Origin of the sequence: Streptomyces sp. NPDC014623, assembly GCF_043088245.1 — a bacterium.
Taxonomy (GTDB): Bacteria; Actinomycetota; Actinomycetes; order Streptomycetales; family Streptomycetaceae; genus Streptomyces.
Genome location: NZ_JBIBZU010000004.1, coordinates 394,864 through 451,434 on the forward strand (window position 1 = coordinate 394,864; position 56,571 = coordinate 451,434).

Sequence of the window (56,571 nt, forward strand, 5' to 3'; positions counted from 1 at the left end):
GCGTGTGCGGCGTCCACGGGGCCGGGGTCGGCGGAGACGTCCCGCGGGACCACCCGGAACCCCGCCCGGGTGAGGACCGATTCGACCCAGTCGGCCCACATCCGGTTCTCCGCCACATAGCTGAGGAAGAGATCGGCGGGCAGTGCGGGCCTGCGCCGGGTGAAGGCGTCACGGATCCGCAGCCGCACCTCCTCGCCCACCGGGGGCATGGAGGTGATCTCCTGCTGTGTGACGACCGCGGTGAGGCGTTCGAAGGCGGACAGGAGCGAGTTGCTGAGCCCTGCCTCGTCGCCGAAGGTGGCCAGGGTCTCCTCGTACGCGTAGTAGGGGCGGTAGGGGATCTCCACCGCGCCCCAGTAGGCGGTGAGTTCGTCGCCCGAGAGGTCACGGGGGAGCCGGTCGAACTTCAGCCGGGCCAGCGCCCGGCCGGCGTCGGCCTTCTCCTTCTCGCCCTCGTCGATCCGCATCGGGACGGGGAAGATGGAGATGGGCCGCCCGGTGTAGCGCTCGGCGATCTGCCGGGCGACGGAGGCCGCGCCGTCGATGGACTGGTCGCTGAGGGTGAAGCAGTCGACGAGCACGTCCGGGAGGTGGACGGTGCAGATGTCGGCGATGTCGCTGAGACCGGTACGGCTGTCGATGAGGACGTAGTCGTAGTTCGTCTTCATGTCGTCCCGCAGGGCGTCGAAGAAGTGGCCGCCGCCCAGCCGGTCGTAGAAGTTGTCCCAGTCGAAGGTGGAGACGGTCGCGGAGTACTCGCGGTTCTGCCGTCCGGCGGAGACGAAGTCGAGGGTGCCGCCCCGCGGGAACTCCCAGCCGAGCGCCTCGGGAGTGAGCGAGACCGCGTGCGGCTGGATGCGTGCGTAGTCGCGGTGCCAGTCGTCGGCCCGCTGGGCGGGGTTGGTCGCGGCCCAGGCGTATTCGGTGATCAGGTCGATCACACCCGTGGTGGCCCCGAGCGTCGAGGGGTCGAGGAAGGGGTGGAAGAACCGGTGGAGCCCCGGGGCTTCCAGGTCCCAGTCGACGGCCAGCACCCGTTTGCCGTTGGCGGCGAGGATCCAGGCGGTGTTGGCCAGGGCCATGGTGCGCCCCGTGCCGCCCTTGTACGAGTAGAAAGTGACGATGCGCCCGTCACGGCCGGCTGTCATACGTCCTCCGCATCCGTCGCAGGGTCGTGCATGTCGGGTATGAACCGGGTGTTGCCCATGGGCCCCATGAGTCGCGTCCGTTCACTGTGCCGTCCACCGGCGGGCGGGTAGGCCGTGGCATGCCTGAGGTACTGCTGGGCGGCCGCCTCGACCACCTGGGGAAGGATCTGGCCGAACGCCTCCATACTGGGTACCCCCTTGGCCGCGACACGGCAGAAGGCCCGCCCCTGCCGCATCTTGACCGGCATCGTCTGCTCGAGTTTCTCGGCCAGTTCTGCTTCGGCCGCCCGGCTCTGGTGGTCCTCCCGGCACCAGGGGACGACCATGGTCACCCAGGGCCGGTTCTCCCTGTCGAAGGCGGCGAGCCGCCGTCTGAGGTCCTCGTCCTGCAGGGCCCAGCGGTCGACGAGCAGGATCTCGGGGGTACTGGGCGGCTGCTTGCCCTCCCGCTGCCCGGGTTCCTCGTCGAACGACGTGACGACGGCTTGGTAGTTGAGAGAGCGCACGAGCTCTTCGGCGACGTAGGCCAGTGGTCTGGCAGCGGCCGGATGGTAGGGGTTCCACTCCTGCGGATTGTCGCCGTAGTACTCCGGGTTCCGGCCCTCCGGCAGGTCGTGGCGGGTGGGGGCGGCGATCGAGATCCGCATGGGCCTCGGGGCGCCCGCTCCGCTGCCCGGTGCGCCGAACGCACTGGGGACGAGACGGAAGTCCAGGGGTCTGCCCGAGCCGATCTGCACCGTGTCGGCGACGTGAACGATGCGTTTGGCCAGGTGGTAGACGGCCTGTTCGTAGTCCTGGGCGAACAACGTGAGTTTGATCAGCCCGTAGAGCCCGTCGCTGACGTAACGGTCCCCGAAATCACGGTGGTTGAACTGCAAGCGCTCCGCGGGGCCGGGGAGCTGGGCCGGTGGGACCGGTACCCAGAGCGCGGGCACGATCGCCTCGGCCGGCTGATTCGACCGGGCCCTGTGGTGGATGGCGCGCTGCTCGAAGGCATACCACTCCTTGCCGCACATCTCGCTGGCGAAGTAGCGCGGCGAGAACAACGGGACGAAGACCCGGCAGTTTGCCAGGACATTGCCCAGGCGCTCGGACCAGCCCTCGCCGGAGCGTATCTCCCGGTCCATGAAGCCGGCCGGCGATCCCGCTGGGAGATTGGTCATGGCCATCACATGACCGCAGAGATCCTGGAAAAGCCTTTCGACCCACATGTCCGGGTCCGACCCACCGCCGTACCCCGGTGTATGCGCGTAGCTCAGAAAAAAGTACGGCCGATGGTCCGCTCGCTGTTGCGTCATGCGTGCACACGACCCCCGTCCTGTGTGAGCACCCGCATCCCAGGTCTTTGGAGAGGGTGCGAGCGAAATTCATCATTCCGGAGCGGACTGTGCTCCACCCCCATGGCGTTCGGTCATTCAACGCCGCTTTTCAGTCATCCATACCCAGGATTCATCGAACAGGTTCGTGAACCACGGCATTCATGAGGATGTTCATCCCACTTGTCCCTTGCACCCCTCTCGCCTCGTCCCGGAGCGACTCCAGCAGCCGCATTCCTCCGGCCGTCGGCTCGGCCGCCCCGTCCATCATGTCGAATGCTTCGGGCACACCCTCCATGAATCCGGGAACGAGGAAGGAAAGTCCCACACGTTCGTACGTGCCGGCCAGTAGCCCGGAGAATGGGACTGTTGTATTCCGCTCCCAGGGCAGCGCGTACTTCCAGGCCCCGTCCAGCGTGTAGAGATCCGTGATGTCGAGCAGGGCCCGCAGCCTGGCCCGTCGCAGACCGCTCAGCAGCGCGAGGGCGAGCTCCTGGGTGTCCCCCGTCATCACGAGCCCGACGGCCCCGTGGCCGTACGGCCGCTTCACGTTCCGGCCGGCGACGAGCGGGGTCAGCGTGGTGAGGCTCTCCGCGGCGTCCGCCGCCTGCCGGGGCGCGGCCCTCTCCAGCAGCTCCCACGCCCTGCCGACCTCCTCGGCCCAGGCCTCCGCTTCCTTCCGGTCGAGGCGGGGCGCCGCCGGCGCCTCGAAGCAGTCACGGCAGGGGTCCAGGTCGTCGAGGGCGAACCGGGGCGCACCCCCCGCGGCGAAGTGCCGCACCGGGAGCCAGTCGGAGCTGTCCGCGCCCCTCGGGACGATCCGTTCACCGCCGCCCTCCCGCCGGACCGAGAGCCCCTCGCCGACGGCTCGCACCCGGGCCCGCCCCGCCTCCCCGGGCCCCGCGAGGCGCAGCTCGCCGAGCGTGGGAAGGAAGAGCCTGCCGTCCCGGTAGTCCGCCGGCACCTCCAGACCGAGGCCGGACCGCACCGCGGCGGCCGCCACGTAGGACGGCAGCCGCAGTGCCTGGCCGACGGCTTCGGGCCGTTCGGCGTGCAGCCCTTCCAGGACGTCCAGCAGCCAGGTGCGCGTGTACGGGTGCGCCAGGACGCGGTCGAGCCCGGCGGCACCCTCGTCGGAGGACTCCAGCACTGCCGCGAGCTCCCACGCCTCGTCCCACCGGGCACCGCCGCGGCCGTCCAGCGCGTCGTGGAGGCCGGCAAGGAGGGTACGGGTCAGGTCGTGCTGCCCGGCGGCCAGTTCGTTCCGGTCGGTCAGGGCCGGGGACACGGTGGCGGCGCTCGTACGCGCCTGGATCCCCCGCACTAGCGCCTCCAGGTCGGCGCAGTAGACGGACGGATTGTCGAAGCCGTTCACCGCGCGGTACCGGTGCGTGTAGAGCCCGCCGCCGCAGGACCGTACGACGGGGCACCGGCGGCACGTCTCGCTGACACCTGCCAGGCCCAGCTGCCGCGCCCGGACCCCGGGGTGGGCGGCGACGTCGTCGAAGGAGTGCGAGAACACGTCGAATCCGGTGGCGGCCGCTCCCTCGTAGGCGCTCTTGAGGGAGTCGACCTGCTCCAGCTGGCCGTCCGTCTCGACGACCACCAGATCCGTGGGGGCGAGTCCGAGGGACTCGGTGAGGCTCGGGCCGCCGCTCAGCGTGGAGAGCACCGAGGAGAACAGGCGCACCGGGACCTGGCCGCCTCCCTCCTGCCAGCGGTCGAAGACCGCGAGGAGCCACTCGGCGTAGGCCGTGGGCGATCCGTCGGGGCGGGGCGGGGGCTCGTCCCATGTGGCGTGCGGGAGGAGGAAGTCGATGAGCGGGGGGTCGAGCGCGGTCAGGGCGTCCAGCACCGCGTGCGGGTCGTTCTCGATGTCGATGGTGCACAGGAGTCCGAGATCGAGATGGCGGTAGCGGTCCTGCCGGAGAAGCTCGACCGCCTTCAGCACGAGGGGGTGGCTGCTGCGTCCGTCGGCGAAGCGCCGGTGCCGGTCGTTGGCCGTGCGGTCACCGTCGAGGGAGATACCCACCTTGACGTCGAACTCGTCGAAGAGGTCCAGGTACCGGGGGCTGAGCTGAAGACCGTTGGTGTGGATCCGGAGGTCGAGGCGGGCGACACCCGAGAGCGCGGAACCGAACTCCTCGCACACGCTCCGCAGACGGGCGGGGCCCGCCAGCAGCGGCTCCCCTCCGTGCAGGATCACTGACACGGAGGGCAGTGCGTGCGTCTTTGCGTGTTCAGCCAGGCGCTGAGCCGTTCTGGCGATGACGCGATCAGAAACCGCCTTGGGCCGGGTTCTCCAGCTCTGATCCGCGTGTTCATAGACATAGCAATGATCACAGGCGAGGTCACACCTGCTGTGGACCTTCAGAACGATTTCGCGGAACGGGACCGCGGGGCCTGTCATTCCACCACTCTAGTCCAGCCGCGCCGCGAATCCGGACGGCTGGCACAGTAGCCGAACGGCCGAACGGGTGGAATATTTACAGCTTTACGTCGCCGACTGCCCTGCTGTCCCTACAGCGAGGAGTTGAATGTGGAGATCTGTGTCGGGCGGACGCCCGCCGTCGCGAGCACCCGGCCCATCTTCCTGGCTGCTGCACTGCCGCTCACTTCGATCTTCGCGAGCGGTACACGACGCTTCGCGACAGCGAAGTTCGGGGTGGATTCGTAGGTCTTCACGGCGGTCCTCGATGGGCTCGTTCCGGACACGGAAACAACACCGGCACCTGCACCATTGCAGTGTCCGGCGGCACGACTTTACTCTCATGGCCCCGGTGTGCAACTCGTCTCGTACCACCGTAACCCGAGCGATTTGCAGGACTGCTCCAAATGGACGGGAACCCATTCATTCACGGTCCGGGGTGACCACCACATCGAATACAGGAGTGAACATGACGGCGATTCCCGGACCACTGCAGAGCATGGTCTTCAGGAGCGCTGATCTGCCCGCACTCTTCCACCACACCGACGCCGTGGCCGTCGCACGCCGGCGCGAGGCGGTCAACACCACTCGCGGGCAGCTGGTCCTGCTCGTCCTGGGCACCGTACCGGCCGCCCTGCCCTGGCGCCCCGAGATCGCCGGGGATGTCCAACTCCTGCACGCCACAGCGGTGTTGGCCTACCTGGGTGTCCTGATCGCGACCTACCTCGGCTCCCGGCGCAAAGCAAAGTCGCATTGGCAACTCAACCGCTCCGCCGCGGAGTTCATCAAGTCCAACTGCTGGCGCTACGCGGTCCACGGCTCCCCCTTCGACTCCACGGTCCAGCACCCCGAAGCGGTGTTCGCCAGCCGGCTCGAGGAAGGACTCCAGGAGTTACGGAAGGTGGGCTGGGACGACCCGAGGGAGGAGATGGCGGACGCGGGCGGCGGTCTCATCACCGCGTCCATGCGGGAGTTGCGCGAAAAGGCGTTCACCGTACGCAAGGAGACGTACATCCGGGACCGGCTCATCGAGCAGCGGCGCTGGTACCGCAGGCGCATGACGGTGTCGCGGCGCGGGGCGCTCGTCTGGTCGAGCACCGTCGCCGCGCTGACGCTTCCGGCCCTGGTCCTCGCGGTGCTGCAGACCTTCGGCGGCGCCGGGTCGTTCGCACTGACGGGGACGCTCTCCGCCGCCGCCGCCGCCTGCCTCGCCTGGAACGAGATGCGCCGCCACCACCCTCTGGTGACCGCGCACTCCCTCGTCGAGGAGGACCTGGAGAACATGCAGGCCGCGATGGAGACCACCCTCACCGAGCGGCAGTGGGCGGCCGCCGTGTTCGAGACCGAGCGGGTCGTCTCCCCCGAGCACACGGACTGGCTGGTCAGGCACCGGATGTGAGTGCGCGCGGGCTCAGCCGCGCTCCACTCCCCCACGCCAGATGACGGTGACCGGCCGCCCCAGGCCACGGGCGTACGTCACGATGTCACCGGTGCCTCCGAGGCCTCGTGCGGGCCGGCCGTCCCAGACCGCGAGCAACCGGTCGCAGTGGTCGGCGATGTAGGCACCCGCCGCGTAGTAGGCCTCGTCGGTGGAATGCGGGAAGTCCAGCCGGACCTCACGGGTGGCCCGGGCCTTGAGCGCCCGGTAGCGCCGGAGTTCGCCCCCGGCGGCGAAGCACGCCTCGTAGTCCCCGCTGGGGATGACCACGGTCAGCTCCGCGCCGTGGGCCAGGGCGAGGTCGGCGAAGAGCTGGTCGGCGCCGACCGCCAGGCTGGAGAGCGCCTCCAGGGACCCCTCGTGTCCGCACAGCGCCGCCCTCAGCCCTTCCAGCACATGCTCGTGGACCTCCTGGGGGATGGAGCGGTGACCGGTCACTCCGATGCGTTTCACGGACCTGGAACCCCCTGGTGTCTGCCGGGGACTCCCGGAGGGCATCCCTCCGGGCGGGCACGGCGTCCGTCCCCGTAGTGCCTGCGCGAGCGGTCTTCCTGACATCCTCTCAAGAGCCGCGCTCCGGAGGGGAGCCCCCGCCCGGAGTCAGCGGGGGCTCACAGGAGTGCGGCGGTGCCCGGACGGGGTCAGTACACGTTCACGCCGTACGCGCTCAGTGCTTCGGTGACCGGCTGGAAGAAGGTCGTCCCGCCGGTGGTGCAGTTGCCGCTGCCGCCCGAGGTGAGACCGATCGCCCGGGGGCCCGAGTGGAGGGGGCCGCCCGAGTCGCCGGGTTCGGCGCACAGGTTGGTGCGGATCATGCCGTGGACGATGTCGCCGTTGCCGTAGTTGACGGTTGCGTTGAGACCGGTGACGGTGCCGCTGCGGATTCCGGTGGTGGAGCCCCGCCGGGTGACGGACATGCCGACCGTGGCGTTGGCCGCGCCGGTGATGTCCTGGCTGCCGACGGTGCCGGGCTTGGGCACCGAGTCGTTGGTGTAGCGGACGATGCCGTAGTCGTTGACGGGGAAGCTGGATCCCTCGGTGGTGCCCAGGACCGTGGTGTGGGCCGGGTCGGCCCACCAGGTGTCGGCGCCCTCGGTGCAGTGCCCGGCCGTCAGGAAGTAGTAGGTGCTCCCGCTGCGGACGTTGAATCCGAGGGAGCAGCGCCAGCTCGAGGCGTAGACGGGGTCGCCGCCCGAGATCAGCTTGCTGAGCTTTCCGGGGGTGCGTTCGATGCGCAGGGCGCCCGCTTCGGCTCCGGCGTGATCCTTGATCCTGTCGATCTCCGCCCGCGAGACGGTGCTGTCCGCGGTGACGAGCAGCCGCCCGGTGGCCGTGTCGACGTTCCAGGCGGTGCCCGCGACATCGGCTTCGAGCACGGCCTGCCCCGCCGCCCTGAGCTGGGCAGAGCTGTACGTTCCGATCTGGTCGGCGCCGGCTGCGGGTACGGCGAGTGCGGCGAAGGCGACGAGGCCGGCGAAGACAGCGGTGACCCGGCCGCGCCCGGCTCTGCCGCCGCCGCGGGGGGTGGTGTGCATGATCCTCACTTGTCATTCCTCCCGAAGGGAACCGGGGGCCCGCCTGTGGGGTGGCCGGACCCGTGAGGCGCGGTCAGGGCGCGGACGCGTTCCAAAAAGTGTTCGAATCCGGACACATCACGCTCTGACGGACGCTGATCGGGAGTATTGGGGGATGCCCATGCGCCACGCAAGGGTGCTTTTTCGGCCACGCCGTCACGCGACTGCACCGGCCCCGGCCACCCTGTGACGGCTGGGGGCCGTGTGCCGGCATCCGGGGCGGGACGGATCAGCCGTCGATCCGGTTCCGCTCCCCTGCGGGGACGGCCACCGTGAGGGTGTTGCCCGGTGGCGGGAAGGGACAGATGAAGTGGTCGGCGAAGGCACACGGCGGCAGCAGGGCGCGGTTGAAGTCGACCCGCACCCTGCCGTCCGCGTCGGGCGCCGGCGGCCGCAGGAAGCGGAAACGGTAACTGCTGTCCCCGCTGGTCGCGTCGGCGAAGACGGCCCAGAGCGAACCGTCGGGCTCGACCGCCACCTGGAGGGTGTGCTCGGCGCCGTCCACGGTGAAGGCGATCTCACCCGAGAGGCCGAGCCCGCGCTCCCGCCCGTCCGCGTTCCCGACGCGGACGGTACGGTCGGAGCCGTACGGCCGGAAGGTGCCCTCCAGCGACCACTTCGGGTCGTACGGGGTGGCGTCGACGGTCCGGAAGGCGTGACGGGCCGGGGACTGCGGGTCGAAGTCCCTGACCGCCCAGAGGCCTTCGCGGCTCAGCACGACCAGCCGGCGCTCGCCCTGCGCCACCCGGGAGGTGTCGACGGGGCCCCGGTCGGCGCCGAGGCGGACCTCACCGGCCAGCGGCTTCGTGTCGACGGTCAGCCCGTCCTCGGGAGTGGCGGTGAGCACCACCCCGCCGCCCTCCTCGCGCCACAGCCCGGGTACGGCCGGAATTCGACCCTCCGGATGGTCGGCGAGCCAATGGGTGCCGGTGAGGGAGAGCGGGCCGTGCGGCGCGGCCACGGTGACGATGCGCCCCTCGTGCCAGCGCTGCCAGGCGCGGAACTCCTCGCTGTCCTGCTGTGCGTCCGTGCTCATGCGCTCAACCTTTCCACACCGGCTCGGCCGGACCGGGGCATCCGGTGCCGGCGGCCGGCACGTCCGGGAGACCCCGTGAGGTCAGGACGTACGCCGGTCAGCCCGCCGGGCGGACCTCTCCCGCGGCCGCCTGACGCCGGATCAGCAGTCGCATCCGCAGTTGCAGCCCTCACAGCAGCTGCAGCAGTTGCCGCAGCAGTTGCAGCCTTCGCAGCACCCTTCGCACCAGTCGCCGCAGTCACCCTTGTGGCAGAGCCCTTCACGTTCCTGGCCGCTCCACGGGTCGTTGAAACTGCCGGCACAGCACAGCTGGCAGGTGCAGGCGAGCCCCGCCCAGACCAGACAGCCGGCTACGAGGCCGCGCCGGTTGCGTGGCGGCTCGGGCGGGAGCGGGGGGCCGGGCGGGCCGCCGGGGGCGGGTGCGTACGGGTTGCCGGGCGGCGGACCGAAGGCGCCCGAGGGCTGCCCGCTCTGCTGGTGCGAGCACGAGGCGGGGCCGAAGGCCCGGTCCACCGAGCGTCGCAGCTCGTGCACCAGGAGCACGTGCGCCAGCGTGCCGTCGGTGAATTCCGCGTCCCGCATCGCGAGGCGCACACCGTGGAGCGCGTCGTCGCACAGGCGGCGGGCCTCGGCGAGCGGTGTGCCGGTCGCGGTGAGCGGGTTCCAGGCACCCGACGCGGTGTCGGCCTCGCGGTCCTCCACCGCATCCAGCAGATGGGCGAGCCGCCCGAAGAGCCGCCCGGCCTCGGCCAGCGGCTCCGCGTTCTGCGGCCTGCCCGCGAGTACGGCGGTGTGCGCGAAGGCCGCGGCCGTCGCCGTCTCGGTGGGTTCGGTGACCGTCAGCAGAGGGGTGCCCGGGCCGGCGAGGGACTCGATGCCGGCCTGCCGGTCGACCGCGTCGACCAGGAGCGCCGTGTCGAAGCCGAGCTCGGCCCCGGTGCGTGCCCCGGCCCTGTCCCAGCCCGCGGCGACCCGGCGCGCGGCGGCGGCAACCGGCCGCCGCTTCAACAGCCCGTCACCGTCGGCCACATGGTCACGCACCTTCGCCGAGGCCAGCACGAGCGACACGGCCGCTGCGAGCCTGGCCCCCTCGCCCCGGGCGACCGGAGCGGTCCGCATCGAACGCAGCGGACAGGGGCCCGCGGTGCGCCGCCGCCCGGCCGAGCGCTCGGACTGAGCGTCCGTCAGGACCGAGACGATCAGGCCGTCGTAGTTCGTCACGACCCGGGCGAACTGCCCGTGGTCCGCACGAAGGGCGAGACACAGACCGCAGAGATGAGCCATCCACTCCGTCTTCAGCCCTTCGGACAGCCGATGGGTACATGGCCTCACGATTCCGAACACGAAGATCCCCCGGGAGCCGTTCATCCGACGGGTCGCGAGCCCGCCCGTCTGCGCGGCGTGCATCGTATCGACCGGTCCGTTCACCCGTACGCCCGCCATGTCACCCGTACGGACGGAGCATCATATTTTCACTCCGCAAGCCCCCTTATGCGGTACGAACCCTGACGAATCGCCACATGTTCTGCACCAGTAGCGTCACGAATCGCCTGCGTGACGCCTATCCCCTTGGCGCTGTATCCGCATCATGGACGACCATGGGGATAGGAAAGAGATGCGGAACACCAACGAACCGCGGTGAGAGGAGGCGTCCATGGGATCGGTGCGCAAGGCAAGTGCCTGGCTGGGCCTCGTGGAGGACAACGACGAGCGGTACTACGACGACGAGTACTCCGAGGATGCTGAGACCGGCACGAATCAGCCATGGGTGACCGATCCCCGCGTGCAGGTGGCTTCCGAGGAGGCCGAGGACACGGGCCGCCGGATCGCCACCGTCACCCCGGACAGCTTCCGGGACGCGCGCGCGCTCGGCGAGCTCTTCCGTGACGGGGTGCCGGTGATCGTCAACCTCACGGCCATGGACCCCGCCGACGCGAAGCGCGTCGTGGACTTCGCCGCGGGACTGACCTTCGGCCTGCGCGGCTCCATCGAGCGCGTGGCGACCAGGGTCTTCCTGCTGACCCCCGCCCACACCCAGGTCGTCACCGGCGAATCCGTCGGCCGGCCGGCCGACGGATTCTTCAACCAGAGCTGAGCAGGGTGCTCGCCGGAGCGTCCTACCGGAAAGCGTCCAGGCCGGTGAGCGCCTTGCCCAGCACCAACTGGTGCATCTCCACGGTTCCCTCGTAGGTGAGCACCGACTCCAGATTCGTCGCGTGCCGCATCACCGGGTATTCCAGCGAGATCCCGTTGGCACCGAGAATCGTGCGCGAGGTGCGGCAGATCTCGATCGCCTCCCGCACGTTGTTGAGCTTGCCGAAGCTGACCTGCTCCGGGCGGATCCTGCCCGCGTCCATCCGGCGGCCCAGATGGTGGGCGAGCAGGATGCCCTTGTGGAGCTCCAGCGCCATGTCCGCGAGCTTGGCCTGGGTCAGCTGGAATCCTCCGATGGGCCTGCCGAACTGCTCACGGGACCTCGCGTAGTCCAGCGCCGCCTCGAAACCGGCGCGCGCGGCACCCATGGCCCCCCAGACGATCCCGTAGCGGGCGTGGTTGAGACAGCTGAGCGGGCCGCGCAGCCCCGTGGCCCCGGGCAGGACCGCGTCGGCGGGCAGCCGCACACCGTCCAGGACCAGCTCACTGGTGACCGAGGCGCGCAGGGACCACTTGTGCCTGATCTCGGGGGCGGAGAAGCCGGGGCTGTCCGTCGGCACGACGAAGCCGCGGATCCCGGAGCCACCGCCCGCCTCACCGGTCTGCGCCCACACGACGGCGACCCCGGCGACCGACCCGTTGGTGATCCACATCTTGCGGCCGGTGAGGATCCAGTCCTCGCCGTCCCGCTCGGCGTACGTGCGCATCCCGGCGGGGTCCGAGCCGTGGTCCGGTTCGGTGAGACCGAAACAGCCGATGGTCTCGCCGGCCGCCATGCCGGGCAGCCACCGCTGCTTCTGCTCCTCGGAGCCGAAGCGGTGGATGGCGTACATGGCGAGGGAGCCCTGGACGGAGACCAGGGAGCGGATGCCGGAGTCGGCGGCCTCCAGCTCCAGACAGGCCAGGCCGTACTGGACGGCGCTCGCCCCGGCGCAGCCGTACCCCTCCAAGGACATGCCCAGTGCGCCGAGCGAACCCAGCTCCCGGGCCAGCTCCCTGATGCCGGGGAGCTCGCCTCTCTCGTACCACTCGGCGATGTGCGGGAGGACCCGGTCGGTGGCCCAGGTGCGCACGGTGTCGCGGATCGCGAGGTCCTCGGGGTCGAGCAGATCGTCGATGCCGAGGGGGTCACCCGGATCGAACGGCGGCCTCTTCGGCGGCTCCGGCGGTTTCGCGGACTCGGTGGTGGACATGGGTACCTCCGGCGGCTCACACGGTACGGAAACGCGCCGCACCACTAAAACTAGCAGTGGTAGTTACGGCGCCGTGCCGACGTTACGGCTCAGCGTGCTGATCGTCCAGAGCCCGTGACCTCGGCCGGTTCGCGCCGGGCGGGACGGGGGACAAGGCGCTGCGGGGTGTCCGGCGCCTCGAGCGAAGGGGCCTCACGGCGTGGCGTGGATCCGGAGGTTCCGGACCCCGCGGCCCGCTCCGGCACGACGGCCGCCGATTCCCGGCGGGTGTCCTTCACCGCAGGGCAGTCCATGACCCGCGGCAGACGCAGCGCCGCCAGCGCCCCGAGCAGCAGCAGACCCGCACTGACCAGCAGCGTGACGTGCAGACCGTCGATGAAGGCGCGCCGGGCGGTGTCCCGCAGCAGGTCTCCCATGGGGCCACCCAGCCGGCCGGCCACCTGATAGGCCTCGCCCAGCGAATGCGCCGCCGCCGATCCGGCGGCGGCGGGCACGCCCTCCTCGTGGAGCCGGGAGAGCCCGGGCGCGTAGGCCGCGTTCATGACGCTGCCGAGCAGGGCGATACCCAGGCCCGCACCGAGCTGGTACGAGGTCTCGCCTATCGCGGCCGCGCCGCCCGCCCTCTCCGCGGGGGCCTCGCTCAGCATCGATTCGTACGCCCCGAACAGCGTGGACTGCAGCCCGAAGCCCAGCAGTACGAAGCCCGCGGTGAGCAGTACCGGCCGGTCGTGCTGCCCCATCAGGGTCAGCAGGAGCACCGAGGCCGCCGTGAGCACGAAGCCCCAGCCGACCATCCGGCGGGGACCGACACGGCTCAGGGTGTACGAGCCCGTGGCGCCGGCCGCCATCGCGGCGAAGGTCAGCGGCAGCAGCCGCAGGCCGGTCTCCAGCGGGCTCAGGTCCAGGACCAGCTGGAGGTACTGGACCGCGATCAGTTCCAGCCCGACCAGCGCCAGCATGGCGAGCACGATGCAGCCGACCGCGGTGGTGAAGGCCGGCCGGGAGAACATCGTGATGTCGATCAGTGGGTGGGTGCGCCGCTTCTGCCTGCGTACGAAGAGGACGAGCAGTGCGGCCCCCGCGAGCAGCGGGACGAGGGTGACGGGGTCCAGCGGGCCCTCGCCGCCGCCGATCCGTTTGATCCCGAGCACGACCCCGAGCACACCGGCCGCGGCCGTCAGGGCGCCGAGCACGTCCCAGGGACCCTCCTCCTCCCCGCGGGACTCGGGCAGGAACCGGTACCCGGCCGGGAGGATCAGCGCCATGAGCGGGATGTTGATCAGGAAGACGGAGCCCCACCAGTAGTGCTCGACGAGGAATCCGCCGATGACCGGTCCGGTCGCGGCGCCCACCGCGGCGACCGCGGTCCACACCCCGATGGCCAGCGCCCGCTCGCGGCGGTCGGGGAAGACCTGGCGGAGTATCGACAGCGTGGCCGGCATGATCATCGCGCCGCCCACGCCGAGCAGGGCACGCGCCGCGATCAGCACGCCCGCCGAGTCGGCCGTCGCCGCGAGCGCGGAGGCGACGCCGAAGAGGGCGTAGCCGAAGAGGAGGACGCGCCGTCTGCCGATCCGGTCGCCGAGAGTGCCGAAGAGGATCAGCAGGGAGGCACAGACCAGCGGGTAGGCGTCCACGATCCACAGCAGACCGACGGCGCTGGGCCGAAGGTCCTCGGTGACGGCGGGGACGGCGACGTGCAGCACGGTCGCGTCGAGGGCCACCAGCAGCAGACTGAGACAGAGGACGACCAGGACGACCCAGCGGTTGGCACCGTCGGCTGCGGCGCGCAGCCTGCTCACGGCCGTGGACGTCCCGGTCATGTACGTACCTCCCACAATGAGTCCCTCGCGCTCGGCAGACCTGCTGGGGCTCCGTCTCACGGCGTCCCCCGGGCCCGGCATCGACGGGCGAGTGAGCCGTCAGCGTACGCGAGTTCCACGTGGTCACGCGTGGTGCAGCTCATACGTTCACGAGCCACCGGGTGTGGCGTACACCACTTGACATCCGGCGCCCTGGGTGCGTTCCGGCCGCCGCGGCGGGGCACACCGGGGCGCCACCGGCCACGGCCCGGGGCCGCCCCGAATGGGCCCGCTCACACGCGGCGCAGTCGGGCTGCGCCAATTCATCGACGCTCAAACATTTCTGCGAATAGCGTCACCGGCGAATAGCGGGCGGGGCCAAAGCGATTCCCCGCAGCCCCGCTAATGGATACCGGACTGAGACAAAGTCCACATCACATCGTCATCACAAAGACGCGGGATCGGCCGGATCGCACACTCACTCGCTGTAACGTCCATTGCGTGCGTACCGACATCTTTGCCCGTCTGGACCGGGAGCCGGAACCGCCGAAGATAGAGACCCCGCGGATGAGCCGTCACCGCATCGCTCTCTTCGGCGGGACTTTGGCGTTCTATCTCGCCATCGTCGTTGCCGTGCTCGTCTCGTCCTGGCTGGTGGCTCTCGACTGGAAGGTCATGCTGTTCCGGCCCTATCAGCAGTGGCCGGAACTCCACGCCTTCCTCGACTACTACGTCGTGCTGGGCCAGCGTGGTCCCACAGCCGTGATGGTCGCCTCCTGGCTCGGCTGGCGCTCCTGGCGTCAGCACACGCTGCGCCCCCTGCTCACCCTGGGCACCTCCCTGCTGCTGCTCAACCTCTCGGTGGGCGCGGTCAAGCTCGGCCTCGGGCGGCTCGGCCCGCACTACGCCACCCGGATCGGCTCGGCGGAGCTCTACGCCGGTGGCGATATATTCCCCTCGGGTCACACCGCCAATGCCGTCGTGACCTGGGGAATCCTTGCCTACCTGGCCACCACGCCCCGCGCCAGGCGCTACCTTTCGGCCCTGTCGGCGTTCGTCTCCCTGGGCGTGGGCCTCACCACCGTCTACATCGGCACCCACTGGCTCAGCGACGTCCTGCTGGGCTGGGCGGCCGGCCTGCTGATCCTGCTGGCCCTGCCCTGGTTCGAGCCGTTGATCACGCGGGCCGAGTCCCTGATCCTCTCGGTGCGCGAGCAGTGGCGGGCCCGACGCCGACAGCGGAAGTCCGCTCCTGCCGCCCCCGTGGCGCCGGAGCCGGTCCTGCTGCCGCAGGCGCTGGGCGGCGGGGCGGTGGCCGAGGGCGCCCTGGGCTCCGCGAGCCGGGGTCCGGCGCCCGGGACGGCGGGAACCCCAGGCCACCCGGGTACGGCTGCCAGGGCCCGGGCGCACCAAGCACATCCCGTACGTCCGGAGCGGACACCGCCGGCCCCGGGCGGCTCGCGCCGTCCGGCGCACGCGGACCACTCACCGCGGGGCAGCGCGGGCCCGTCCCGCCCGGTCACGGGCGGTCCGGTCGGCCCCTGACCCGGTCGCCCCGACCGGCGGGGACGGACGCGCCCACCCCGCCGCCGCGCGCGGTGGCGGGGTGGGGTTCAGCCGACCCAGCAGCGGGTCACGGTCGCGGCGTCCACCTCGAAGTTGATGCGTCCGCCACGGAACTCCATCGTGATCACGGAGCCCGGCGGGAGAGCCCGGACCGTGCTCCAGCCCCGCGCTCTGGCCTGCTGTTCGGCGGTCTCGGCGTCGAGGCCCACGTAGGACTCGGGGATGTCGTCCGGCTGGGCGGGAGGGGTGGGTACAGATGCCATGCCTCTCACCGTAGGCCGCCCGGCGCCGCGGCGGTAGCGGTGACGGCCACCGGTCCCGGCGCATACCCGTGTGCCCCGGCGGTCACGCTTGTGTCACAGGATCCCCACAGGCGTTTACGCGGACCACTTCACCCGATCGGCCGAACCGGCAGCGTGCGGCCGGAATTCCCACCCTCCGCGGAAATCTCTTCCGGAGGCTGCAGGGAGGGAATTACCGACTACCGGCGGCCGGGCGCGGACTCGTTTTCCAGCATTCCCGGAAAAGAGAATGCACGGGCACGCCACCTGGAATTCACCCACCCTTACGCGGGCCTTACTCCGCCCGCTCCCCGGCCCCGGCCGGAGAGCCCACGGGCCGCCGCACCATCCGGAATGCAACGGTCCGGGACGTGGCGGCCGGCGAGGGGCCCGGACCCCCGGCTCAGCCCCGGCCTCGGCGGATCACCTCCGCGGCCTTGTAACGCAGCGCGTACGCCCCGTCCAGCACGCTGCCCCTGGAACTCTGGACCGCGCTGCGCAGCAGCCTCCGCGATCCCCCTCCTCCGCCTCGCGCGGCCAGCTCGGCGAAGAGCCCCTCGTGCCGCTCCGCGATCGGTGCCGGATCGAACCGCGCGGCGGAGATTCTTGCGGCGCGGCCCATCCGGCGCCGCATGGCGTCGTCGTCGATCAGCCCGAGCAGGGCCTTCGCGAACGCGCCGGTGTCCCCCGGCGGCACCAGCCGTCCGTCCGCGCCGTCGTCGATGATCTCGGCGGGTCCGTGGGGGCAGTCGGTCGCCACGACCGGCACACCGCAGCGCATCGCCTCCACGATGGTCATGCCGAACGACTCCCGCTCGGACGTGACGGCGGCGATGGAGCTCTTGGGCCACTCCGCCTCCATCGGGTCGACCGAACCCATGAGGAGGACCCGCTCCCGGAGGCCGAGCTCGTCGACGAGCCCGCGCAGGGTCTGCTGCTCGTTGCCGGACGCGTCACCGGCGCCGTAGATCCGCAGCCGCCACTCCGGGCGCACCGCCGCGACCTCGGCGAAGGCCCGGATCAGTACGTCGTAGCGCTTGACCCGGTGCAGCCGCCCGGCCGCCACGATCCACTTCGCGTCGCAGTCGGCGGGCGGGCCGGCGGGCTCGGGCACGCTGTTCGGGATGGCCTCGATCCGCACGCCGGGCAGCCGCAGTCTGGTGCGGTAGTCCCGGGCGTCGGCCTCGGTCACGGTCGTGACGGCGTCGAGCAGTCCGTACCGGTGGCTTATCTCCCGGCGCAGCCGGTAGCCGTGGCTCTCGAGGGTGAGGTGTTCCTGGCCCACACGAACCGGACCACGACGCGCCTGCCGGCTGATGTGCACGTTGAGGCCGGGGCGCGTACCGACGACGACATCGGCCTCCAGGGAGCCCAGATGGGCCGCGATACGGCTGTCCGTGAGCCTGCTGTACTGCCCGTGCCTGGTGTCGCCGCGCGGGAACACCGATGCGGGCCGGGCGTGTTCGGCGGCCTCGCCCTCGTATCCGGGGCTCGACTTGCGCAGATCGACGAGGTGGCTCATCCGGACCCCGCCGGGTGCGCCCAGCTTCGGGTCGTCGCGGTGCCGGAAGACGGAGACGATCTCGACGTCGTGCTGCTCCGCCAAGGTCGTGGCGAGCGTGAAAGTGGTACGGATCGTTCCCCCGATGCCGTACGCGTTGTGCAGTAGAAATGAAATGTGCATTACGTAGTCGTTTCCCCTGTTCGACTGGTCTGCGACGGACCTTACGTGCCGTCAGGAGCAGTCACAGCATTCGCACATGATTCGCACAGATCCGTGACGTTTCGAACGGAGGCCTGCGAATCAGGGGCCTTCGCGCGGAATGTTCGGTTCCGAATCAGCTGTGCGCTCTTCCGGTTCATCGGCCCGCCGGCAGGGACGCTTAATCTCCCGATTCGCGCGTGACCCCCGCCCCGGGTCTTCCGTTGTCTCTTCATGAGCCGGGAACCACCCGGCCCACGCACCGAGTTCGAGGAGCCACCCGTGCCGCGCATGCTCGACGTCAGCGAGGACGTACGCGCCGAGATCGGCGATGCCGAAGCCGACCGGTTGCTCGTCGGCGACAGTGCCCCAGGCAGTTACGACTGCACCTCATGCCGCACCCCCGGCGACTCCGACCATGAGCGCACCAGCACGGTGCTGTTCGTCGGCGACGAGACCGCCGTGCTCGCCTTCGCCCATGCGACCTGCATCCCCTCGCAGGTCGTCCAGGTCGCGGAGGACCAGCTCCAGGGCGCCGTGCGGTCCATCACCGGCAGCGAGCCACAGAATGCGGAGGGCCTCATGCCCGAACAGGCCGTCCTCGGCATCACCAGCGGCCTCGTCCTGATCGAGGACGACCTCCATCCGGCCCTGGTCGTCGAGCCCACCGGGCCGATCGCCCGGCCCGGCACGAACGGCAGCGGCGGTGACCAGTTCCTCCAGCTCCTGCTGGAGCAGGGTTTCCTGCCCACGCCCCATCTGAACCGGCTGCCGGGCGTCCTCCCCGGCTGGTCGGTCCTCCTCGCCAGGGGCGAGCTGCACGCCGTGCTGCAGCCCGGCGCCGGCGGCGGCAGCCCGGTCGCCTGGTGGCAGGCCCACCAGCCGCTCCAGGTCACCGAGGGCTGGCGGACGGCCGCCAACAAGTCACAGAACGTCCTGGTCTTCGCCGCGCCCGCCGGTTCCATCGGCCAGCAGCCGCGCGAGGACCTGCTCCGTGACGCACTGGACAAGGCCGCGGTCAACGGCCTCCTGGTCGCCGCGGCGATGCCGCTCGCCGGGACCTGACCGTGTCCGTGCCGCCCTCCCCCGCCCGCCGAAGAGCGTTTTCTCCGCCCCGCCCGCATCCGACGGGCGGTGAGGTCGTTGGCACCTACGTGCACTCATACGACCCTCCCCGCCGGCAGCAGGCCCCGATCCCGGCCATGCGCCCGTCACAGGACCCCTCGGGCGGCAGGTCCCCCACCCCGATCTACGACGCGCTGTACAGCGAGTACAGGCGATCGTTCAGGGCTCTTCCCGGGGATCGTACCGGTGAGGAGAATCTCGGCTTCAGAGCGTTCGGCATCGGGATGTCCGGCAGCCGTGCTCCCCTGGGCGGCCGTACGGCGGCGAATGCCCAGGGGAGCCACAGCACCGCCGGCGGGAACCCCGGATCCTGGCAGCGGGTCGGACGGCACGCCGGGCGCGCCCGGCCCGCGGCACTGCCGCCCGGGTCCACGGAGGCGTGATGAGTACGGCGAAGTCCCGGCCCCCACAGTCGTGGGGGCCGGGACTTCGCCGTACTCATCGGTTCACTTCTTGCGACCGCGCTTCTCGCGCACCCGCACCGAGATGTGCAGCGGCGTGCCCTCGAAGCCGAACTCCTCGCGCAGCCGGCGCTCGACGAAGCGGCGGTAGCCGTGCTCCAGGAAGCCGGACGCGAAGAGCACGAACCGCGGCGGCTTCGTGCCCGCCTGGGTGCCGAAGAGGATGCGGGGCTGCTTGCCGCCGCGCACCGGGTGCGGGTGGGAAGCGACGATCTCACCGAGGAAGGCGTTCAGCCGGCCGGTGGGAACCCGGGTCTCCCAGCCCTCGATCGCGGTCTCGATCGCGGGGACCAGCTTCTCCATGTGCCGGCCGGTGACGGCCGAGACGTTGACGCGCGGGGCCCAGGCCACCTGGGCGAGCTCCGTCTCGATCTCGCGTTCGAGGTAGTAGCGGCGTTCCTCGTCGAGCGTGTCCCACTTGTTGAAGGCCAACACGATGGCACGGCCCGCTTCCACGGCCATGGTGACGATGCGCTGGTCCTGCACGCTGATCGACTCGCTGGCGTCGATCAGGATGACGGCGACCTCGGCCTTCTCGACGGCGGCCGCCGTACGCAGCGACGCGTAGTAGTCGGCGCCTTCCTGGAGGTGGACCTTGCGCCGGATGCCCGCCGTGTCGATGAACTTCCAGGTGGTTCCGCCGAGCTGGATCAGCTCGTCGACCGGGTCACGGGTGGTGCCCGCCAGGGCGTTGACGACGACGCGGTCCTCCCCGGCGACCTTGTTCAGGAGGGAGGACTTCCCGACGTTGGGGCGGCCGATGAGCGCGATGCGGCGCGGACCGCCGAGCGCACTGCCGAACGTCTGGGCCGGGGCCTCGGGCAGGGCCTCCAGGACGGCGTCCAGCATGTCACCGGTGCCGCGGCCGTGCAGGGAGGAGACCGGGTGCGGCTCGCCGAGGCCGAGTGACCAGAGCGCGGTGGCGTCGGCCTCGCCGCTCTGCCCGTCGACCTTGTTGGCGCACAGGACCACGGGCTTGCCGGCCCGGCGCAGCAGCTTGACGACGGCCTCGTCGGTGTCGGTGGCGCCGACGGTGGCGTCGACCACGAAGACGACCGCGTCGGCCGTCTCGATGGCGTACTCGGCCTGGGCGGCGACGGACGCGTCGAGGCCCAGGACGTCCTGCTCCCAGCCGCCGGTGTCGACGACCTTGAAGCGGCGCCCGGCCCACTCGGCCTCGTAGCTGACGCGGTCGCGGGTGACGCCGGGCTTGTCCTGGACGACGGCCTCACGGCGGCCGATGATCCGGTTCACCAGGGTCGACTTGCCCACGTTCGGGCGGCCGACGACGGCGAGCACGGGAAGCGGGCCGTGGCCGGCCTCACCGATCGCGCCCTCGACCTCCTCGGGGTCGAACCCCTCCTGCGCGGCGAGCTCCATGAACTCCGCGTACTCGGCATCGCCAAGTGCTCCGTGCTCGTGGTCCGAGCCGCCGGAGTGAATCTGGTCGTTCATGAAGTCCGTTCCTCTTTGCATCATCATCGATGGGCCACGATCGCGCGGCCCACTACTCAAGTCTTCACCGGGCGCCCGGTGAGGCGCCTGGAGTTCTCCAGGTGAGCGGTCAGCTCGCCCTGGATGCGCAGCGTCGCCTCGTCCAGCACCCTCCTGGTCCGCCGCCCGCTGCCGTCACCGGCCTGGAAGGCGTCGCCGAAGACGACGTCGACCCGGCTGCGCAGCGGAGGCAGCCCTGATATCAACCGTCCACGGCGCTCCGAACTTCCCAGTACCGCGACGGGAACGATCGGCGCTCCGCCGCGCACCGCGAAGTACGCGAGCCCCGCACGCAGGGAGGCGAAGTCACCCTCGCCCCTGGTGCCCTCGGGGAAGATCCCGAGCACCCCGCCCTCGTCCAGCACGCCGAGTGCCTGCGTGATGGCGTTGCGGTCGACGGTCGTGCGGTCCACCTTCAGCTGCCCGATTCCGCGCAGGAACGGGTCGAGGGGGCCGACGAACGCCTCCTTCTTGATCAGGAAGTGGACGGGCCGGGGCGCGGTGCCCATCAGCATCGGTCCGTCGAGATTGTGCGCGTGGTTCACCGCGAGTATGACGGGTCCCGCGGTGGGAACCCGCCACGCGCCGAGCACACGGGGCCTGAACAGCCCGTACATGAGCCCGATGCCGATCCCGCGCCCGACGGCCGCTCCGCGCAGCGTCGGCGCGGCGGTGGCTTCGGTCACTTCGCGGCCTGCTTCTCCCCGACGAGGGTGACGACGCACTCGATGACCTGCGCGAGGGTCAGTTCGGTGGTGTCCACCTCGACGGCGTCACCGGCCTTGGCCAGCGGTGAGGTCTTGCGGCCGGAGTCGGCGGCGTCCCGCTTGATCAGCGCCTCCCTGGTGGCGACGAGATCGGAGCCCTTGAGCTCACCGCTGCGGCGGGCGGCGCGTGCCTCCGGGGACGCGGTCAGGAAGATCTTGATGTCGGCGTCGGGCAGCACGGTGGTGCCGATGTCACGGCCCTCGACGACGATTCCCCGCTCCGCCTGCCTGGCGATCGAGCGCTGCAGCTCGGTGATGAGGGCGCGCACCTCGGGCACGGCACTGACCGCGCTGACCTTGGAGGTGACCTCCTGGGTGCGGATCGGGCCCGAGGCGTCCTCGCCGTCGACGGTGATCGTCGGGGCGGACGGGTCCGTGCCGGAGACGATGACCGGCTTGCCCGCGGCCATGGCGATCTCGGCCGGGTTCTGCACGTCGATGCCGTTGTTCAGCATCCACCACGTGATCGCCCGGTACTGCGCGCCGGTGTCCAGGTAGCTGAGGCCGAGCTGGGCGGCGACAGCCTTGGAGGTGCTCGACTTGCCTGTGCCGGAGGGGCCGTCGATGGCGACGGTCACTGCGGCCGGGGCGGTCCGGGCGGCGGCGCTTACGGTTTCCACGGTGGTGGACACCTTCCTGGTACACGGGGCGGGCGGAGCGTGGCCACGGGACGGCCTCCCCCAAGGTTACCGAGTGCGCGAAGCGGCCTCGTACCACGTCTCCGGAGCCGTCCGGGACCCGCTACGGACGGATCGACCAGCCACGCTCGGCGAGAGCCGCGCCCAGTGCGGGTGCGGCGCTCGGCTCGACCATCAGCTGGACCAGGCCGGCCTGCTGGCCGGTGGCGTGCTCGATGCGGACGTCCTCGATGTTGACGCCGGCCCGCCCCGCGTCGGCGAAGATCGCTGCGAGCTCGCCCGGCCGGTCGCTGATGAGCACGGCGACGACCTCGTACGAGGCCGGGGCGGCCCCGTGCTTGCCGGGGACCCTGACACGGCCCGCGTTGCCACGGCGCAGGACGTCCTCGATGCCTTCGGTGCCGGTGCGGCGCTTGTCCTCGTCGCCGGACTGCAGGCCGCGCAGCGCCCGGACCGTCTCGTCCAGGTCGGCGGCGACACCCGCCAGCACGTCGGCGACCGGGCCGGGGTTGGCGGAGAGGATGTCCACCCACATCCGGGGGTCGGAGGCCGCGATGCGGGTGACGTCCCTGATCCCCTGACCGCACAGGCGTACGGCGGTCTCGTCGGCTTCCTCCAGCCGGGCGGCGACCATCGAGGAGATCAGCTGCGGGGTGTGGGAGACCAGGGCGACGGCACGGTCGTGGGCGTCGGCGTCCATGACGACCGGGACGGCCCGGCAGAGCGCGACCAGTTCCAGGGCGAGGTTGAGGACCTCGGTATCGGTCCCCCTGGTCGGTGTGAGGACCCAGGGCCGGCCCTCGAAGAGGTCGGCGGTGGCCGCCAGCGGCCCGGAACGCTCCTTGCCGGCCATGGGATGCGTGCCGATGTACGGCGTGAGGTCGACGCCGAGCGCCTCCAGCTCGCGGCGCGGGCCGCCCTTGACGCTGGCGACGTCGAGGTAGGCGCGTGCGACCCCGTCGCGCATGGCCGTGGCGAGCACGGAGGCGGTGTGGGCGGGCGGTACGGCGATGACGGCCAGGTCGACGAGCCCCTCGGGCGCCTCCTCCGTGCCGGCGCCCAGGGCGGCCGCGGTCTGCGCCGAGGCCTGGTCGCGGTCGACGAGGTGCACCTGGATGCCGCGCCCCGCGAGGGCGAGGGCGGCGGAGGTGCCGACCAGGCCCGTTCCGATGACGAGGGCTGTTCTCACTGGGCGATGTCCTTGCGGAGGGCGCCGGTGGCGCCGAGGTAGACGTGGCTGATCTCGGCCTTGGAGAGATACGTCTCCACGTGCGCGAGGATGCGGACCACGCGGGGCATGGCACCGGTGATGTCGAGTTCCTGGGCGCAGATCAGCGGTACGTCGACGATACCGAGGCCGCGGGCGGCGGCGGCCGGGAAATCGCTGTGCAGGTCGGGGGTCGCGGTGAACCAGACGCTGATCAGGTCGTCGGCGACGATCTGGTTGCGCTCCAGGACCGCGGTGAGGAGCTCCCCCACCCGCTCCTCCATGTGACCGGCTTCGTCCCGCTCCAGTTGGACGGCCCCACGGACTGCTCGTACCGCCACGTCTTACCCCTCGTCGCCTCGTGCTGTGTGCCCTTTCAGCCTAGAGGTGCGGTGGCGGAGCCGGTCACGGTGCTCTGTCCGTGAGACGGGGCGCCGGCCGCACGTGTCAGGGCGAGCCGGTCCGGCGTCGAGGGCGGCAGCGTCCGTCGCGTGCGGGGAGCGTACTCTCGCGCGCATGATCACCTCCGAGGGCGAGCGGCTCGTGCGGGAGCACACCGTCTACTCCTGCGTGATGGGCTCCCGGGCCTTCGGGCTGGCCACCGACGGCAGCGACACGGACCGGCGCGGGGTCTTCCTGGCTCCCACCCCGATGTTCTGGGGTTTCACGAAACCGCCGTCCCATGTCGAGGGGCCGGCCGACGAGCAGTTCTCCTGGGAGCTGGAGCGCTTCTGCGAGCTTGCCCTGCGGGCGAATCCCAACGTGCTGGAGTGCCTGCACTCCCCCCTCGTGGAGCGGGTCGACGCCACGGGCCGGGAGCTCCTCGGCCTGCGCGGGGCGTTCCTGTCCCGGCACGCCCACAAGACGTTCGTACGCTACGCGCTGGGCCAGCGGCGGAAGCTGGAGGCCGATGTCCGCGTGCACGGCGCTCCGCGCTGGAAACACGCCATGCACTTGCTGCGGCTGCTGGCGTCCGGCCGCGACCTGCTGCGGACCGGTGAGCTGCGGATCGGGGTCGGGGACGCGCGCGAGGACCTGCTGGCGGTGAAGCGGGGCGAGGTCCCGTGGGCCGAGGTGGAACGCCGGATGACGCGTCTGGCCGAGGAGAACGACGAGGCGGCCGCCCGCTCCCCGCTGCCGCCGGAACCCGACCGGGAACGCGTGGAGGCCTTCCTGGTCCGGGCCCGGCGGGCGTCGGCGGAGCGCTAGCTCAGGCGGAGTCCACCGGGCGGCGGGCGATCCAGAGCCGGCGTGTCGAGCGGACGACCAGGTCGTCCCGGTGGCGCACGTCCGCCGGGCCTCCGTCGACCAGGGTGCCGAGGGCGGCGAGGTCCGCGGGGTCGGCCCGGCCGTCGAGGGCACCACGGATGCGGTCGAGCACGACGTGGGCGTACCGGCCGACGCCGGCGGGCAGCGGGGCACGCAGCTCCAGCCGCTCCGTTCGCTCGTCCTCGACGACGAGGCCGGCTGCGGCCAGCATGACTCCCCAGTCGGCGCCCAGGTGCGGCATCCGCTCGGCGTGGAGGCCTTCCAGCGCCTCGCGGCACCGTGCCTCCAGGCCGGGGCGGCCGGGCACGGCGTCGTCCGGGAGGAAACGCGGCATCCCGTCCAGCTCGGCGACGGCCACCAGTCCGCCGGGGCGCAGCGCGGCACGGACCCCGTCGAGGGCGGCGGCCGGGTCGTCCACGTGGTGCAGGGAGGCCGAGGCCCAGACGAGGTCGGCGTCCGTGAGGCCGGCGAGTCCGGCACCCGCGTCCGTCTCCAGGGTGCGCACCCGGTCGCCCAGGCCCTTCGCCCGGGCCGCCCCGCCGAGCCGGGCGAGCATGGCGGGAGAGCTGTCGACGGCGGTCACACGGGCGTGGGGGAAGCGTTCCAGCAGGGCGAACGTCCCGGTCCCGGTGCCCGACCCCAGGTCGACCACGTGCGTGACGCCGTCCCCGGCGAGCTCGGCGACCCGGCGGGTCACCGCGGTCAGGTACGGGGCGAAGATCTCGGCGTCGAGGTCGAGCACGACGGCGAGAGCGTCGTCCTGGCCGGTGTCCGCCTGGCCATGGCCGTGCTCGTGGCCGGGGCCGTGGTGGTGCGTGTGGGAAGCGGAGGATGTCATGCGGCCGAGCCTACGAAGATTTGCGCACAGCGCATACTCTCTTGCCCATGACGCAAGAAGGAAGTGGTCTGGACGGCCTCGTACGCAAACGGATCCGGGCTCTGCGGGCCGCGCACAGCTGGTCGCTCGACGACCTCGCCGCCCGCTGCCACCTCAGCCCCTCCACCCTCAGCCGGATCGAGACCGGCCACCGCAGGATCGCGCTCGACCAGCTCACCGTGATCGCCCGGGCGCTGGGCACCTCACTCGACCAGCTCGTCGAGACGGACGCCGACGACGTGGTCACGAACCCCACCCTCGATCTGGCGCGGGGCCTGACCCAGTGGGCACTGCGCGGCCAGCCCGGCGTCACCGTGGCCCGGATACGGCTGACCGGTCCCCCGGCCGAAGGCCCCTCGGCACTCAAGGCACACCCCGGCCGGGAGTGGTTCACGGTGCTGTCCGGCACGGCCTTGCTGCTGCTGGGGGAACGGCGGCTGCGGGTGGAGCAGGGGCAGGCGGCGGAGTTCACCACGATGCTCCCGCACGCGCTGGGCGCCGTCGGCGGCCCGGCCGAGGTCCTCGGCATCTTCGACCGGGACGGCCGCCGCTCCCATCTGCGCGGACGCGGGTGAGGGGGCGGCCGCCGGGCCGTCAGGACGGGACGGTCCACCCCAGCCTCGCGCGGACGACGAGATCGTGCAGGGCGTCGAAGCCCGAGGGCGCCTCGGCGAGCCGTGACACGGCCTGCGCCTCGTCGAGCACCGCGCGCAGGGCCTCGACGTCCTGTGCGACGGCCGGTCCGTCGGCCAGGTGTGCCGCCCCGTGCTCGGCATCCGCCTTCGCCTCGATCAGCGCGGGCAGGTAGGCCGGCGCGGACACCTCGCCCAGCAGGGCCGGCAGATGCGCCACGAGGGTGCCGGTGCGCATCAGATGGATGCCGGTGAGCAGGGCGCGGAACGTGTAGAGGAGCGGTTTCAGCTCGCCGGTCCTCTTGTACAGCCGCCACTGCGTACCGGCGAAGCCCCGGTAGTGGTGGGCGTGGTTGCGGGTCACCACCGCCGGTACCAGCTCCACGAGTTCCGCGTGGAGCGCCGTGGTGTGCACCACCAGCGGGGACAGCAGCTGTTCGAGCACATAGCCGTTGGGTTTCAGCATGAGCCTGACGAACTTACGCAGATCATGGGTGACGAGGTCCATCTCGGCCCCGGCGTGGTCCCACATCCGTGACCGTGTCTCCTGCGGCGTCCGGAGCCCGACGAGATCCTCCGCGGGCAGGACGTGGACCCCCCGCAGGTCCACGTCCGAGTCCCGCGAGGGAAAGCCGTACAGATGGGCGCCCGAGACCGTGGCGAACAGGAGCGGGCAGGGTTCCTGCCCGAGTACCGGGGCCAGGTCGGTGACCGGCAGCCCGGCCTGTCGCAGGAGCGTCGTGTCGCTGTGCATCGGTCAAGCGTCCCAGAGCGCGGCCAGCGACAGCAGGTCACTGCGGTACTCGATGCGTTCCGACCACTCCTTGGGCCAGGCTCCCGCCCCCAGGTGCGCTCCGGCGAGCGCACCCGTGAGGCAGGCGATGGAGTCGGAGTCGCCCCGGGTGCAGGCGGCCCGGCGCAGGGCGGTCAACGGGTCGCCGGGGAAGAGCAGGAAGCAGTGCAAGGCAGTGGAGAGTGCCTCCTCGGCGATCCAGCCGTCGCCGGTCCGCTCGCACGGGTCGGTCTCCGGCGACGGCCGGCGCAGGGCGTCCTGGACGTGTCCCAGCACGGTCAGGCACTCGTCCCAGCCCCGGCTGATGAACGCCTCGGGCGAGGCGTCATGGGTGTACCGCCACAGGTCACCGAGCCACCGGTTCAGGTAGCGGCCCCGGTTCTCGTACGCGTAGGAGCGCAGCTGGCCCACCAGGCCGAGCGGTTCGGCCCCCTGGGCGAGGAGGTACACCGCACGGGCCGTCAGGTCGGAGGCCGCGAGGGCGGTGGGGTGGCCGTGGGTGAGGGCGGCCTGGAGCTGGGCCGCCCCGGCGCGCTGTTCGTCGCTGAGGCCGGGCACGAGGCCGACGGGCGCGACGCGCATGTTGGCGCCGCAGCCCTTGGAGCCGGTCCGGCTGGCCTCCTGCCAGGGCCGGTCGCCCTCCAGCAGTTCACACGCCTCGATGCAGGTACGGCCGGGAGCACGGTTGTTCTCGGGTGAGCGGTTCCACCGGACGAACTCCTCACGGACCGGGCCCGCCATCCGCTCCGGCGTGAGCAGCCCCTGGTCCATGGCGGTGCGGATGCCGCGGCCGAGCGCAAGCGTCATCTGGGTGTCGTCGGTGACCAACGCGGGCTTCGGCAAGCTCATCTCACGCCAGGGCCCGCACTTCGCGAGGATCGAGGGGACGTCGTTGAACTCGGTGGGAAAGCCCAGCGCGTCACCGAGCGCGAGCCCGGTCAGCGTGCCGGAGGCCGCCTGTCTGGTGAGAATCCTTGTCGGGATCATGATGTCCGTCCTTCCGGGCGTCCTTCCGGGCGCAGTAGTGGAGGGTGCAGGGCGGTGGCGGCACCCGCCCGGTAGAGGGTGGCCGGTTTTCCCCGTCCGCCGGTGCGGCGCGGCGGTCCGTCCACGGCCTGGACGAAGCCGGGCGTGGTGAGGACCTTGCGCCGGAAGTTGGGCCGGTCCAGCTCGACGCCCCAGACGGTCTCGTAGACCTGCTGGAGCTCGCCGAGGGTGAACTCCGGGGGGCAGAACGCGGTGGCCAGGCAGGAGTACTCGAGCCTGGCGCCGATCCGGTCGTGCGCGTCGGCCAGGATGCGGTCGTGGTCGAAGGCGAGCGGCCCGGTGGCGCCCGCGTCCCACCACCGGGCCCGGGCGGCGTCCCCGCCGCCCCGCGGTTCGGGGAGATCGGGCACGAGCGCGGCGTACGCGACCGAGACGACCCGCATCCGGGGGTCGCGGTCCGGGTCGGTGTAGGTGCGCAGCTGTTCGAGGTGGAAGGAGCACACGGACTTCTTCGTGAGGCCGGTCTCCTCGGCGAGCTCGCGACGGGCCGCCTCCTCGGCGGACTCCCGGGGCAGGACGAAGCCGCCGGGCAGCGCCCAGCTCCCTTCGTAGGGGGCCTGGCCGCGTTCCACGAGCAGTACGTGGAGCCGTGCCTCGCGGACCGTGAAGACGGCGAGGTCGACGGTGACGGCGAAGGGGAAGAAGGCGTGGGGGTCGTACCCCTCGGGGGCGGTGCTCACCGTCGCTCCGGCAGGGGTGCCGTGAAGTGCCAGCCGGCGGCGAGGAGCTCGTCCACGGCGGCGACCGCCGTGCCGAGACGTTCACTGCGGGTCCCGGTGACCTCGATGAACTCCCTTCCCGTACGGGTGAGTTCGGCACGGAAGCGGTCCGTCATCCAGGGCCGCAGCTCCTCACCGTCGCGCAGTCCGTCGTCCTCGAAGGCGACGCCCTCGTGGTCGGTGAGCAGCCAGAGGTGGTGGACGGCGCGGTCGGCGGTCTCCTCGACGAGCGGGTTGCGTCCGCCGATGTAGCGCTCGTGCCAGACGGTGGTGGCGAAGGAGTCGGTGTCGCAGAAGAGGACCGGGGACCCCGCCCGCGCGGCGGCCTCCTCCCTGGCGTTCTGGGTCCCGGCGATGAGGGGGAAGTCGTCGGTGGTGAAGGTGACGTCCTCCCACTGGGCGCCGGGCCACCGGCTGCGCAGGGCGGCGAGCTTCGCCTCGCTGAACTCCCGCCCGTACTCGGCCACGTACCGTGTCCGCGCCCACACCCCGCCGCGCCGGCGGTAGTGGTCGGCCAGGGCGAGGGCCAGGGTCGTGGTACCGGTGGACTCGGCTCCCAGGACGACGATCCGCCGGGCGAGCGCGGCCCGGACGGGCGGCTCCAGGAAGTCCCAGCAGCGGGCCGGGTCGGCGCGGACCTCGGTGCCGGAGACGGGATGGAGGGTGCGACCGGGGTCCACGAGGACGGATTCCGCGCCGAAGCGGCGGGCCAGTTCCTCTCCGTACGACTCCGAGGTGAAGACGGCGTCGACCCGTTCGGGCACGGCGGCGGTGAAGACCGCCATATGCGCGTCCCAGACCGCCGCGTCGTTCAGGTCCATGGGGATGTCGTCGACGGTGCCGACCACTTCGACGTCGGGGTGGACCTCCCGCATCCAGGCGACCCGGTCGGCGAGCGGGACGGATTCGACGGAGGCGGCGCAGACCAGGACGGTGAGCTTCTCGCAGCGGTCCCGTGCGGTGCGGACGAGGTGGTGGTGGCCGGCGTGCGGCGGATAGAACTTGCCGAGTACCAGCCCGTGCCCGTGACGCTTCACGCCGTCACCACCGCGTCCTCGCGGCGGCCCGGGGCCTGATCCCGGCTCCAGCTGCGCAGCCCGGCGATGCAGAGCGCGAGGAATCCGGCGTACAGCAGGGAGGTCAGGTAGAGCTCCTTGTGCGCGTACAGGGGGATGTACACCACGTCGGCGGCGATCCACAGCCACCAGGACTCGACGCGCTTGCGGCACTGTCCGTACGTCGCCATGAGCGACAGCGATGTGGTCAGGGCGTCCCAGAACGGCACGGTCGAGTCCGTGGCCCGGGACAGGAGCAGGGTGAGCCCGAGGGTCCCCGCCGCCCCCGCCGCGAGCAGCCAGGTCCATTCGGTGCGGGTGGTGCTCCGCACCGGAAGGACGGATGTCCCTGGTCCACCCCCGTGGGTCCAGGTCCACCAGCCGTACGCGGCGAGGGAGATGAAGACGATCTGCAGGCCGGCGTCGGCGTACAGACCGGACTGGGCGAACAGCACGATGAAGAACAGGTTGTTGGCGATGCCGATCGGCCAGTTGGCGAGGTGCTGGCGGGCCACCAGCCAGACGCACAGCGCACCGCTGCCGAAGCCCAGCACCTCGGTCCAGCTGACCGGGGTGCCCAGCACCGTCACCAGGGGCTGCTGCAAGGGGTCGAGTACGTCCGCGAGCGTCACGCCGCCTCCTTCTTTATAGTCACCCTGACTATAAAGAAGGAACCGTGGATGCGAAAGGCCCGCGGCCGGTTCCTGTTCGAAGAAGTGAACGAGAACCGGCCGCGGGCCGTTCGGAGCCGGACGGTTGGCTACAGGCCGACCTCGCGCATCAGCATGCCCACCTCGGTGTTGGTCAGGCGGCGCAGCCAGCCCGACTTCTGGTCACCCAGCGGGATCGGCCCGAAGGACGTCCGCACGAGGCGCTCGACCGGGTAGCCGGCCTCGGCCAGCATCCGGCGGACGATGTGCTTGCGGCCCTCGTGGAGGGTGACCTCGACCAGGTAGTTCTTGCCGGTGTTCTCGACGACCCGGAAGTGGTCGGCACGGGCGTAGCCGTCCTCCAGCTGGATGCCGTCCTTGAGCCGCTTGCCGAGGTCGCGCGGCAGCGGCCCCTGGACGGCGGCCAGGTAGGTCTTCTTCACGCCGTACCTGGGGTGCGTCAGGCGGTGGGCCAGCTCGCCGTGGTTGGTGAGGAGGATGATGCCCTCGGTCTCGGTGTCGAGCCGTCCGACGTGGAACAGCCGCGTCTCACGGTTGTTGACGTAGTCACCGAGGTTCTGGCGGCCGTCCGGGTCGCCCATGGTGGACACGACGCCGGCGGGCTTGTTCAGCGCGAAGAAGAGGTACGACTGGGTGGCGACGGTCAGGCCGTCGACCTTGATCTCGTCCTTCTGCGGGTCGACGCGCTTGCCCTGTTCGAGAACGATCTCGCCGTTGACCTCGACGCGGGCCTGCTCGATCAGTTCCTCGCACGCCCGGCGCGAGCCCATGCCGGCCCGGGCGAGGATCTTCTGCAGACGCTCGCCCTCCTGCTCGGCGCCGGGGTGCGTCTTCGGCGTCCTGATCTCGGGCTTCTCCGCGTACCGGTCGCGGTTGCGCTGCTCGATCTTGGCGTCGAGCTCACGGGGACGGGCGGGCGCACCCTGGCGCCGGCCGCCCTTGCTCACGTTCTGTGCGGGCTTCGGGCCGCCCTTGGCGCCGCCGCGCGCGGCCGCGCCGCGGCCCTTGCGGGGGCCGCCGTCACCGCCCGGCTTGTCGGAGCCCACGTCGTAGCGGCGCTCCTCAGGACGGGGCCGGCGGGGGCGCTGCTCCTGCTTGTCGTCGCGTCCGGAGTCGGAGACCCGGGGGTTCGGGTTGCTGTTCCTGCCGGTGCCGCTGGTGTTCCTTCCGGCACCGCTCCTGCCGCCGCCGCTCCGGGAGCCGCCGCCGCTCCTGCTGCCGCTGCCGTTGTTGCTGCCACTGCTTCGCATCAAAATTCCGTCTTGTCGTCTGCGTGAGTTTCCGGGGTGTCCGGTGCGTCCGGATCGAACGACGGCGCACCCTCTGGCGTCTCAGCCTCGATCGCGTCCGCCTCCGGGAGGAAGGGCGCGAGCTCCGGGAGCTCGTCCAGGCCTCGCAGGCCCATGCGCTCCAGAAAGTAGTTCGTCGTCCTGTACAGGATCGCACCTGTTTCGGGTTCCGCGCCCGCCTCCTCGACGAGACCCCTCTGGAGCAGGGTCCGCATGACGCCGTCGCAGTTCACTCCGCGCACCGCCGAGACCCTCGACCGGCTGACCGGCTGACGGTACGCGACCACCGCGAGTGTCTCCAGAGCGGCCTGGGTGAGCCGGGCCTGCCGGCCGTCCAGGACGAAGCCCTCGACCGCCTCCGCGTACTCGGAGCGGGTGTAGAAGCGCCAGCCCCCGGCGACGAGCCTCAGGTCGAATCCACGGCGCTGGACGGTGTACTCGCCGGCCAGCTCCCGCAGGGCGTCCGCGACGGCCCCGCGGGGCCGCTGGAGAACCCTGGCGAGGTGTTCCTCGGTGGCGGGCTCGTCGACGACCATGAGGACCGCCTCCAGAGCCGGCTTGAGGTCGAGTCCGGCGACCCGGGCCTCGCGCCCGCCGTCGTCTGTGCTCATGCCCGTACGTCCTCCTGTGCCTCGCGCACCTCTTGGTCGAACTCGTCCGTGACCACCGGTTCGGTCCCCTCGCCCCCGGCCCATCGCACCACGAGGTCTCCGAGCGCCTCCTCCTGGTCGAGCGTGACCGCCTTCTCCCGGTAGAGCTCCAGGAGCGCCAGGAAGCGGGCGACGACCGTGAGGATGTCCTCCGCGTCCTCGGTGAGCGCCCGGAAGCTGATCTCGCCCTCCGCCCGCAGCCGCGCGACCACGACCTCCGCCTGTTCGCGCACACTGACCAGCGGGGCGTGGATGTGGTCGACGTACACCTGCGGCGCGGGACCGGGCTGCATCGCCTTCACCGCGAGCCGGGCGAACCCCTGGGGGCCGATGCTTATCACGACCTCGGGCAGCAGCTCGGCGTGCCGGGGTTCGAGCCCCACGGTGCGGGGGTGGCGGCGGGACTCGGACTCCAGCCGGTCGCTGAAGATCTCCGCGATCCGCTTGTACGCGCGGTACTGCAGCAGGCGCGCGAAGAGCAGGTCCCGCGCCTCGAGCAGGGCGAGGTCGGCCTCGTCCTCCACCTCGGCGGCCGGGAGGAGCCGGGCCGCCTTGAGATCGAGGAGGGTCGCGGCGACGACGAGGAATTCGGTGGTCTGGTCGAGGTCCCAGTCCCGTCCCATGGCCCGGATGTGGGCCATGAACTCGTCGGTGACCTTCGACAGCGCGACCTCGGTCACATCGAGCTTGTGCCTGGAGATCAGCTGGAGGAGCAGGTCGAAGGGGCCCTCGAAATTGACCAGGCGCACGGTGAACCGCCGGTCGTCCGCGGCCCCTGCGGCTGTCCCGCCGTCCGTACCGGGCACGGACCGGGGCCCGGTCCGGACCGGCTCCGCCGTCTCCGCGGGCAGGACAGCCCCTCCCGGAGGGCTCTCGACGGGCCCGGGAGCGCCCAGCGGGAGCTCAGGGGCCCCCGTGACCACCGGGGGGCCGGACGGAGCCGCAGGAGGCGCAGGAGCCGCAGGAGGCCGTATCCCCGGCCCGCGGCCGAGAGCTCGGCGGGCGGGGCGGGGCGTGTCGTCGGCAGTCGGCATGCGCTGGGGTCCAGGGGTGCGGCGGAGGCGGGCGGAGGGCCCGGGGCGGGGCCGCCCGTACGACGGCCCTCCCCCGGAAGGCTACCGGCGCGGCACCGGTCAGCGGCCCCGCAGTCTCCGTACGAGGATGCTCGCGTCGCCGCGTGACTCCAGGTCGGCCAGCACCACGGCGACCGCCTCACGGACGATGCGCCCGCGGTCGACGGCCAGCCCGTGCTCACCGCGCAGCACGAGGCGCGCGTGCTCGAGGTCCATCAGTTCCTCGGCCGACACATAGACGGTGATCTTCTCGTCATGGCGTTCCCGGCCGCTGGGCCGGCGGTTCGCCCCCCGCCCGCGTCCGCGCTGCGGCTGGACGGTGGCCGCCGCCTCCTGGGCGGGCGCCGTACGGCTCCGGGGTGTGGCGGCCGCGCTCCGGTCGTCCCCTTCGGCACGGCCGCGCGAGCCGCCCCCGTCGGTGTTCGCCGCGGCGTGCTCCTCGCGGGGCGTTCCGGCGGACGTGTCCGCGCTGCCCGGTGCGCCGCCCTGGCCCGTGTCCGCCGCCGGACCGCTTCCTCCGGCGGGAGCGGGGACCCGCGCCTCGCCGTTCGCCTTGCGCCGCCGCTCGGCGGGTGACGAGGCCTGGAGGCCCATGCCCCCGGTGGTACGGAACAACTCGTCGGCCCCCGGCAGACTCACTCGGCGTGACACCGGGCGAGCACCTCCCTGGCGAGCTGGCGATAGGCGGCTGCGCCCACCGAGTTGGACGCGTACGTGGTGATGGGTTCACCGGCGACCGTGGTCTCCGGGAAACGCACCGTGCGGCCGATGACGGTGTGGTAGACGTGGTCGTCGAAGGCCTCGACGACGCGCGCGAGCACCTCGCGGCTGTGCACTGTGCGGGAGTCGTACATGGTGGCGAGGATGCCGTCCAGCTCCAGCTCGGGGTTGAGCCTCTCCTGGACCTTCTCGATGGTCTCGGTGAGCAGTGCCACACCGCGCAGCGCGAAGAATTCGCACTCGAGCGGGACTATCACCTTGTGAGCCGCCGTCAGGGCGTTCACGGTGAGCAGACCGAGCGAGGGCTGACAGTCGATCACGATGTAGTCGTATTCGGCCATCAGCGGCTTGAGGGCCCGCTGCAGTGTCGACTCCCGGGCCACCTCGCTCACCAGCTGCACCTCGGCGGCCGAGAGGTCGATGTTGCTGGGGAGCAGGTCCATGTTGGGCACGGCCGTCTTCAGCAGGACCTCGTCGGCCGCCATGCCCCGCTCCATGAGCAGGTTGTAGACGGTGAGGTCGAGCTCCATCGGGTTCACCCCGAGGCCGACGGACAGGGCTCCCTGCGGGTCGAAGTCGACGAGCAGGACGCGCCGGCCGTACTCCGCGAGCGCGGCACCCAGGTTGATGGTCGACGTGGTCTTGCCGACGCCGCCCTTCTGGTTGCACATCGCGATGATCTTCGCGGGGCCGTGGTCGCTCAGCGGACCGGGAATCGGGAAGTACGGCAGCGGCCGCCCGGTCGGGCCGATGCGCTCACGGCGCTGTCGGGCGGCGTCGGGCGCGAGTGTGGCCGCGTACTCCGGATCGGGCTCGTATTCGGCATCGGGGTCGTAGAAGTGCCCCTCGGGCACCTCGGCGAAGTCGGCGAAGTGGGAGGTCTCTCGGCCACTTTCGTTGCCGGCCATGGCGTTCACGTGTAGGCCGTCCATCATCTGGGGGGCTGTCGTCATGTGCTGGTGGGTGGCGAAGGTGCGGACAGCGACGGAGCCGACAGCTTCGAGCCCGATCGGGCTCAGACCCCGTGCGGGCATCCCTGGTTGACCACCCCCGGGAGTAATTGTCGACTCATTCACAAGTCGTCTTACCTCCTTGGATGTGACCAGGAAACTTATCGATAGGTCAGCGTGGCACCATGCCGACGATTGGCGACTCTATGGCGTGTCACCGGTTCGCAGCAACACAATCCGCCGGACCCGGCCCGATGTGTCGGCAATCGAACACCCCTCTGTCAAGAGCACGGAGCGCCCGGGCCGCACCTTTCGCGGGGGTGCAAAAAGGGTAGAGGGTCATGTCTCCGGCGGGACGGCCCGGGGGGCCTCGCGCGTCGGCCGGACCTTGCTGGGCAAGGTCCGGCCGACGCGCGAGGTTGACGGGGAGGGTTGACCGGCTCAGCCGAGAAGCGTGCCCAGTTCGACGTGGTCGAGACCGTGCGCCTCGGCCACCTCGCGGTAAACCACTTGGCCGTCATGGGTGTTGAGGCCCTTGGCCAGTGCGGCGTCACGGCGCAGGGCCTCGGTCCAGCCCCGGTTCGCGAGCTCCAGGATGTAGGGCAGCGTGGCGTTCGTGAGTGCGTAGGTGGAGGTGTTGGGCACCGCGCCCGGCATGTTCGCGACGCAGTAGAAGACCGAGTTGTGAACCGTGAAGGTCGGCTCGGCGTGGGTGGTCGGATACGAGTCCTCGAAGCAGCCTCCCTGATCGATCGCGATGTCGACAAGAACACTTCCGGGCTTCATCTTGGCGACGAGCTCGTTGGTGACCAGCTTCGGCGCCTTGGCACCCGGGATCAGCACGGCGCCCACGACGAGGTCGGCCTCCACGACGGCCTTCTCCAGCTCGAGGGCGTTGGAGACGACCGTCCGCACCTTCGTGCCGAAGATCTTGTCCGCCTCGCGCAGCTTGTTGATGTCCTTGTCGAGCAGCGTGACGTGGAAGCCCAGACCGACGGCGATCTGCGTGGCGTTCCAGCCGGACACCCCGCCGCCGATGACGACGGCCCGGGCCGACCCCGTGCCGGGGACGCCGCCGGGGAGCACACCGCGTCCGCCGACCGAGCGCATCAGGTGGTACGCGCCGACCTGCGGGGCGAGGCGGCCGGCCACCTCGGACATGGGGGCGAGCAGCGGCAGCGCGCGGTTCGCGGTCTCGACGGTCTCGTAGGCGATGGCGGTCGTGCCCGACTCGAGCAGGGCGTCCGTGCACGCGCGGGAGGCTGCGAGGTGCAGGTAGGTGAAGAGCGTCTGGCCCTTGCGGAGGCGGTGGTACTCCTCGGCGACCGGTTCCTTGACCTTGAGCAGCAGGTCCGCGGCGGCCCAGACCTCGTCGGCGGTGGGCAGGATCTGCGCGCCGGCGGCGACGTACTCCGCGTCCGGGATGGAGGAACCCTCGCCGGCGCGCTGCTCGACGAGCACCTGGTGGCCGTGGCGGACGAGTTCATGCACTCCGGCAGGGGTGATCGCCACCCGGAACTCGTTGTTCTTGACTTCGCGGGGGATGCCGACCTTCACGTCGATCACGGTCCTTGGCTCGGAGAAACGCTCGGACACAGCGGGAGATACCCGCATGAACCCAGCATAAGGGGAGACACCGCAGGGATGTGCGGCAGAGCCATCATTAATGAAGGGCTTCTCGCTGTCCAGCCTTACAAAGCATTAAGTTTTCCTCGAAGTACTACGGATTTCGCAGGTCGACCTCTTCTTGTTGCACGACCTGGCCCTCCTCGCTCAGCAGCCGGTCCGCCGCCGTACGGTGCAGCCAGGCCGCCGCCGGGTCCCCGAGACGGTCGAGGGTGTCCGCCAGCCTGAGCTCCAGCGCGGCCTGGAGGCGCACGTCACCCGCCCGGCGGGCCAGGCCGACCGCGTCCTGGCAGGTGTGCAGCGCCTCCTGCGGCCTGCCCGCGTACTCCTGCACCCGAGCGGCCTCACTGAGTGCGCGCGCCTGGGCCGGGAGGTCCCCGAGCCTGCGGTGACCCGCCGCCGCCGCCCGCCAGTTGCGCAGGGCCTCGCCGTAGCGCCCGGCATACGTGTGGACCGCTCCGAGCCGCCCGTACAGCCGTGCCTCGTCGGCCCGCTCCCCCTGGGTGAGCCGCTGGGCGAGCGCCCTGCCGTACCAGTCGGAGGCCCGGTTGTAGTCCCCCAGCTCCGCGTACGCGCCGCCTGCGGATTCCATCGCCCTGCCGGTCGCGTAGAGGTCGTTCGCCGCACGGCCGGCGTCCAGCGCGGCACGGTAACGGGCCAGCGCCTCCCGCGTACGCCCGGTCCTGGCGTCCAGATCTGCGAGATTGAGCAGGGCGGCGGCCTTCTCCCGGGGGAGGTCGCGGCGCTCCGCCACGTCGAGGACCAGACCGTGCAGTCCGTACAGCACGGGAGCGGCCTCCTCGGTGCCCCGGTGTGCGGCGAGGGCGCGGACGAGCGCGGCCACCAGCCGGCGGGCGAGGGTGTCCAGCTCCCCGTCCCGCACGGCGGCGCGGGCGCAGGCCAGCAGCGCCGGCTCGCGGATCCGCAGCCACTCGGCGGCGGACTCCGGATGGGCGAAACGCAGCGAGCGCGGCAGTCCGGCGAGCCGGCGGCGGGCCGGGGAATTCTCGGGATCGGTGACCGCACGGCAGGCCTGGAGCCGGCGCACGGTCCGCTCCAGCATCCTGGCCCGGGCCAGCTGGATCTCGGCGGGCCGCTCCAGCTCCTCCAGCACGGCGCGCAGCAGCGGTGCGAGGCAGCCGGGCACCTCGTACTGCGACGGCTCGGCGCCGTTCGTCCTGAGCAGTCCGAACCGGACGAAGTCGTCCAGGGCCGTCTGCGCGACCGGCACCGAGCATCCGGCCAGCGCGGAAGCGGTGTGCGCGTCGGCCAGTCCGGCGGGCGCGAGGGCGAGCAGCCGCAGTATCCGGGCGGTGGCCGGCGGCAGCGAGTCGTGGACCAGCCGGAAGGCGCGGGCGAGCGGCCGGGCACCGGTGGGCCGTTCCGGGTCGTCCTGCTGGCCGCGCAGTTGTCTGGCCACATCGGCGACCGACGCGCCGGGGCGGGCGGCGAGCCAGCCCGCGACCAGGGTGAGTGCGGCGGGCTGTCCCTCGCACTCCTCCGCGAGTGTCTCGGCGGTCAGCGGATCGACCGTGATGCGGACCTGGCCGATGGTGCGGGCCAGCAGCTGCACCGAGGAGCCCGCGTCCAGCCCGCCGATGGTGCACGGGCGGACGCCGGGGACACCGGTGAGGGGGCCGGTCGCCGTGGCGACCACCAGGCAGTCCGGGTTGTCCGGCAGCAGTGGTTCGACCTGCTCGGCGTCCACGGCGTCGTCGAGCAGGATCAGGGCGCGGCGTGCGGCGAACGCCTCGCGCACCATCTCGGAGAGCTCGTCCTCACCGGCTCCGGGCGGGGCCTGGACCGAAAGCAGGTCCAGGAGCGCGCGTGCGGTGCGTTCCGCGGGGACGCGCTCGCCGCCCGGTTCGGTGAGCGAGATCCGGAGGACCCCGTCGGGGTAGTCACCTGGTTCCGCGAGCCGGCGGGCGAGTTCGGATGCGAGAGCGGTGCGTCCGGATCCGGGCCGGCCAGCGATCAGCAGGACCCGCGCGCGGGCCGCTCTGCGGCCGGCCAGGGTGTCCAGGCCCGTACCCTCGACGTCCTCCTGAAGGGCTTTCAACTCGCGTTCGCGACCGAAGAATTGAGGAAGGCTGGCGTTCGGCGGTCCGTTGGCTCCCGTCGTCCCGGCCACGTCGGCCGGGCCGCTGGTGTCCACCGCCTGATCGGTCACGGGCCACGCTCCACTTCGCTGCACGCGGTTGCCCGCCGGAAGTCCGGCCGGGGCCTTTCGAGCGTAGTTCAGTGGTGCGGGCGATCACGGCCGAGCGCGGCGGACACATCCCTCGATCGGATCAAAGTTTCGTACGATCAGCCGCTGATCGCCGAGACGCCGGACCGTCCCGGCGAGGACGGACCGGCGGCCGGGACGACGGCGGAACCGGCCGGCCGGCGGCGAGGCGCGGAATCACGCCTCGAACGGACGGGCCGGCCAGGGCGCCTCGGCCGGACGCAGCGAGTCCACACCGTCACCCGCGAGCACAGCGGTGAGCGAGAGGACGCCCACGACCAGGCAGTTGTTGTGCAGGTCACCGGCGAGCACACCCCGCACGAGTTCCTGGAGGGGCACCCGCGCCTGCTCCATGTCGGCCTCTTCCTCGGAGACGGCGAAGCGCTCGCCCTCGGCCTCGGAGAGGTCCCGGGCGAGGAAGATGCGTACGGCTTCGTCGCAGCCGCCGGGCGTGGTGTAGACGTCGGCCAGCACACGCCAGTCCTCGGCCTTGACGTGGGCCTCCTCGTAGAGCTCGCGCTGCGCCGCGTGCAGCGGGTTCTCGCCGGGGATGTCGAGCAGCCCCGCCGGGATCTCCCACAGCTTGTGGCGCACCGGGTGCCGGTACTGCCGCAGGACGAGGACCCTGCCCTCGGCGTCGAGCGCGAGCACCGCCACGGAGCCGGGGTGGACCTGGTAGTCGCGGCTGTGGACGCTGCCGTCGGGCATCACGACGTCGTCGGTGCGGACGCTGGTCTTGTTACCGGTGAAGGGGGTCACCGTCGCGGTGACCTGCCACTCCTCGGGTGTGTCCTGGAAACCCATGTGCGTCCTCCCACGAACGAACAGAAACCGGGGCACGCATCCCGTCAAGGATCCGTACCCCGGTCAACCGTATCGTCTTACGCGTCGGCGGCCGTTCCGTGCGCCGCGACCTTGCGCTCCACGGCGGCCTTCACCAGACCGGCGAAGAGCGGGTGGGGGCGGGTGGGGCGGGAGCGCAGCTCCGGGTGCGCCTGGGTGGCGACCAGGTAGGGGTGGACCTCACGCGGGTATTCGACGTACTCGACGAGCTTGTTGTCCGGGGAGGTGCCGGAGAAGACCAGCCCGGCCTTCTTCTCGAGCTCCGCACGGTAGCCGTTGTTGACCTCGTAGCGGTGGCGGTGGCGCTCCTCGACGTACGGCTCGCCGGCGTAGGCCTCGCGGACCAGGGAGCCCTCGGCGAGCTTCGCCGGGTACAGGCCGAGCCGCATGGTGCCGCCCAGGTCACCCGCGCCCTCGACGTAGGCGAGCTGCTCCTCCATCGTCGAGATGACGGGGTGGCCCGTGGCGGCGTCGAACTCGGTGGAGTTCGCGTCCGGGATCCCGGCGAGGTTGCGCGCCGCCTCGATCACGATGCACTGGAGGCCGAGGCAGAGGCCGAGCAGCGGCACCTTGTTCTCGCGGGCGTACTGGATGGCGCCGACCTTGCCGACCACACCGCGCTCGCCGAAGCCGCCGGGGATGCAGACGGCGTCGACGTCACCGAGCTGCTTCCGGGCGCCGGCCGGGGTCTTGCAGTCGTCGGAGGCCACCCACTTGACCTTGACACGCGCCTTGTTCGCGAAACCGCCGGCCCGGATGGCCTCGGTGACCGAGAGGTAGGCGTCGGGCAGGTCGATGTACTTGCCGACCAGGGCGACGGTGACCTCGTGGTCGGGGTTGTGGACCCGGTCCAGCAGGTCGTCCCAGGTGGTCCAGTCGACATCGCGGAACGGCAGGTCCAGCTTGCGGACGACGTAGGCGTCCAGGCCCTCGGTGTGCAGCACCTTGGGGATGTCGTAGATCGACCGGGCGTCCTTGCAGGCCACCACGGCGGTCTCGTCGACGTCGCACATCAGCGAGATCTTGCGCTTGATGGCGGTCGGGACGTCGCGGTCGGCGCGCAGCACGATGGCGTCCGGCTGGATGCCGATGTTGCGCAGGGCCGCGACGGAGTGCTGGGTGGGCTTGGTCTTCAGCTCGCCGGACGGGCCGATGTAGGGCAGCAGCGAGATGTGCACGACGAAGACGTTGTCGCGGCCGACCTCGTGGCGGACCTGGCGGACCGTCTCCAGGAAGGGCAGCGACTCGATGTCACCGACCGTGCCGCCGACCTCGGTGATGACGACGTCCACGTCGTCGGTCGCCATGCGGCGGATGCGGTGCTTGATCTCGTTGGTGATGTGCGGGATGACCTGGACCGTGTCGCCGAGGTACTCGCCACGGCGCTCCTTGGCGATCACCGTGTTGTAGACCTGGCCGGTGGTGACGTTGGCCGAGCCGTCGAGGTCGACGTCGAGGAAGCGCTCGTAGTGGCCGATGTCCAGGTCGGTCTCGGCGCCGTCGTTGGTGACGAACACCTCACCGTGCTGGAAGGGGTTCATCGTGCCGGGGTCGACGTTGAGGTAGGGGTCGAGCTTCTGCATGGTGACCCGCAGGCCACGTGCCTTGAGCAGGGCACCCAGGCTGGAGGCAGTCAGACCCTTGCCGAGGGAGGAGGCGACACCCCCGGTGACGAAGATGTGCTTGGTCGTCGTGGATGTGGGCTGCATAGCCAAAGGGGGCTCCCGTGGTCGCGATAGTGAGGTGCGTGCCGGCGTGCCGTACGGAGATTTCCGGAGGTGCCGTCGCTGCGGTTCGGGGGCCTCGTCCACTGACGGGACGACCACCGGTCCACGGGCTACCAGGGTAACAGCGACGAAGGGAGGCCGCTTCCGGCCACACGTCCGCCGAAGTGGACACAAGATCGCTACGTCCGTTTCAGGTCCCACCCATTCGACGGGGAGAGGTGACGGACAACTTGTGGACAGTCGCGCGGAACCCCCGGGTGCGTCGTATCCTGCTCGGACACTCGCTGCCGAGTTGGCCGGCCCAGCGGCTCCACCCCAGCCCGCTCACCCGTGCAAGAGCTCGTCGGTTCTACTACAACGACCCCTTGACCAGCAGTAAGCGCCCTTCGGGGCGACATGGCCGTTCGACTGGAGACGCACGTGGCCGGGCGCATCGAGGATTACGCACTCATCGGAGACATGCAGACCGCAGCCCTGGTCTGCCGGGACGGCACAGCGGACTGGCTGTGCCTGCCCCGCTTCGATTCACACGCAATTTTCGCCGGACTTCTCGGCACCGAGGAGAACGGCTTCTGGCGGCTGGGACCCGCCCGTCCCGAAGGGGCGGAACCCCCGGCGGCGGACAGGCGGCGCTATCGCGGCGACTCGCTCGTCCTGGAATCGGAGTGGGACACCCCCCGCGGCACGGTCCGCGTGACCGATTTCATGCCGCCGCGTGACGGGGCCCCCCAGCTGATCCGCATCGTGGAGGGCGTGAGCGGCCGCGTGCCGATGCGCTCCGAGCTACGCATGCGTTTCAGTTACGGACGGGTCACCCCCTGGGTGCACAAGGTCGACGGCCGCACGGTCGCGGTCGCCGGCCCCGACTCGGTGTGGCTGGACACGGACACCGACACGTACGGCCAGAACCTGACGACGTACTCCGACTTCACCGTGGCTCCCGGGGACCGGATCGCGTTCACCATCAGCTGGCAGCCCTCGCACCACGAGCCGCCCGCCACGCCGGAACCCGAGACCTCCCTGGAGGCGACGGAGAACTTCTGGCGCGAGTGGGTCGAGCAGTGCACGTACCACGGCCCCTACCGGGAGGCGGTCGTGCGCTCGCTGATCACGCTGAAGGCGCTCACCTACGCGCCGACCGGCGGCATCGTGGCGGCCCCGACGACCTCGCTGCCGGAGGACATCGGCGGTTCGCGGAACTGGGACTACCGCTACACCTGGCTGCGGGACGCGGCGATCACGCTCTCCTCCCTGCTGCGCACGGGGTACCGCGAGGAGGCCCGCGCCTGGCGCGAGTGGCTGCTGCGCGCGGTCGCGGGCGACCCGGAGAACCTTCAGATCATGTACGGCATCGCCGGCGAGCGGGAGCTCGGCGAGGCGGAGCTGGACTGGCTGCCCGGTTACGAGAACTCCGGTCCGGTCCGGGTCGGCAACGGTGCGGCGAACCAGCTCCAGCTCGATGTGTACGGCGAGGTCACCGAGGCGCTGCACCTGGCGCACATGACGGGTCTGACCCGCAACGACTACGCGATGGGGCTCCAGCTCAAACTGATCAGTTATCTGGAGAAGCACTGGGAGGAGCCGGACGAGGGCATCTGGGAGGTGCGCGGCCCGCGCCGCCACTTCGTGCACTCCAAGGTGATGGCATGGGTCGCCGTCGACCGCACGATCAAGCTGGTCGAGTCCGGGGACGTGGAGGGACCGCTCGAGCGGTGGCTCCAGCTGCGTGACGACATCCACCGCGATGTCTGCGAGCGGGGTTACGACCCCGAGCGCAACACCTTCACCCAGTCCTACGGATCCCAGGAGCTGGACGCGTCCCTGCTGCTGATTCCGCAGGTGGGCTTCCTGCCCCCCGACGACAAGCGCGTCATCGGCACGATCGAGGCGATCCAGCGGGAGCTGTCCACGGAGGACGGTTTCGTCCTGCGTTACCCCACCGAGGGTGACGACGCGGGCGTCGACGGGCTGGAGGGTGACGAGGGCGCGTTCCTGGCCTGCTCGTTCTGGCTGGCGGACGACCTGGCGATGATCGGCCGGGTCGACGAGGCCCGCCGGCTCTTCGAGAAGCTGCTGTCCCTGCGCAACGACCTCGGTCTGCTGGCCGAGGAATGGGACTCCGGACTCCAGCGCCAGGTGGGGAACTTCCCCCAGGCGTTCAGCCATGTGCCGCTGATCGACACGGCGCTGCGGCTCACGGCCAGCGGGGCGTACGTGGGCTGACTCCGCAGGGCGTGGCGGGACCCGGGCGGAACGGCCGATTCCATCGGCCGGGCCTACGATGGGAGAGTCCTGTCACGCCCTGCGAAGGGGGCACACATGACGCCCCGGACCCCTCCCACGGAGACCGCCTCGGCCGGCTTCCGCTCCGATTTCGCCGGTGAGGTCCACGTCCCCGGCGACCCGGGCTACGACGAGGCCCGAACCGTCTTCAACAGCATGATCGACCGCAGACCCGCGGTGGTGGCCCGGTGCGCCTCCGAGGCGGATGTCGCGCGGGCACTGCGCTTCGCACGCGACGAGGACCTGGAGGTCGCCGTGCGCGGGGGCGGTCACAGCGTGGCCGGTATGGCTCTGAGCGAAGGCGGTCTGGTGATCGACCTGCGCGGGATGCGCGGGGTCGAGGTCGACAGGGGTGCCGCCCGGGCCCGTGTCGGCGGCGGTGCCGTCATGAGCGACCTGGACCGGGCCACCCAGCCGTACGCCCTGGCGACCACGGGGGGACGGGTCTCCACCACCGGCGTCGGCGGCTTCACGCTGGGCGGCGGGTCGGGGTGGCTGGAGCGGGCCTTCGGACTGGCCTGTGACAATCTGCTGGCCGCCGATGTGGTGACCGCGGACGGCGTTACCGTACGCGCGAGCGCGGAAGAGAATCCGGAGCTTTTCTGGGCCCTGCACGGCGGCGGCGGCAATTTCGGGGTGGTCACCTCCCTGACGCTGCGGCTGCACGATCTGCCGGCGATGAGCATGGCCCTGCTGCTCCTTCGTCCGGAGAACGGCCCGGAGGCGGTCCGCGCGTACCGGGACGTGATGGGGTCCGCCCCGGACGCGGCGGGCGGCGCCTGCCTCTACATCACCGGGCCGCCGGAGGAGTGGGTGCCCGAGGCCATGGTGGGCCACCTGGTGTGCGCGGTCCTGCTCACCTACGCGGGTACGGAGGCGGAGCTGCGCGACGTGGCGGCCCCCCTGCTGGCGCTGGAGCGCGAGGCGGAAATGATCTCCGCGATCGACTACGCGGACCTGCAGAGCATGCTCGACGACCCTCCCGGCATGCGGAACTACTGGTCGGCGGAGTACCTGGACGGCTTTCCCGACGAGGCCGTGTCCGCCTTCTGCGCCGGTGCGGCCACGATGCCCGTCCCTTCCCATTCGCAGCACGTGCTGTTCCCGATGGGTGGGGCGGTGGCCCGGGGGCCCGGCGACTACCCGCTGCCCTGGCGCTCCTCCCCGTGGGCCGTGCATCCGTTCGCTGTCTGGGAGAGCGAGACGGACGACGAGCAGGCCAGAGCGTGGGTACGCCGGGTGCGGGGCTCCGTCATGCCGTGGGCGAGCGGGGCGGTCTACCTCAACTTCATCGGACGTGAGGGCCAGGAGCGGGTCGTCGCCGGATTCGGGGAACGCGCCTACGAGCGGCTGTCCCGCGTCAAGGCGCGCTACGACCCGGACAACGTGTTCCACCTGAACCACAACGTCAAGCCGGCCGTGGCCGTGGTGTGACGCACCCGGGCGCGGGCCGGTAACTTCCTGACCCGGGCCTTCGTGCCCCGCGTACACGAGGGCACGAGCGCTGACGCGCACCGACGGAAGCACGAGGCCGGAGCCGGTGGAGACAGAGGGCGGGATCACCGTGCGGCGGGCGCTGGAACTGCCGGGGCTGCGGGGCGGGGTCCCGGAGGTGCTGACCTGCGCGGACCGGCTGGAGCGTACGGTGCGCTGGGTGCACGCCGGTGAGGCGCCGAACATCCCCGCCCTCCTCAAGGGCGGGGAACTGCTGCTCACGACGGGGCTCGGCCTCGGGTCCCGGCCGGCCGACCAGCGTGCCTTCGTCCGCAGGCTGGCCGACCGCGGCATCGCCGCCCTGGTCGTGGAGCTCGGCCCGCGCTTCAGCCGGCTGCCCGCGGCGATCGTGGAGGCGGCGCGGACAGCGGGGCTGCCGCTCGTCCAGCTGCACCGCGAGGTGCCGTTCGTGGCGGTGACCGAGGAGATCCACACCGAGATCGTCAACGGTCACTACGCCTTGCTCCAGCGGGCGGAGGAGATCCACCGGCGGTGTACGCAGGCGGTGCTCGGCGGCGGCGGGGTGCCGCAGGTCCTGGGGATCCTGGCGGACTTCGCCGCGAATCCGGTCTTCCTGGAGACACCGGACGGCCGGTTGCTGTTCGCCTCGGGGCCGGAGGCCGGGCCGGTGGGCGCCGATCCGCTGCAGGTCTGGGAGGGGCTGCGCGGGGCGCGCGCGGCGGCCCGTGAGGCGCCGCCGGCCGGAGCCGTCCTGGTGGAGGTGCCGGGTGGCGGGCCCGGGACCGGTTCCGTGCGGGCCCGGCTGGTGCTGCTCGCGGTGTCGGGCCCCTTGGTGACGGTGCACCGGATGGCGGCCGAGCGGGCGGCGGGCATCCTGGCGGTCGTGCTGATGCAGGCCCGCCAGGAGGAGGAAGTGGCGGCGCGAGGGCGCGGTGACTTCCTCACGGATCTCGCCGAGGGCCGGATCGCTCCCGAGGACGCCCCCGCGCAGGCAGGGGTACTGGGGTTCAGGCCGGGCGGGGATCCGCTGCTGCCGGTGGTGATGCGGCTCGTCCCCGAGTCGGCGCCCTCGGGCAGCTGGGCCCTGCTGGCCAGGGCAGTGGCGGAGGAGCTCGCGGCGGTGGGGGCGCCGGTGCTGGTGGGGGTGCGCCCGGTGGAGGGCAGGGTCCCGTTGTTGCTGGCGCTGCGCCCGGGGACCACCCGCACGGCGCTCGCGGACCGGGTGTCGGCGGCGCTGCGTACGGGGGCCGGGCGGGCCGGCCTGGAGCGGGCCGGGGACCGCTCACCGGTCGTCGTGGTGGTCGGGGCCGCGGGCGGCTGGGCGGTGGCGGGCGCGGGGCTGCGGCATGCGGCGGACGCGGCGACGGCCGCGCGGGGGCTCGGGGAACACCCCTGGTACGACGCTCGCCGTCTGGACATCGATCTGCTGCTGTGGCGGCTGCGGGACCATCCGGACCTGGCGTCCTTCGTGGACCGGGCGATCGGGCCGCTGCGCGAGCACGACCGGACGTCGCGTCCCGCGCTGCTGCCCACCCTGGAGGCGTACCTCGCTCACGCGGGCCGTAAGGCGGAAGCGGCACGCGAGCTGCATCTGAACCGGCAGACGCTCTACAACCGGCTCGCCCGCATCGGCGAGTTGCTCGGCACCGACCTGGACGATCCGCAGTCGGTGCTCGCCCTGAGCCTGGCCCTGCGGGCCCGCCGCCACACCCGCTGAGGCCCTGCACCGCCTACGGCTGCGCCAATTCGTCGTAGACGGACAGCACATGGGCGACCGTGTCGTCCTCGGTCGGCCAGCCCGCGGCCTGTGCGCGTCCCGAGTCGGCGAGCCGCGCCCGTCGCCCGGGGTCGCCGAGGAGCCCCACGACGGCCCCGGCCAGCGCCTCCACGTCTCCGTACGGAACCAACTCCGCCGCTTCACCGACGAGTTCGGGCAGGCCGTCCACGCGTGCCGCGACCAGCGGGACACCGTGCCGCAATGCCTCCCGGGCGAGCAGCGGCCCGCCCTCCCCACGGCCGGACAGTACGGCGATGTCGGCGGCGGCGAGGAGTTCACCGATGCCGTCCGGGCCGCCGGCGACGACGGGCAGCCCCTCGGCCGCGATCCGGCGCCGCAGGGCGCCGGCCCGGGGCCCCTCCCCCGTGACGGCGAGCAGCGGCGCGGGGTCCAGCCCGCACCATTCCCGCGCCGCGCCCAGCAGCGTGTCCTGGCCGTGCTGAGCCACCGACACGATCAACGGCCTGCCGACCACTCCCAGTTCGGCACGCGCCTTGCCGTCGTCAGGGGGACCGGGAACACGGCTCGCGGGGATCGCGGCCGGCGCGAGCCGGGCGTCCCTGGCGCCCCTGCGGCGGGCCCGCTCGACCAGATCCCCTGAGGTGCCCAGCACGACGGCGGCCGAGCGGGCGGCCTTCCGCTCCAGCAGCCGCAGCAGCCGGCCGCGGGCGCCCTCGGCATGGGGGCGGGTGTGCCAGGTCACCACCAGCGGGGTCTTCCGGCCGCTGAGTGCGATCCCGGCGCGTACGGCGGCGTGCAGCCCGTGGGCGTGGACGATGTCCGCCCCGGCGCAGGCGGTACGGAGTGCGGCGACGGCAGCGGGATCACCGCACCGGGGCACCGTGACGAAGCGGGCGCCCGTGGCGGGGAGGCCGTGGGCGCGGCCGGAATCTGCCGGAGCGCAGACGGTGACCTGCACACCTCTGGCGACCAGGCCCGCGACGAGCGGGCTGACATGAGCGCTGCTTCCGGCGCCGCCGCCCAGGACTTGGACCGTACGCAGCTGTGACACGTTGGATGACTCCCCGGGGCTCCCGAGTCGGTGGAATGTACAGCGCCAAGGATGCCAGCTCCGTACGCGCGTTCCGGGACCGCCGAAACGTTGTTCCCGTCCTCGCGCCGGAGCGGGGCCGCCCACCTCACCCGTACGAGTGAGACAGACGGCTCACAGTTGACACCGTGGTGCGCTATCCGTCGACCCGAGCGGTCTCCAGCAGCTCCTCCGCGTGCGCCCGGGCGGTCTCCGAGTCCTCCTGCCCGGCGAGCATCCGGGAGAGCTCCCGCACCCGGTCCTCGCCCTCCAGGACCGTGACGCCGCTCCTGGTCACCGAACCGTCCACCGTCTTCTCGACCAGCAGCTGCCGGTCGGCGAAGGCCGCCACCTGCGGCAGGTGGGTGACCACGACGACCTGGGCGGTCCTGGCGAGCTTCGCCAGCCGCCGGCCGACCTCGACGGCCGCCTTGCCGCCGACACCCGCGTCGACCTCGTCGAAGAGGTACGTCGGCACGGGGTCGGAACCCGCGAAGACCACCTCGACGGCGAGCATCACCCGGGACAGCTCACCGCCCGAGGCGCCCTTGGCGATCGGCCGGGGCTGGGTGCCAGGGTGCGGCGCCAGCAGGAGCTCCACCTCGTCGGCGCCCGAGGGTCCGTAGAGCACGCTCCGGCCGCCGATGTCGATGCCGGACTCCTCGTCCGGCGCCTCGGTCTGCCGGATGGCGAAGGAGACCCGGGCGTGCGGCATGGCGAGCGACGCCAGCTCCTGGGTGACGGCCGCGGCGAAGCGGGCCGCCGCCTCCGTGCGCGCGTCGGTCAGCTCCTGCCCGAGGACGGAGAGCTCGCGGCGGAGAGCGTCGCGCTCCGCCGTCAGTTCGCCGATGCGGTCGTCGTCGCCCTCCAGCTCGGTCAGCCGAGAGGCGCCCTCCTCGGCCCAGGCGAGCACGGAGGTGATGTCCTCGCCGTACTTCCGGGTGAGGGCGGTGAGCGCGGCACGCCGCTCCTCCACCGCGGCGAGCCGCAGCGGGTCGGCGTCCAGCTGGTCGGCGTATCCGGCGAGTTCCCCGGCGACGTCGGTGAGCAGGATCGAGATCTCGCCGATCCGGTCGGCGAGCGCGGCCAGCGCGGGGTCGTGCGCCCGCACGGCGTCCAGGGACCGTCCGGCGGCGGCGACCACCGTGGTGGCGTCCACACCCTCCTGGTCCTCCGGATCGCCCGCGAGCGCCGCATGGGCGAGGGCGGCGGCGGAGGCGAGCGCCTCGGCGTGGCCGAGCCGCTCGGCCTCCGCTGCGAGTTCGGTGTCCTCGCCGGGGAGCGGCTCCACGGCGGCGACCTCGTCGAGGCCGAAGCGCAGCAGATCCGCCTCCTGGGCGCGTTCCCTGGCCCGGGCGGTCAGCTCGTCGAGCTCCGTGACGACGGCACGCAACCGCCGGTAGGCCGCCGCGTACTTGGTGTGCGGGCCCTCCACACCGCCACCGGCGTAACGGTCGAGGGCCTGGCGCTGCCGTGCGGGCTTGAGCAGTCCCTGCTGGTCGGTCTGGCCGTGCACGGCGACGAGTTCGTCGGCGAGTTCGGCGAGCACTCCCACAGGCACGGATCTGCCCCCGAGATGGGCGCGGGAGCGCCCTTCCGCCGAGACGGTACGGCTGATGAGCAGCGCACCGTCCTCGATCTCGGCCCCGGCCTCCTCGGCGCGTACCGCCACCGCGTCGCCCCGGGACACCGTGATCCGTCCCTCGACGACCGCGGCCTTGGCGCCGACCCGCACCAGGGCGGGGTCGGCCCGTCCGCCGAGCAGCAGCCCGAGGCTGGTGACGACCATGGTCTTGCCCGCGCCGGTCTCACCCGTCACCGCGGTGAAACCGGGTGACAGCTCCACCACCGCGTCGTCGATGACTCCGAGCGACCGTATCCGCATCTCCTCCAACACGGTCATGACCTTACGAGGTCCGGGGCCCGGTGTGCGACGGGCCCCGGTCGCGGATTCACTCACGCGGGTGTGAGCAGCGTTCCCGGAAATCAGTGCGGAGCACCCCGCCAGCCCTGGACGGGCAGTGCGAACTTGGCCACCAGGCGGTCGGTGAACGACGCCTGGTGCAGTCGCGCGAGCCGTACGGGCACGGCACCGCGCCGCACCTCGACCCTGGCCCCGGAGGGCAGCTCGACGGTCCGGCGCCCGTCGCACCACAGCACCCCGTGCGGGGTGTGCGGCTGGACCTCCACGGCCAGCACGGAGTCGGGCGAGGTCACCAGCGGCTTGGCGAACAGCGCGTGGGCGCTGATCGGCACCATGAGCAGGGCCTCGACCTCCGGCCAGACGACGGGGCCGCCCGCCGAGAAGGCGTACGCGGTCGACCCGGTCGGGGTGGCGCAGACGATCCCGTCGCACCCGAAACCGGTCACCGGGCGGCCGTCGATCTCCAGGACGACCTCGAGCATCCGTTCGGGCGAGACCTTCTGGACGGCGGCCTCGTTCAGCGCCCAGTCGGTGTGTACGACATCGCCGTTGCTGTGCACGATGACGTCGAGCGTCATCCGCTCCTCGACCTGGTACGCGCGGGTGACGACCCGGTCGACGACCTGGTCGAGGTCGTCGCGTTCGGCTTCGGCGAGGAAGCCGACCCGCCCGAGGTTGACTCCGAGCATCGGGACTCCGGAGGCGCGGGAGATCTCGGCGCCGCGCAGCAGCGTCCCGTCCCCTCCGAGCACGATCAGCAGTTCGCAGCCGTCCACGGCCGTGGGGGTCGCGTCGGTGACCGTCACCACGGACGACGGCAGCGGCAGGTCCTGCGCCTCCACGGCGAGCACCCGGACGCCGAGGCCGTTGCGCAGCAAGCCCTGGACGACGAGCTCGGCGCTGCGGATCGCGGCCGGCCGGCCGGTGTGCGCCAGCAGGAAGACAGTGCGTTCCGCGTTCCCGGATCGTGCCGCATGTGTCGTCAACGGGGTCCCTCCGCCACTGCACGGTCGACATCCGCGGGATCCAGCTCAGGTGCGCCGGCCCGCAGCCACAGAAAGTACTCGACATTTCCCGAGGGGCCGGGCAGCGGGCTCGCCGTGACACCCTGGACGCCGAGGCCCAGCAGAGCGGCCCGGCGCGCCACTTCCCGTACCGCTTCGGCCCGCAGCTCGGGGCTGCGGACCACACCACCGCTGCCGAGGCGCTCCTTGCCCACCTCGAACTGCGGCTTGACCATGAGCACCAGGTCGGCGTCAGGGGCGGCACAGCGCGCGAGGGCGGGCAGCACCAGGCCGAGCGGGATGAACGACAGGTCGCCCACCACCAGGTCCGCCTCCTCACCGTCGATCTGCTCCACCGTCAGCTCACGTACGTTGGTGCGGTCCTTGACAGTGACACGTTCATCGGACTGCAGGGACCAGGCGAGCTGACCGTAGCCGACGTCCACGGCCACGACGTGGCCGGCGCCCGCGCGCAGCAGCACATCGGTGAAGCCACCGGTCGAGGCCCCGGCGTCCAGTGCCCGCCGTCCCTCGACCTCCAGTCCCAGGGGCATGAAGGCGGCGAGGGCACCCGCGAGTTTGTGCCCGCCGCGCGAGACGTACTCGGGGTCGCTGTCGTCCTTGACGACGACGACGGCGGCGCTGGTCTCGACCTGGGTGGCCGGCTTGGTCGCGGTGTTCCCGCCGACGGTCACCCGCCCCGCTGCGATCAGCTGGCTCGCGTGCTCGCGCGAGCGGGCGAGCTTGCGGCGTACCAGCTCGGCGTCGAGGCGGCGACGTGCCACTCCTGCCACGTTCGGTTCAGCTCCTGAGGTCGTGCGCGGGCGTCGGTGCGGGTGCGGGCCGCGCGTCCAGCGCGGTCAGTTCGTCACGCAGTCCACGGTGTACATCCTCGTACACCTCGGTGTGGCTGTCCGCCGCGAGGTGGTCCGCGTCGGCCAGCCGCTCCAGCCGCGCGTCGACGCCGGCGTGTCCGGTGGAGGTGCGTGCGACACCGAGGGGCGCGGGCGGGGCGGGTTCGAAGGAGGGCGCGGGAGGCGCGGCGGGCTCCACCGCGGCCGCTTCGTCCGCCTCGCCCCGCTGCTCCGTGTCCGGTCCCGGCATCCAGTCGCTCATGCGGGAACGCTACCCCGAAGCGCCGGTGTACCGTCGGTGACGATGGCGACCATGGCGGAGTGCCGCAGCGCACTCGACACACTTTCCGACAATCTGGCGGGGGCGGACGGCGACGTACGCCGCGCCGCCGACCTCGACCGCTCGCTGAGCTGCCACATCAGGGACCTCGATGTGACATTCACCGGACGGCTGGCGAACGGCCGGATCCAGGTGCTGGACACGCTCGAGGGACCGCCCCGGGAGAAGGCGGAGATCCGGCTGGCGATGACCGGGGACGACCTGGTGGCCATGGTCGACGGCGAGCTGAATTTCGCGAAGGCCTGGGCGTCGGGCCGGGTGCGGCTGGAGGCGGGCTTCCGCGATCTGCTGAAGCTCAGGTCCCTGCTGTGACCTGTGACGGCCTCAGACGGAGGCCGGCGTGCGCTTCTTGCGGGCGGCGGGGACGACGAGCGGCGTTCCCGTCTCCGGGTCGTCGATGACCTGGCACCGCATCCCGAAGACGTCCTCGACGAGCTGTGCGGTGACGACGTCACCGGGCGCCCCCTCGGCGATGACCGCGCCCTCGCGCATGGCGATGAGGTGGGTGGCGTACCGGGCGGCGTGATTGAGGTCGTGCAGCACGGCGACCAGCGTGCGGCCCTGCGTCTCGTGCAGCTCCGCGCAGAGGTCGAGGACGTCGATCTGGTGCTGGATGTCGAGGTACGTCGTCGGCTCGTCGAGCAGCAGCAGCGGGGTCTGCTGGGCGAGGGCCATGGCGATCCAGACCCGCTGGCGCTGCCCGCCGGACAGTTCGTCGACGTAGCGGTCGGCCAGTGCGCCGACGCCGGTCGACTCCATGGACTCCTTCACGATCCGCTCGTCCTCGGGTGACCACTGGCGCAGGAGCCCCTGGTGGGGGTAGCGGCCGCGGGAGACGAGGTCGGCGACGGTGATGCCGTCCGGGGCTATGGAGGACTGGGGCAGCAGGCCCAGCGTCCTGGCGACCTTCTTCGCGGGCATCCGGTGGATGGACTGTCCGTCCAGCAGGACGTCTCCGCCGCTCGGCTTCAGCATCCGGGAGAGGGCGCGCAGCAGGGTCGACTTACCGCAGGCGTTGGGGCCGACGATCACCGTGAAGGAGTGGTCGGGGATCTCGACCGAGAGGTTCTCGGCGATGATCCGCTGGTCGTAGCCGAGGGTCACCGAGTCCGCGGTGAGGCGCTGCATGGTCGTGCTCCCGGAGTCTGTGGAGATGGTCTGCGAGGTGGCCGGCGTGCCCGGTCTCATATGCGTCCCGCCCTGCGCTCGGACACGAGCAGCCACAGCAGGTAGCAGCCGCCGAGCACGCCGGTGACGACACCCACCGGGAGCTGACGGTCCCCGAAGGCGTTCATGGCGGTCCAGTCGGCGACGAGCAGCAGGGCCGCGCCCGTGGCGGCCGCGGCGGCCAGGTTGGGGCCGGGCGCGCGGGTGAGGCGGCGGGCGACCTGCGGGGCGCTGAGCGAGACGAAGACGATGGGGCCCGCGGCGGCGGTGGCCACGGCGACGAGCAGCACGGCGCAGCTCAGCAGGACGAGCCGGGTGCGTTCCACCCGTACGCCCAGGGCGTGGGCGGAGTCGTCGCCCATCTCGATCATGCGCAGTGCCCGCCCGTGGCCGAGGACCGGGGGGATGAGGACGCAGCAGACCGCGAGCAGCGGCCAGACCTGGGACCAGTCCCGGCCGTCCAGCGAGCCGGTCATCCAGACGACGGCGCGGGTGGCGTCGACGAGGTTGGCCTTGGTGATCAGATAGTGGATCGCGGCGGTGAGCATCGCGGCGGCACCGATGCCGACGAGCACGAGCCGGTAGCCGTGCACTCCGCGCTTCCAGGCCAGCAGGTAGACGGCGGCGCCCGTCAGCAGGCCGCCGCCGACGGCGCCCGCCGCGACCTCGGCGGGTCCGCCGTGGAAGAGCACGATCACGGTGAGGGCGCCGACCGCGGAACCCTGGCCGAAGCCGAGGACGTCGGGGCTGCCGAGCGGGTTGCGGGAGACGCTCTGGAAGACGGCGCCGCCGACCCCGAGCGCGGCACCGACGAGCAGTCCGACCAGGACCCTGGGCAGCCGCAGTTCCGTGACGATGAACTCCTGCTGGAAGGTGCCGTTGCCGAACAGCGTGGTGAGGACCTGGCCGGGTGACATGGAGTAGTCGCCGCTGCCGATCAGCACCACGGCGGCGAAGGCTGCCACCGCGATGAGCAGCGCGATGACGGCGAACGCCCGCGGGTCCACCCGGAACGAGAGCCCGCCGGCCGTCCGCACCGCGCGGACCGTCCTCGTGGTGTCCTGTGCGGCCTTCACAGCTGGGCCATCCTCTTGCGCCGTACGAGATGAATGAAGACGGGTCCGCCCAGCAGAGCGGTGACGATGCCGACCTGCAGCTCGGAGGGGCGGGCGACGACCCTGCCCACCACGTCGGCGCCGAGCAGCAGCACGGGCGCGAGCACGGCCGCGTAGGGCAGGATCCACCGCATGTCCGGACCCGTGATGGTGCGCACCAGGTGCGGGATCATCAGCCCGATGAAGACGATCGGCCCGCAGGCGGCGGTCGCCGCCCCGCAGAGCAGGGTGACGGCCACCATCGCGAGGACACGGGTACGGGTCAGGTGCGCGCCGAGGGCCTTGGCCGTGTCGTCGCCCATCTCCAGCGCGTTGAGGGGCCGGGCGATGAGCAGGGCCAGCACCACCCCGGCCGCGATGAACGGCCACACCTTGGCGACGGTCTCCGGGTTCGCGGAGGCCAGCGACCCCACGGTCCAGAAGCGCAGCCGGTCCAGTGCCGCCGAGTCCAGCAGCTGTACGGCGTTGACGTAGCCGAACAGTGCCGCGGTGACCGCCGTACCGGCGAGGGCCAGCCGTACCGGGTTCGCGGACCGGCTGCCGCCGAGCAGGTACACCGCCACGGACACGACGGCGGCGCCACCGAAGGCGAACCAGACGTATCCGGTCAGCGAGGTGACGCCGAGGAAGGTGATGGCCGAGACGACGGCCGCCGCCGCACCCGCGTTGACGCCCAGCAGACCGGGCTCGGCGAGCGGGTTGCGGGTCAGCGCCTGCATCACCGCGCCGGCCAGCCCCAGGGCGGCGCCCACGATCAGACCCAGCACGGTACGCGGGACCCGCACGTCCCGTACGAGGACGTCACCGCTGGTGCCCGAGTAGTGGAACAGGCCGTGCCACACCGCGGACAGCGGGAGACCCTTGGCGCCGATCGCGATACTGGCGAGGCACACCAGGACCAACGCACACACGGCGACCAGCAGGCCCACGGCTCGTACCGCATGGCGCCCGGCGCGCGTCTCCGGCGTGGCGGGAGAGCCGGAACGTGATTCGGGGGGACTTTCGACCAACACCCGGTTAGGTTAGCCTATCCTCTAATTTTCTCGGCTCTCCGGTGACGCACAGGATCCTGCAATCCACGGGTCCGTTCCGCGCGGCGCGGGAGGCTCCGCGCGGAACGGACCCGCAGGTCCACGGATTCACGGGCCCCCGGGTCTACAGGTCCAGTGCCGCCACGGCCTTCGCCGGGTCGAGCCGGCACGATCCCTCCCCGGCATACGTCCACGCCGCCCCGCACAGGGCACGCAGCCCGTCGATCGCCTCACCACCGCCTTCGCCGCCGCCCTCCAGGACGAGGGCGTCCCCACGGATCACGGCCGTCCAGCCGCCGCAGCGGAACCCGCCGTCCTCCTCCGAGACCTCGGGCTGACCGGTGAGCAGCCCTCGCAGGTCCAGGTCCACGTAGGTCGGACGGTACTTGGGTTCGGCCGCGATCAGCTGCGCCGCGTCGGTCACCCCCGTGAGGACCAGCAGTGAGTCCACCCCGCCGTTGAACGCGCCCTCGATGTCCGTGTCCAGCCGGTCCCCGACGACCAGCGGCCGCTTCGCCCCGGTACGGAGCACGGTCTCGCGGTGCATCGGAGGAAGCGGCTTGCCCGCGACCTTCGGCTCGGCACCGGTCGCGATCCGTACGACCTCCACCGCCGCACCGTTTCCCGGAGCGATGCCCCGGGCGCCCGGGATCGTCAGGTCCGTGTTGGACGCGAACCACTCGGCCCCCCGCGAGATGGCGTACGCCGCCTCGGCGAACCGGCCCCACGGCAGGTCGGGCCCGCCGAACCCCTGCACCACGGCGACCGGGGCCTCGTCGGCCGATTCCACCGGCACCAGTCCGCGCTCACGCAACGCGACCCGCAGCCCTTCACCCCCGACCACGAGCACTCTGGCCCCGGGCGGCAGCTGATCAGCCATCAACCGGGCCACTGCCTGCGCTGATGTGATCACGTCAGCGGGCTCGGCCGGCACGCCGAGCTCCGTCAGGTGCTCGGCCACCGCGTCCGGCGTACGCAGCGCGTTGTTCGTCACGTACGCCAGGTGCATGCCGTCCGCACGCGCTCTGCCCAGCGACTCGACGGCGTGGACGATGGCGTGCCCGCCCGCGTACACCACCCCGTCAAGATCGAG

General features: G+C 71.7%; 52 protein-coding genes (2 of these 52 cut by a window edge). 11 read left to right on the plus strand and 41 right to left on the minus strand.

Annotation, left to right across the window (positions count from 1 at the left end; translation table 11 throughout):
• From fxsT to fxsA, 4 genes are all read right to left on the minus strand, one after another.
• Positions 1–1,148 carry the 5' end (the start) of an FxSxx-COOH system tetratricopeptide repeat protein gene (fxsT, locus tag ACF1FZ_RS10345; protein ID WP_391772919.1) on the minus strand. 2,785 nt of this gene lie to the left of the window's left edge, so only the first 1,148 of its 3,933 coding nucleotides appear in the window; its start codon is at positions 1,146–1,148; its stop codon lies off the left edge, out of view.
• Positions 1,145–2,446 (minus strand): FxsC protein, encoded by a 1,302-nt coding sequence (gene fsxC / locus ACF1FZ_RS10350; protein WP_391772920.1) that lies wholly within the window; start codon positions 2,444–2,446, stop codon positions 1,145–1,147. The genes fxsT and fsxC overlap by 4 nt, the downstream gene beginning before the upstream one ends.
• Positions 2,447–2,597: 151 nt before the next feature.
• Positions 2,598–4,874: a radical SAM/SPASM protein FxsBH, inactivated beta-hydroxylase extension form gene (fxsBH, locus tag ACF1FZ_RS10355; protein ID WP_391772921.1), complete on the minus strand. Its 2,277-nt coding sequence runs from the start codon at positions 4,872–4,874 to the stop codon at positions 2,598–2,600.
• A 110-nt stretch (positions 4,875–4,984) separates the two neighbouring features.
• Positions 4,985–5,149, minus strand: coding sequence for an FxSxx-COOH cyclophane-containing RiPP peptide (gene fxsA, locus ACF1FZ_RS10360; protein ID WP_391772922.1), 165 nt, complete (start codon positions 5,147–5,149; stop codon positions 4,985–4,987).
• 212 nt (positions 5,150–5,361) lie between these two features.
• On the opposite strand from fxsA, the gene ACF1FZ_RS10365 reads away from it, so the two are divergent.
• On the plus strand, positions 5,362–6,291 hold the full coding sequence (locus tag ACF1FZ_RS10365; RefSeq protein ID WP_391772923.1) for a DUF4231 domain-containing protein: 930 nt from the start codon (positions 5,362–5,364) through the stop codon (positions 6,289–6,291).
• 12 nt (positions 6,292–6,303) lie between these two features.
• On the opposite strand, the gene ACF1FZ_RS10370 is transcribed toward ACF1FZ_RS10365, so the two are convergent.
• The 4 genes from ACF1FZ_RS10370 to ACF1FZ_RS10385 all read right to left on the minus strand — a co-directional run bounded on the left by ACF1FZ_RS10370 (position 6,304) and on the right by ACF1FZ_RS10385 (position 10,308).
• Positions 6,304–6,783, minus strand: a complete 480-nt coding sequence (locus tag ACF1FZ_RS10370; RefSeq protein ID WP_391772924.1) for a hypothetical protein — start codon at positions 6,781–6,783, stop codon at positions 6,304–6,306.
• Between the two features lie 188 nt (positions 6,784–6,971).
• A complete protein-coding gene (locus ACF1FZ_RS10375; protein WP_391772925.1) occupies positions 6,972–7,865 on the minus strand; it encodes a S1 family peptidase in 894 nt (297 codons plus the stop codon).
• A 268-nt stretch (positions 7,866–8,133) separates the two neighbouring features.
• Entirely contained in the window at positions 8,134–8,940 is an 807-nt protein-coding gene (locus ACF1FZ_RS10380) for a DUF1684 domain-containing protein (RefSeq protein WP_391772926.1), read from the minus strand.
• Positions 8,941–9,081: 141 nt separating this feature from the next.
• Positions 9,082–10,308 (minus strand): DUF5685 family protein, encoded by a 1,227-nt coding sequence (locus ACF1FZ_RS10385; protein ID WP_391772987.1) that lies wholly within the window; start codon positions 10,306–10,308, stop codon positions 9,082–9,084.
• A gap of 286 nt (positions 10,309–10,594) precedes the next feature.
• On the opposite strand from ACF1FZ_RS10385, the gene ACF1FZ_RS10390 reads away from it, so the two are divergent.
• Positions 10,595–11,035 carry a cell division protein SepF gene (locus tag ACF1FZ_RS10390; protein ID WP_391772927.1) on the plus strand — a complete coding sequence of 147 codons (441 nt, stop codon included), beginning with the start codon at positions 10,595–10,597 and terminating at the stop codon, positions 11,033–11,035.
• Between the two features lie 22 nt (positions 11,036–11,057).
• On the opposite strand, the gene ACF1FZ_RS10395 is transcribed toward ACF1FZ_RS10390, so the two are convergent.
• Positions 11,058–12,287, minus strand: coding sequence for an acyl-CoA dehydrogenase family protein (locus tag ACF1FZ_RS10395; RefSeq protein WP_391772928.1), 1,230 nt, complete (start codon positions 12,285–12,287; stop codon positions 11,058–11,060).
• A gap of 89 nt (positions 12,288–12,376) precedes the next feature.
• Positions 12,377–14,110 carry an MFS transporter gene (locus tag ACF1FZ_RS10400; protein ID WP_391772929.1) on the minus strand — a complete coding sequence of 578 codons (1,734 nt, stop codon included), beginning with the start codon at positions 14,108–14,110 and terminating at the stop codon, positions 12,377–12,379.
• Between the two features lie 480 nt (positions 14,111–14,590).
• Between ACF1FZ_RS10400 and ACF1FZ_RS10405 the strand changes: the two genes are divergently transcribed.
• Positions 14,591–15,634: a phosphatase PAP2 family protein gene (locus ACF1FZ_RS10405; RefSeq protein ID WP_391772930.1), complete on the plus strand. Its 1,044-nt coding sequence runs from the start codon at positions 14,591–14,593 to the stop codon at positions 15,632–15,634.
• A 68-nt stretch (positions 15,635–15,702) separates the two neighbouring features.
• Here ACF1FZ_RS10405 and ACF1FZ_RS10410 read toward each other — a convergent pair whose 3' ends face one another.
• Complete coding sequence (locus tag ACF1FZ_RS10410) at positions 15,703–15,918, minus strand: I78 family peptidase inhibitor (RefSeq protein ID WP_325750530.1); 216 nt, start codon at positions 15,916–15,918, stop codon at positions 15,703–15,705.
• Between the two features lie 421 nt (positions 15,919–16,339).
• On the minus strand, positions 16,340–17,620 hold the full coding sequence (locus ACF1FZ_RS10415) for a glycosyltransferase (RefSeq protein WP_391772931.1): 1,281 nt from the start codon (positions 17,618–17,620) through the stop codon (positions 16,340–16,342).
• 300 nt (positions 17,621–17,920) lie between these two features.
• Between ACF1FZ_RS10415 and ACF1FZ_RS10420 the strand changes: the two genes are divergently transcribed.
• Positions 17,921–18,703, plus strand: a complete 783-nt coding sequence (locus ACF1FZ_RS10420) for a hypothetical protein (protein WP_391772932.1) — start codon at positions 17,921–17,923, stop codon at positions 18,701–18,703.
• Between the two features lie 137 nt (positions 18,704–18,840).
• Complete coding sequence (locus ACF1FZ_RS10425; protein ID WP_391772933.1) at positions 18,841–19,146, plus strand: hypothetical protein; 306 nt, start codon at positions 18,841–18,843, stop codon at positions 19,144–19,146.
• Between the two features lie 63 nt (positions 19,147–19,209).
• Here ACF1FZ_RS10425 and der read toward each other — a convergent pair whose 3' ends face one another.
• The 5 genes from der to aroH all read right to left on the minus strand — a co-directional run bounded on the left by der (position 19,210) and on the right by aroH (position 23,671).
• Complete coding sequence (gene der / locus ACF1FZ_RS10430; protein WP_391772934.1) at positions 19,210–20,679, minus strand: ribosome biogenesis GTPase Der; 1,470 nt, start codon at positions 20,677–20,679, stop codon at positions 19,210–19,212.
• A 56-nt stretch (positions 20,680–20,735) separates the two neighbouring features.
• Positions 20,736–21,404 carry a lysophospholipid acyltransferase family protein gene (locus ACF1FZ_RS10435; RefSeq protein ID WP_391772935.1) on the minus strand — a complete coding sequence of 223 codons (669 nt, stop codon included), beginning with the start codon at positions 21,402–21,404 and terminating at the stop codon, positions 20,736–20,738.
• Positions 21,401–22,117 (minus strand): (d)CMP kinase, encoded by a 717-nt coding sequence (gene cmk / locus ACF1FZ_RS10440; RefSeq protein WP_391772936.1) that lies wholly within the window; start codon positions 22,115–22,117, stop codon positions 21,401–21,403. Before cmk ends, ACF1FZ_RS10435 begins: the two co-directional genes overlap by 4 nt.
• A 109-nt stretch (positions 22,118–22,226) precedes the next feature.
• A complete protein-coding gene (locus tag ACF1FZ_RS10445) occupies positions 22,227–23,312 on the minus strand; it encodes a prephenate dehydrogenase (protein WP_391772937.1) in 1,086 nt (361 codons plus the stop codon).
• A complete protein-coding gene (aroH, locus tag ACF1FZ_RS10450) occupies positions 23,309–23,671 on the minus strand; it encodes a chorismate mutase (RefSeq protein ID WP_391772938.1) in 363 nt (120 codons plus the stop codon). Before aroH ends, ACF1FZ_RS10445 begins: the two co-directional genes overlap by 4 nt.
• Before the next feature lie 175 nt (positions 23,672–23,846).
• Between aroH and ACF1FZ_RS10455 the strand changes: the two genes are divergently transcribed.
• A complete protein-coding gene (locus tag ACF1FZ_RS10455; RefSeq protein WP_391772939.1) occupies positions 23,847–24,539 on the plus strand; it encodes a DNA polymerase beta superfamily protein in 693 nt (230 codons plus the stop codon).
• Position 24,540: 1 nt separating this feature from the next.
• Here the strand turns inward: ACF1FZ_RS10455 and ACF1FZ_RS10460 are convergent, their stop codons facing one another.
• A complete protein-coding gene (locus ACF1FZ_RS10460) occupies positions 24,541–25,437 on the minus strand; it encodes a class I SAM-dependent methyltransferase (protein WP_391772940.1) in 897 nt (298 codons plus the stop codon).
• Positions 25,438–25,484: 47 nt separating this feature from the next.
• On the opposite strand from ACF1FZ_RS10460, the gene ACF1FZ_RS10465 reads away from it, so the two are divergent.
• Positions 25,485–26,051, plus strand: coding sequence for a helix-turn-helix domain-containing protein (locus ACF1FZ_RS10465; RefSeq protein WP_391772941.1), 567 nt, complete (start codon positions 25,485–25,487; stop codon positions 26,049–26,051).
• Positions 26,052–26,070: 19 nt separating this feature from the next.
• On the opposite strand, the gene ACF1FZ_RS10470 is transcribed toward ACF1FZ_RS10465, so the two are convergent.
• The 14 genes from ACF1FZ_RS10470 to ACF1FZ_RS10535 all read right to left on the minus strand — a co-directional run bounded on the left by ACF1FZ_RS10470 (position 26,071) and on the right by ACF1FZ_RS10535 (position 41,480).
• Complete coding sequence (locus ACF1FZ_RS10470) at positions 26,071–26,862, minus strand: DNA polymerase beta superfamily protein (protein ID WP_391772942.1); 792 nt, start codon at positions 26,860–26,862, stop codon at positions 26,071–26,073.
• A 3-nt stretch (positions 26,863–26,865) separates the two neighbouring features.
• The gene (locus tag ACF1FZ_RS10475) at positions 26,866–27,888 is read right to left on the minus strand and encodes an ADP-ribosylglycohydrolase family protein (protein ID WP_391772943.1); all 1,023 of its coding nucleotides are present in this window, start codon (positions 27,886–27,888) and stop codon (positions 26,866–26,868) included.
• Positions 27,885–28,628 carry an NUDIX domain-containing protein gene (locus ACF1FZ_RS10480; protein WP_391772944.1) on the minus strand — a complete coding sequence of 248 codons (744 nt, stop codon included), beginning with the start codon at positions 28,626–28,628 and terminating at the stop codon, positions 27,885–27,887. Before ACF1FZ_RS10480 ends, ACF1FZ_RS10475 begins: the two co-directional genes overlap by 4 nt.
• Positions 28,625–29,704 carry an AAA family ATPase gene (locus ACF1FZ_RS10485; protein ID WP_391772945.1) on the minus strand — a complete coding sequence of 360 codons (1,080 nt, stop codon included), beginning with the start codon at positions 29,702–29,704 and terminating at the stop codon, positions 28,625–28,627. The genes ACF1FZ_RS10480 and ACF1FZ_RS10485 overlap by 4 nt, the downstream gene beginning before the upstream one ends.
• Entirely contained in the window at positions 29,701–30,354 is a 654-nt protein-coding gene (gene pnuC, locus ACF1FZ_RS10490; RefSeq protein WP_391772946.1) for a nicotinamide riboside transporter PnuC, read from the minus strand. Before pnuC ends, ACF1FZ_RS10485 begins: the two co-directional genes overlap by 4 nt.
• A 128-nt stretch (positions 30,355–30,482) precedes the next feature.
• Positions 30,483–31,643, minus strand: coding sequence for a pseudouridine synthase (locus tag ACF1FZ_RS10495; RefSeq protein ID WP_391772947.1), 1,161 nt, complete (start codon positions 31,641–31,643; stop codon positions 30,483–30,485).
• Positions 31,643–32,293: an SMC-Scp complex subunit ScpB gene (gene scpB, locus ACF1FZ_RS10500; protein ID WP_391772948.1), complete on the minus strand. Its 651-nt coding sequence runs from the start codon at positions 32,291–32,293 to the stop codon at positions 31,643–31,645. Before scpB ends, ACF1FZ_RS10495 begins: the two co-directional genes overlap by 1 nt.
• Positions 32,290–33,366, minus strand: a complete 1,077-nt coding sequence (locus ACF1FZ_RS10505; RefSeq protein ID WP_391772949.1) for a segregation and condensation protein A — start codon at positions 33,364–33,366, stop codon at positions 32,290–32,292. Before ACF1FZ_RS10505 ends, scpB begins: the two co-directional genes overlap by 4 nt.
• A 99-nt stretch (positions 33,367–33,465) precedes the next feature.
• Entirely contained in the window at positions 33,466–34,056 is a 591-nt protein-coding gene (locus tag ACF1FZ_RS10510) for a hypothetical protein (RefSeq protein ID WP_391772950.1), read from the minus strand.
• Entirely contained in the window at positions 34,041–35,159 is a 1,119-nt protein-coding gene (locus tag ACF1FZ_RS10515; protein WP_391772951.1) for a ParA family protein, read from the minus strand. Before ACF1FZ_RS10515 ends, ACF1FZ_RS10510 begins: the two co-directional genes overlap by 16 nt.
• Before the next feature lie 357 nt (positions 35,160–35,516).
• Positions 35,517–36,632, minus strand: coding sequence for an alanine dehydrogenase (gene ald, locus ACF1FZ_RS10520; RefSeq protein ID WP_391772988.1), 1,116 nt, complete (start codon positions 36,630–36,632; stop codon positions 35,517–35,519).
• Positions 36,633–36,795: 163 nt separating this feature from the next.
• Complete coding sequence (locus tag ACF1FZ_RS10525; RefSeq protein WP_391772952.1) at positions 36,796–38,871, minus strand: tetratricopeptide repeat protein; 2,076 nt, start codon at positions 38,869–38,871, stop codon at positions 36,796–36,798.
• Between the two features lie 234 nt (positions 38,872–39,105).
• Positions 39,106–39,732 carry an NUDIX domain-containing protein gene (locus ACF1FZ_RS10530; RefSeq protein WP_391772953.1) on the minus strand — a complete coding sequence of 209 codons (627 nt, stop codon included), beginning with the start codon at positions 39,730–39,732 and terminating at the stop codon, positions 39,106–39,108.
• A gap of 77 nt (positions 39,733–39,809) precedes the next feature.
• Complete coding sequence (locus tag ACF1FZ_RS10535; RefSeq protein WP_391772954.1) at positions 39,810–41,480, minus strand: CTP synthase; 1,671 nt, start codon at positions 41,478–41,480, stop codon at positions 39,810–39,812.
• A gap of 438 nt (positions 41,481–41,918) precedes the next feature.
• Here ACF1FZ_RS10535 and ACF1FZ_RS10540 point away from each other — a divergent pair, with 438 nt between their 5' ends.
• The 3 genes from ACF1FZ_RS10540 (at position 41,919) to ACF1FZ_RS10550 (ending at position 46,953) form a co-directional block, all read left to right on the plus strand.
• A complete protein-coding gene (locus ACF1FZ_RS10540) occupies positions 41,919–43,721 on the plus strand; it encodes a glycoside hydrolase family 15 protein (protein WP_391772989.1) in 1,803 nt (600 codons plus the stop codon).
• Between the two features lie 96 nt (positions 43,722–43,817).
• Complete coding sequence (locus ACF1FZ_RS10545; protein WP_391772955.1) at positions 43,818–45,215, plus strand: FAD-binding oxidoreductase; 1,398 nt, start codon at positions 43,818–43,820, stop codon at positions 45,213–45,215.
• A 106-nt stretch (positions 45,216–45,321) separates the two neighbouring features.
• A complete protein-coding gene (locus tag ACF1FZ_RS10550) occupies positions 45,322–46,953 on the plus strand; it encodes a PucR family transcriptional regulator (RefSeq protein WP_391772956.1) in 1,632 nt (543 codons plus the stop codon).
• Positions 46,954–46,966: 13 nt separating this feature from the next.
• Here ACF1FZ_RS10550 and ACF1FZ_RS10555 read toward each other — a convergent pair whose 3' ends face one another.
• From ACF1FZ_RS10555 to ACF1FZ_RS10575, 5 genes are all read right to left on the minus strand, one after another.
• Positions 46,967–48,025, minus strand: coding sequence for a glycosyltransferase family 4 protein (locus ACF1FZ_RS10555; RefSeq protein ID WP_391772957.1), 1,059 nt, complete (start codon positions 48,023–48,025; stop codon positions 46,967–46,969).
• A gap of 175 nt (positions 48,026–48,200) precedes the next feature.
• Positions 48,201–49,946, minus strand: coding sequence for a DNA repair protein RecN (gene recN / locus ACF1FZ_RS10560; protein ID WP_391772958.1), 1,746 nt, complete (start codon positions 49,944–49,946; stop codon positions 48,201–48,203).
• A gap of 83 nt (positions 49,947–50,029) precedes the next feature.
• A complete protein-coding gene (locus ACF1FZ_RS10565; protein WP_391772959.1) occupies positions 50,030–50,953 on the minus strand; it encodes an NAD kinase in 924 nt (307 codons plus the stop codon).
• The gene (locus tag ACF1FZ_RS10570) at positions 50,950–51,765 is read right to left on the minus strand and encodes a TlyA family RNA methyltransferase (RefSeq protein WP_391772960.1); all 816 of its coding nucleotides are present in this window, start codon (positions 51,763–51,765) and stop codon (positions 50,950–50,952) included. Before ACF1FZ_RS10570 ends, ACF1FZ_RS10565 begins: the two co-directional genes overlap by 4 nt.
• Before the next feature lie 7 nt (positions 51,766–51,772).
• Positions 51,773–52,087, minus strand: coding sequence for a hypothetical protein (locus ACF1FZ_RS10575; protein WP_391772961.1), 315 nt, complete (start codon positions 52,085–52,087; stop codon positions 51,773–51,775).
• A gap of 42 nt (positions 52,088–52,129) precedes the next feature.
• On the opposite strand from ACF1FZ_RS10575, the gene ACF1FZ_RS10580 reads away from it, so the two are divergent.
• Positions 52,130–52,477 carry an alkyl sulfatase C-terminal domain-containing protein gene (locus ACF1FZ_RS10580; RefSeq protein ID WP_391772962.1) on the plus strand — a complete coding sequence of 116 codons (348 nt, stop codon included), beginning with the start codon at positions 52,130–52,132 and terminating at the stop codon, positions 52,475–52,477.
• A 12-nt stretch (positions 52,478–52,489) separates the two neighbouring features.
• Here ACF1FZ_RS10580 and ACF1FZ_RS10585 read toward each other — a convergent pair whose 3' ends face one another.
• From ACF1FZ_RS10585 to ACF1FZ_RS10600, 4 genes are all read right to left on the minus strand, one after another.
• Positions 52,490–53,293, minus strand: a complete 804-nt coding sequence (locus ACF1FZ_RS10585; RefSeq protein WP_391772963.1) for an ABC transporter ATP-binding protein — start codon at positions 53,291–53,293, stop codon at positions 52,490–52,492.
• 56 nt (positions 53,294–53,349) lie between these two features.
• The gene (locus ACF1FZ_RS10590) at positions 53,350–54,408 is read right to left on the minus strand and encodes a FecCD family ABC transporter permease (protein ID WP_391772964.1); all 1,059 of its coding nucleotides are present in this window, start codon (positions 54,406–54,408) and stop codon (positions 53,350–53,352) included.
• Complete coding sequence (locus tag ACF1FZ_RS10595; RefSeq protein ID WP_391772965.1) at positions 54,405–55,460, minus strand: FecCD family ABC transporter permease; 1,056 nt, start codon at positions 55,458–55,460, stop codon at positions 54,405–54,407. The genes ACF1FZ_RS10590 and ACF1FZ_RS10595 overlap by 4 nt, the downstream gene beginning before the upstream one ends.
• A 142-nt stretch (positions 55,461–55,602) precedes the next feature.
• Positions 55,603–56,571 carry the 3' portion of an HAD-IIA family hydrolase gene (locus tag ACF1FZ_RS10600; RefSeq protein ID WP_391772966.1) on the minus strand. It continues 72 nt past the right edge of the window, so the window shows 969 of its 1,041 coding nt (coding positions 73–1,041); its start codon lies beyond the right edge, outside the window; the stop codon is at positions 55,603–55,605.

Excerpts from the sequence above, each read along its gene's own strand:
- ACF1FZ_RS10470 (WP_391772942.1), bottom strand. The coding sequence starts at position 26,862 with ATGCACAGCGACACGACGCTCCTGCGACAGGCCGGGCTGCCGGTCACC.
- ACF1FZ_RS10530 (WP_391772953.1), bottom strand. The coding sequence starts at position 39,732 with ATGGGTTTCCAGGACACACCCGAGGAGTGGCAGGTCACCGCGACGGTG.
- ACF1FZ_RS10415 (WP_391772931.1), bottom strand. The coding sequence starts at position 17,620 with ATGCACATTTCATTTCTACTGCACAACGCGTACGGCATCGGGGGAACG.
- ACF1FZ_RS10465 (WP_391772941.1), top strand. The coding sequence starts at position 25,485 with ATGACGCAAGAAGGAAGTGGTCTGGACGGCCTCGTACGCAAACGGATC.
- ACF1FZ_RS10495 (WP_391772947.1), bottom strand. The coding sequence starts at position 31,643 with ATGCGAAGCAGTGGCAGCAACAACGGCAGCGGCAGCAGGAGCGGCGGC.
- ACF1FZ_RS10460 (WP_391772940.1), bottom strand. The coding sequence starts at position 25,437 with ATGACATCCTCCGCTTCCCACACGCACCACCACGGCCCCGGCCACGAG.
- ACF1FZ_RS10390 (WP_391772927.1), top strand. The coding sequence starts at position 10,595 with ATGGGATCGGTGCGCAAGGCAAGTGCCTGGCTGGGCCTCGTGGAGGAC.
- ACF1FZ_RS10400 (WP_391772929.1), bottom strand. The coding sequence starts at position 14,110 with ATGACCGGGACGTCCACGGCCGTGAGCAGGCTGCGCGCCGCAGCCGAC.
- ACF1FZ_RS10580 (WP_391772962.1), top strand. The coding sequence starts at position 52,130 with ATGGCGACCATGGCGGAGTGCCGCAGCGCACTCGACACACTTTCCGAC.
- ACF1FZ_RS10425 (WP_391772933.1), top strand. The coding sequence starts at position 18,841 with ATGCGCCCGTCACAGGACCCCTCGGGCGGCAGGTCCCCCACCCCGATC.
- ACF1FZ_RS10410 (WP_325750530.1), bottom strand. The coding sequence starts at position 15,918 with ATGGCATCTGTACCCACCCCTCCCGCCCAGCCGGACGACATCCCCGAG.
- ACF1FZ_RS10545 (WP_391772955.1), top strand. The coding sequence starts at position 43,818 with ATGACGCCCCGGACCCCTCCCACGGAGACCGCCTCGGCCGGCTTCCGC.
- ACF1FZ_RS10385 (WP_391772987.1), bottom strand. The coding sequence starts at position 10,308 with ATGAACGGCTCCCGGGGGATCTTCGTGTTCGGAATCGTGAGGCCATGT.
- scpB (WP_391772948.1), bottom strand. The coding sequence starts at position 32,293 with ATGAGCACAGACGACGGCGGGCGCGAGGCCCGGGTCGCCGGACTCGAC.
- ACF1FZ_RS10380 (WP_391772926.1), bottom strand. The coding sequence starts at position 8,940 with ATGAGCACGGACGCACAGCAGGACAGCGAGGAGTTCCGCGCCTGGCAG.
- fsxC (WP_391772920.1), bottom strand. The coding sequence starts at position 2,446 with ATGACGCAACAGCGAGCGGACCATCGGCCGTACTTTTTTCTGAGCTAC.
- ACF1FZ_RS10585 (WP_391772963.1), bottom strand. The coding sequence starts at position 53,293 with ATGCAGCGCCTCACCGCGGACTCGGTGACCCTCGGCTACGACCAGCGG.
- der (WP_391772934.1), bottom strand. The coding sequence starts at position 20,679 with ATGAACGACCAGATTCACTCCGGCGGCTCGGACCACGAGCACGGAGCA.
- ACF1FZ_RS10515 (WP_391772951.1), bottom strand. The coding sequence starts at position 35,159 with ATGCCCGCACGGGGTCTGAGCCCGATCGGGCTCGAAGCTGTCGGCTCC.
- ACF1FZ_RS10505 (WP_391772949.1), bottom strand. The coding sequence starts at position 33,366 with ATGCCGACTGCCGACGACACGCCCCGCCCCGCCCGCCGAGCTCTCGGC.
- ACF1FZ_RS10535 (WP_391772954.1), bottom strand. The coding sequence starts at position 41,480 with ATGCAGCCCACATCCACGACGACCAAGCACATCTTCGTCACCGGGGGT.
- ACF1FZ_RS10365 (WP_391772923.1), top strand. The coding sequence starts at position 5,362 with ATGACGGCGATTCCCGGACCACTGCAGAGCATGGTCTTCAGGAGCGCT.
- ACF1FZ_RS10475 (WP_391772943.1), bottom strand. The coding sequence starts at position 27,888 with ATGATCCCGACAAGGATTCTCACCAGACAGGCGGCCTCCGGCACGCTG.
- ACF1FZ_RS10575 (WP_391772961.1), bottom strand. The coding sequence starts at position 52,087 with ATGAGCGACTGGATGCCGGGACCGGACACGGAGCAGCGGGGCGAGGCG.
- ACF1FZ_RS10375 (WP_391772925.1), bottom strand. The coding sequence starts at position 7,865 with ATGCACACCACCCCCCGCGGCGGCGGCAGAGCCGGGCGCGGCCGGGTC.
- recN (WP_391772958.1), bottom strand. The coding sequence starts at position 49,946 with ATGACCGTGTTGGAGGAGATGCGGATACGGTCGCTCGGAGTCATCGAC.
- ACF1FZ_RS10455 (WP_391772939.1), top strand. The coding sequence starts at position 23,847 with ATGATCACCTCCGAGGGCGAGCGGCTCGTGCGGGAGCACACCGTCTAC.
- ACF1FZ_RS10395 (WP_391772928.1), bottom strand. The coding sequence starts at position 12,287 with ATGTCCACCACCGAGTCCGCGAAACCGCCGGAGCCGCCGAAGAGGCCG.
- fxsBH (WP_391772921.1), bottom strand. The coding sequence starts at position 4,874 with ATGACAGGCCCCGCGGTCCCGTTCCGCGAAATCGTTCTGAAGGTCCAC.